The sequence below is a fragment of the Mesorhizobium sp. P2_F8 genome (genome assembly GCF_056403655.1).
The window spans coordinates 115,344-168,808 of the sequence record NZ_JBFUFB010000002.1 but is presented as its reverse complement, the minus strand read 5'-3'; the positions used below and the strand labels follow the sequence as shown (position 1 = coordinate 168,808).

The window sequence follows — 53,465 nt, the reverse complement described above, 5'->3', positions numbered from 1 at the left end:
CTGAAAGTTACAGAAAGCAATTTTCTGAGCGAAGCCCGATTTTTATTTTAAATCGCCTTGATTAAATTGCGGCAAAGGCCTATATCTACAGGATCGCTTTGGGTAGAATTGGCACCTCGCGGCGTCAGAGGTTCTCGACCCGCCAATCTCATTCCAAATCACCGATACTGGCCGCGTTTCGCGACCTCATCTCACCCCTCGAAAGACCCACATGAACACCGGGACCGTAAAGTTCTATAATGGCCAGAAGGGCTTCGGCTTCATTCAGCCGACCGATGGCGGCAAGGACGTTTTCGTCCATGTCAGCGCGCTGGAGCGCGCCGGCTTTCCTGGTCTCGCTGAAGGCCAGAAGCTGCAGTTCGAGTTGGAGCGTGACACCAAGGGCCGCGAATCGGCCGCCAATTTGCAACTGATCTGATCCGGCCGAATTCGATGAACGCTGACCACGGATGTACTGGCAGCTCTCGAAAGCGGCTTATTTCCAGCAATTGCCGGAAATAGGAAAGCGGGGCTCGTCCCCGCTTTTTTGCTTTTCAGGGCCGCTGCGGAAGCATCAAGGCAAGACAATGACCGATCGCACCACCCACTCCATCGCCCATTTCGCGGCACCGTTCGTGCTCGGCGGACTGGAAGGACAGCTGCCGGCCGGCGACTACGACATCGATCACGACGAAGAGGTGATCGAGGGCATGTCGCGGCTTGCCTGGCGACGCGTCGCCACCTTCATCCATCTGCCGGCAAGGGCCGTGAAAAATCCGACCACCAGCCAGCTTGTCGCCATCGATTACCTCGAACTCGAAACAGCGCTGAAGCGCGACAGGGAGAATGCAGCATGATCCGTTTCCAGCAGAATGCGCGCCCGCGCACCGACACGCCCTCGCACCAGTTTGCGATCGGTCAGACTGTCCGCATGAAGAGCCGCACCGGCCTCGTCCAGAAAACCGCGGAACTGTTCCAGATCAAGAGCAGGCTGCCGGTCAAGGACGGCTCGCCGCAATACCGCATCCGCAGCGAGCAGGAGACCCATGAGCGGGTCACTACGGAAGACAATCTCGAACCGGCCGACAACCCGGTTGTCACTGACAACCCGCTTGTCGCTGACAATCCGGTCGTCTGAGCGCCCAGCAAAGCCAAGCCAGCACACAACAGGAGCACGACATGTCCAAAGGTCAACAGCGAAGCAATCGCGAAACGCGCAAGCCGAAGAAGGACAAGGTCGTGGCCAAGCCAGCCTCCCCGTTCGGCTCGTCGGTCAAGCAGGCCGAGAGTAGCCTGAAGCCGAAGTCGAAGGGCTGACCAGCCCAGGGGCGCCTCGTGCGTCCCCCGTTGCCCACTTTGTGAGGCGACGGACTGACACGACACGTTTGCGCAACACCCCACACGGAGCCGCGCTTGAACTTCTTCATCGAGTTCTACCGGTCGCGCGACGCCGACGAAGCCACGCTCGACAAGGTATCGCTGGAAGCGCCGAACCTGCGCGCCGCCCTGCAGGGCGCAACCGCGCTGTTCCACACGCTGGCCATGCCGCAAATCCCCGATCGCCTGCGCATTTCCGACGAGGACGGCAGCGAGCTTTATGCTGGCCCGGCCGACGGGGCGTATCCAGCGGAGGTGTGAGCGAACGCCTCGGTTTTCCCTTCCCTTTGTGGGAAAGCGCTAAACACGCCCAGTTCCCGTCAGCACGGTCCGCCGTCGATGACGCGATAGTCCGCGGCGCGGGCTTCGCAGGCATTGGGGAAGGTGCGCAGTTCGCCATGCCGGCGTGCGCACACGGGAGCATATTCGCGGGTGCAGAACGTCTGCTCCTCGCCACCGCCACCGCCACCGCCGCCGTCGCGGCATGGACCGTCGCGCACGATGCGGTAGCCGGCCCGGTCCGCAAGGCAGGCATTGGCAAAGGTCTGCCGGTCGCCGCCGCGCCGGGCGCAGACCGGCTCGTACTGCCTGCTGCAATACTGCGGTTCGGGCCGGGGCGGACGCGGACGCGGCCCTGGTCCCTCATCGACGACGACAGTGCAGGCGGCAAGAATTGCCGACAGGAACAGGATGGCAAAACCTTGCCGCGAAAAGACTGTCGCCAGAAACTTCATGTTGATCTCTCCCTCGATCCCGTCCCGGGAAGACGATCCTTGCCATTCCATTGCCAAATGCAACCCCCGTTTGCAGCCTCCCGCCGGAAACGATGCGCGGAGCCATGGCACCCATCAGCCCATCCCGCTGGCGGCCACGACATCTGGCCCATTCGTGGCTGCGCTCTGGGCCGATGACCCGGCCGGCAACCAAGCCTATGTCGGGCCGCATCGATGCTCAGGTCAGTCGATCCATGCGTCGGGATGCGCCCATTGTGGCGGCCCGCGGCGCTATCTTGCAACCTTCACGTTTCCGTGCGATAAATTCCGTGTTCGGGCATTTGCGACCCGGAGAGCGGAACGTTTTGGACGACCTTTCCCCGATACTGTGAATCTCTGACGGCCCCGTTTTCGGCGGGGGGTTTGACCATGCGCCAATGCATGACTGCCGAAGCAACCACCGGGACTTGCCCATTGCGCCAGGCGGCGGGCAGGACCACCAGACTGAACGGGTGAAGGAGTTTCCCCAATGGCCCAGACCGGCACCGTTAAATTCTTCAACGCGACCAAAGGCTTCGGTTTCATCACGCCCGATGGCGGCGCCAAGGATGTGTTCGTCCATATTTCCGCGATCGAGGCCTCCGGCCTGCGCACGCTCGTCGACGGCCAGAAGGTCACCTTCGACGTCGAGCCGGATCGCATGGGCAAGGGCCCCAAGGCGGTAAACCTCCGCGCTGCCTGAGCCATCGGGCGCCGTGCGTCCCTGACGCATGACGGAGGCTCCAATGCCTGGACCTGGCTTGGAGAGGGATTTGAATTTGAAAGGCGCGGCGGTTTTCGTCGCGCCTTTTTCATGCCGCGAGTTCTGCCCGATGCATGTCGCTCAAAGTGCGCGGTGGTCTTGAGACAAACGACATTCATAAAAACAAAGACTTAAACGGGCGTCGTCTGAACCCCTTCAAACGCGACGCACTTTAGCAGCCCAAAAAACTTTCTCTTGCCGATGGCGCTAAAATAAAGGACAAATTTCCACTCGGGCATTTGCCGGCCCGAGACTGGACTTTATGGGACCAAAGGAGCTTCCCATGCCGCAGACCGGCACCGTCAAATTCTTCAACCATGCCAAAGGCTTCGGCTTCATCACGCCCGATGATGGCGCGAAGGATGTTTTCGTCCATATTTCAGCCGTGCAGGCGTCGGGCCTTCCTGGTCTTGAGGATGGCCAGAAAGTGTCCTTCGACACGGAACCGGACAAGCGTGGCAAGGGCCCGAAGGCCGTCAACCTATCGGTTGGCTGAACCGGCTCCAGACCGGCGACGGATCCGGCTGAATAGCCCCCGTTCCCTGCAGGGGTCTTTGACGCCTGTTTTGGATATTGTGCGTCGAAATCCGTTCAGCCCCCGTTCAGCCATGGTCGTATATTAGTCTTTGGTAAAGCCGGACCGCATCCCCCGAAACTTGCGCGGGCCGGCACGAAGGAGACCGACATGAATCGAATTTTCAAGACCGCTGTCCTGTCCGCTGCCGTGGTCGCAACCACGCTCGCGACCTTGCCCGCTGCCTACGCGGATGAGTGGCGCCATCACGGCCATCACGGCAACGGCGATGCAATCGCCGCCGGCGTCCTCGGACTCGCGGCCGGCGCGCTGATCGGTGGCGCCTTGGCCAATGACGGGCCCCCGCCCTATGCTGACCGCTACTACGATGACGGTTACTACGAGCGTGACGTCGTGGTCCGCCCGGCACCGGTGCGCCGCTACTATGCAGAGCCGAGGGTCGTCTACAATGAAGGCTACGCTCAGCCCTGGACGCGCGACTGGTACGACTATTGCTCGGATCGCTACCGTACCTTCAACGCCCGCACCGGCACGTTCACCGGCAATGACGGCGAACAGCATTTCTGCACGGCGAACTAAGACCAAGGGCTTCCCTGCCCCAAACAAAAGCGCTGACCGCGAGGCCAGCGCTTTTTGTTGTTGGCCTTGACCGTCCCGGATTTCTCTTGAGATCGGCGCCGCCCCTCATCAGCCTGCCGGCGCCTTTCCAGCGAAGTACGGGGAGAAGGCATTGGCTGCAACACAGGCGCTCTTAAGTCAGAAAAGGGTTGGTCCGCCGCTCCTCGCCGAAGCGTCCGCCGGGACCATGGCCGCAGATGAAGCCGATGTCGTCGCCGAGCGGCAGGAGCTTGTCCTTGATCGAGGCGATCAGCGCCGCGTGGTCGCCGCCCGGCAGGTCGGTGCGGCCGACCGAGCCGCGAAACAACACATCGCCGACATGGGCGAACTTGGCCGCGCGGTTGTAGTAGACGACATGGCCAGGCGCGTGGCCAGGGCAATGCAACACCTCGAACACATGCGAGCCGAATGACACGGTCTCGCCTTCGGTCAGGAACCGGTCGGGCACGCAGTTGCGCGCGCCGGCGATGCCGTACCGCCTGCCCTGGTTTTCCAGATTGTCGAGCAACGGCTTGTCGGCCTCATGCGGGCCGATGATCTCGACGCCGAGCGCCTCCTTCAACTCCATGGCGCCGCCGGCATGGTCGATATGGCCATGCGTTATCCAGATCGCCTCGGCTGATATCGCGTTGTCCTTCAGCGCCGCCAGCACCTTGTCGATGTCACCGCCCGGATCGACGACGACACCCTGCTTGTCGTCCATGTCGAACAGGATGGTGCAATTCTGCTGGAACGGTGTGACCGGCACGATGCCGGCATTGAGCTGACCCATGATCGTCCTTTCGCTACTCCAGCGTGATGTAACGGCGCGGGCGAAGGGCGTCCACCCCTCGACAGACGAACGGTCAGTCGCTCCGAAAACGAAAATGGGCGGCCGAAGCCGCCCACTTAGAACGCCTAGACCGAATAGCTTACTTCTTCATGGCACCCATGACTGCGCCGAGAATGCCGGTCAGGATCGCGCCGCCGCCGGCACCGCCGACGATGTTGTTGAGATTCAGCGCGCTGCCGAGACCGCTCGTTGCTGCTGCCGCGGCCGCCGGATCGACCGCGCCGCCACCAAGCAGGCTGCCGAGGATCGCCGCACCGCCGACGCCGCCAATGGCTCCGCCCAGGATTTTGGGAAGCTGACCCAACGCCGCCGTCTTGAGCGCCGCACCGACCGCCTGACCACCGATGATACCCGTAATCACCTGTACAATGATCGGAAGAAGCGTGTTCATGTCCATATGATTAGTCCCTCCATAGCTGCCAGCCTTCCGGGCCGACACCATCATGAGACGCCGAAATGGACGAAAGTCAAATGCACAAACGCTTAAATAAAAGGGGCGGCCTCAAAACCGCCCCTGCTTGCTCGAAAAGCTGTGACTTTCGTTATTCTGCTGCGATCGCGTGCTTGGGCTGAACCGCTGCAGAATAGTCATTCATAAGGTTCTTGGCGATTTCACCGACCTCGAATCGGTAAGGTCCGATCTCCGAAACCGGCGTTACTTCCGCTGCTGTCCCGGTCAGGAAGCATTGCTCGAAGCCCTCGAGTTCTTCCGGCATGATGACGCGTTCGATCACTTCCAGACCGCGATCCTTGGCCAGTCCGATGACCGTGCGGCGGGTGATGCCGTCGAGGAAGCAGTCGGGCTTGGGCGTGTGGATCTTGCCGTCCTTGACGAAGAAGATGTTGGCGCCGGTCGCTTCCGCGACCTGGCCACGCCAGTCGAGCATCATGGCATCGGCGTAGCCCTTGGCCTCGGCGGCGTGCTTGGACATGGTGCAGATCATGTAGAGGCCGGCGGCCTTCGACTTGGACGGCGCCGTGCGCGGGTCGGGCCGGCGCCATTCCGCCACGTCGAGGCGGATGCCTTTCAGCTTCTGCGCCGGATCGAAATAGCTCGGCCACTGCCAGATGGCGATGGCGCAGTTGATGCGGTTGTTCTGCGCTGAAACGCCCATCTGTTCACTGCCGCGCCAGGCGATCGGCCGGACATAGGCGTCCTGGAAACCTTGCTTCTTCAAAAGCGTGGTGGAAGCGTCGTTGAGCTCGGCCACCGAATAGGGGATCTTGAAGCCGAGCAGGCGCGCCGATTCATGCAGGCGCTCGGTGTGTTCGTTGAGCTTGAAGATCTCGCCGCCATAGGCGCGCTCGCCTTCGAACACGGCGCTGGCGTAGTGCAGGCCATGGGTCAGGACGTGAATCTTGGCGTCACCCCATTGGACGAACGCGCCATTCATCCAGATGAAGCCGTCCAGTTGATCGAAGGGAACGGATGCCATGGTAACCTCCCGCGGGCGGCAGCCCGCATAGTGTTGTATCGTTGTGTGTTTCGTGTCGGTCGCGCAAGGCGGCCTTTATGCTGGAGCGTAGGCGGATAATTGCGCTCTGGCAAACTCAGGAAGTTCCGGAAAAACCGGCCTCTCTTGCCTTTTCGTTCGCAATCCGCCCAAAAGCTTGTCAAAAATTACCATTGCAGGGAAATTACGTCAATAGTACTGACATAATCTCTCTTTCAAGCGGAGAAATGATGACGGATCGAAGCCACGCAGCCGGGAAACCGATCAGGACGGCGATCACCGACGAGGACGGCATCGATTTCGCCATCATCGAACTGCTCTTCTTCGCCTATCGGGACTTCACCTCCGATCCGGATCAGATCCTGGCCGATTACGGCTTCGGCCGCGCCCACCACCGGGTGCTGCATTTCGTCAACCGCAGGCCGGGCCTGACGGTTGCCGAACTGCTCGACGTGCTGAAGATCACCAAGCAGAGCCTGGCGCGAGTGCTCAAGCAGTTGATCGACACCGACCATGTCGTGCAGTTGCAAGGTCCGCGCGACCGCCGGCAGCGCGAGCTTTATCCGACCGCCAAGGGCCGCGCGCTGGCGCTGGCGTTGGCGCGGCCACAGTCGCGCCGCATCCATGCTGCATTGGGAGATTCCGGGATAACCGAACGGACCCTGGTTGAACGGTTCCTCGAAGCGATGGTCAATCCGGAACTGAGAGCGCAGATCGACGTTGGGTCCGCAAAAATGTCAGGGAAAAGCCATGGAGAGCACTGAAAGGGTCGATCAGGCGGCCGCACCGGACGACGACGCGCCGCATTTGCTCGTCGTCGACGACGACACCCGCATCCGCAATCTTCTCAAGCAGTATCTGACCGAAAACGGCTTTCGCATCACCGTCGCCGGCAATGCCGGCGAAGCCCGGCGCAAGCTTGCCGGCCTCGACTTCGATCTTCTGATCCTCGACGTGATGATGCCCGGTGAAACGGGCGTCGACCTGACCAAGTCGCTGCGCGCCGAAAAGAACGTGCCGATCCTGATGCTGACGGCGCTGTCGGAAACCGACAGCCGCATCACCGGCCTCGAAGCCGGCGCCGACGACTATCTGCCGAAACCTTTCGATCCGCGCGAGCTGATCCTGCGCATCAACAACATCCTGCGCCGCGGCGGTCCGGCGACAACGCCGAAGGTCGAGCAACTGGTCTTCGGCCCTTACACGTTCCAGATAGCCAGGCGCGAATTGAAGCGCGGCGGCGAGGCGCTGAAGCTGACCGACCGCGAGCAGGAGATCCTGGCGATCTTCGCCGCGCGAGCAGGCGAGACGATCCCCCGCCACGAGCTTGTCGGCGACGATTCGGAAGTCGGCGAGCGCACCATCGACGTCCAGATCAACCGGCTGCGCCGCAAGATCGAGCGCGATCCGTCCAATCCGGTGTGGCTGCAGACCGTGCGCGGTATTGGGTATCGGCTCAGCGTGGAATAGAATGCCGCCTGCGGCCGGTCGAACGGTTGCGGGCAAACGAAAAGAGCGAATGGCAACCACGGAACTGCAACAGCCGGGCAATAACGGCTTGAGCGCACGCGCCGCGCGCACGCTCAAGGCGGTGCCGCGTGCCTGGAACCGGTTCTGGCGTCTCGTTTCGCTGTATATGCCGAAGCGGCTCTATGCCCGCTCGCTGATCATCGTCATCGCGCCGATGATCCTGCTGCAATCGGTCGTCGCCTTCGTCTTCATGGAACGCCATTGGGCAACCGTGACGCAGCGTCTGTCGCAGGCCACCGTGCGCGACATCGCCGCCATCATCGACATGATCGAAACCTATCCGCACGACGCCGACTACGCCAACATCATCCGGATCGCCCAGGACCGCATGCAGTTGAAGGTCGACCTCTTGCCGCCCGACCCGCTGCCCGCGCCCGGGCCCAAGCCCTTCTTCTCGATCCTCGACGATGTTCTTTCGGCCGAAATCACCCGCCAGATCAACCGCCCGTTCTGGATCGACACGGTCGGCAATTCCAACATCGTCGAGGTGCGCGTCCAGCTTGAGGGCAAGGTGCTGCGCGTCTTCGTGCGCCGCAGCCAGGCCTATGCCTCGAACACCCACATCTTCCTGATCTGGATGGTCGGCACCTCGCTGGTGCTGTTGATGATCGCCATCCCCTTCCTGCGCAACCAGATCCGGCCCATCCTGACGCTCGCCGAGGCGGCCGAAAGCTTCGGCAAGGGCCGGCCGATGCCGCGCGATTTCCGGCCGCGCGGCGCCGAGGAGGTTCGCCGCGCCGGCTTTGCCTTCATCCAGATGCGCGAGCGCATTGAACGCCAGATCGAGCAACGCACCGCCATGCTGACCGGCGTCAGCCATGACCTGCGAACCATTCTCACCCGCTTCAAGCTGCAACTGGCGCTGGCCGGCGGCAAGGCCGAGACCAAGGCGGCGCTCGACCAGGACATCGACGATATGCAGTCGATGCTCGAAGGCTACCTCGCCTTTGCCCGTGGCGAGGCTTCCGAGGATGCCGGGCGGTTCGATCTCGAGGCCTATTTCCAAAAGCTCGACGAGGAAGCCGGATTGCGCAAGCGCAAGCTGTCGACGACGCTTGTTGGCGACCGTGATGTGCATGTGCGGCCGAACGCCTTTGCCCGGCTGCTGTCCAACGTCATCGGCAACGCCTTCCGCTATGCCAGGACGGTGGAGGTCAACGCCAACCATGGCCGCGGCTCGCTGCTGGTCACCATCGACGACGATGGCCCCGGTATTCCGCTCGACAGGCGCGAAGACGTGTTCAAGCCCTTCGTGCGGCTCGACGAAGCTCGCAACCTCGATGCCAGCGGCACGGGGCTCGGCCTGTCGATTGCCCGCGATATCGCACGCAGCCATGGCGGCGACATCACTCTCGACGACAGCCCGCTCGGCGGCCTGCGCGCCGTCATCAAGGTTCCGGCCTGATCGGAGCATGATTCCGAAAAGTGGAAACCGGTTTTCTCGGACAAACGGAAACTGTTTGTCCAGATATCATGCTTAGCTAGACGACTGCTTCATCCGCCCGTCATGAAACCATGGTGAAGAGCGCGCATGAAGCGCGCGACCTCACTTGATTCGGCCTTGCCGCCTCACTTCGATCCCGCGCCCGCCCGGGTGCGCTGGAGCGAAGCGAGAGCCGCAGGCTGGTCGCCGTTCCGGCATCGTCTCAAGGCAACCGTCGACCTTTCGAGCAAAGGGCCGCCATGCGCATATTGATGGTCACCGACGCCTGGCGCCCACAGGTCAATGGCGTCGTCCACACGCTGGAACGACTGACCGAGACGCTGAAATCCTTCGATGTCGCGGTGGATTTCCTGACACCCAACATCTTTCGCACGCTGCCCTTGCCGACCTACCCCGACATCCGGCTGGCGCTGACCACGCCCGGCCATGTCGCGCGCCTGATCGAAGCCGGCAAGGCAGACCATATCCACCTCGTCACCGAGGGACCACTGGGCATCATGGCGCGACGCTATTGCCGCAATGCCGGCCGGCCGTTCACCACCAGCTATCACACCCGCTTTCCGGAATATCTCAGCGCCCGCCTGCCGGTGCCGGAAAGCTGGGCCTATCGCTGGCTGCGCGATTTCCACAATTCCGGCCAGGGCACGCTGGTCGCCACGCAGTCGCTCGCCGACGATCTTGCCTCGCGTGGCTTCAACAAGCTTCGCCCCTGGACACGTGGCGTCGACACCGGCCATTTCCGACCGGACAAGAAGAAGGATCTCGGCTTTCCCGGCCCGATCTTCCTTTGCGTCGGCCGCGTCGCCATCGAAAAGAACCTCTCGGCCTTTCTCGACCTCGATCTGCCCGGCAGCAAGGTGATCGTCGGCGAGGGTCCGGAACTGGCCAAGCTGAAGGCAAAATATCCGCAAGCGCATTTCCTTGGCCATCGTCCCAATGACGAACTGGCCGAGATCTACGCCTCGGCCGACGTCTTCGTCTTCCCCAGCCGCACCGACACGTTCGGCAATGTCATCATCGAGGCGCTGGCCAGCGGCACGCCGGTCGCCGCCTATCCGGTGACCGGTCCGATCGACATCGTCGGCGACGGTTTTGGCGGCGCGGTGTCGACCGATCTGCGCGAGGCAGCACTCGCCGCCCTCAACGTCGACCGCGCCGAGGCGCGCGAACGCGCCATGCGCTACAGCTGGAAAGCCTGCGCCGAACTGTTTCTCGACACGGTCGAGGAAGCGCTGGGCATGCCGCGGAAACTGGCTGCCTGAGAAGTATCGTGGCCTCAGGATGTGTCTAGTTCAGGTCAGGCCAAGCTGAGAATGGCGGGCCCCGAGACCCGTTTGGGTGCGTGAGCACCGGAAGCGCTGGAGACCGCCGTTCGCAAGCCGGCCTCACCTGAATATCAGAACGTCCTAAAAAAGTCGCCCGCCATCCGGCACCCTGCGCTCGATGGCGCCGAGCACCACGGCACCCTCTTCGTCGGGAAAGCCGAGCGTCAGCACTTCCGACATGAACGGACCGATCTGGCGCGGTGGGAAATTGACCACCGCGAACACCTGCCGGCCGATCAGCGTCTCGGGCGTATAGTATTTGGTGATCTGGGCCGAGGATTTCTTGATGCCGATGTCGGCGCCGAAATYGATCTTAAGCTTGAATGCCGGCTTGCGCGCTTCGGGAAACGGCTCTGCCTCGACGATCGTGCCGGCGCGGATGTCGACACGATCGAAGTCGGCAAAACTGATCTCGGGCTTGCGCTCGCTGCTCGAACTCATCTCTGTCTTGTCTGCCTTGCCGTCGCTCTAGAGCATGATCCCGAAAAGTGGACTCCCGTTTTCTCGGACAAACGGAAACTGTTTGTCCAGAGATCATGCTCAAACAATGAGATAGAGCCCTATCCCGATTCCATCGGGACGGAACGGGCTCTAGGCGTTGCCGTAGGTCTCGAACAGCACGCCGGCCAGCGCGTCCTTGGCCGAGGTTCCCGACCAGACGACGAACTGAAACGCCTGGAAATAGCATTCGCAGGCTTCCAGCGCCGACGACAGCAGCACTTCGACCTGCTGGCTCGACGGCTCGACACCGCCGGCCAGGAGCAGCGACTGGCGGAACATGATCGCGCCTTCCTGCTCCCAGAGGTCGAAATGGCCGAACAGCATCTGTTCGTTGATGAGCGACAGCAGCCGCATCACTTCCAGTGCGCGAGCCTCCGGCACCTTGATGTCGAAGGCGCAGGCCAAGTGCAGCGCCTCGAAATCCTCCATCCACGAGAAGGAGACGTGATAGTCGGTCCAGCTGCCGGCAACCGAGATCGAAATCTCGTCATCACCGGCCCGCTCAAAGGACCAGTCGTTGTTGTGGGCCACCTGCTCGATAACATCCACCGGATGGATCTCGCGGGAGAATTCGAGTTCGAGAAGTTCCATGGAATGCTTCCTGTCGTTCTGAGGAGCGCCGCCACACGCTCCGCGGGAGGGCACACACAACGAACAATCTTGTCTAGAACTCGGACGGCCAGGACTTCTCGACGCAAAGACCCCCAGACCGGACCCCACCGCCCGGCCACATGACCCTGCTCCGAATCATGCAACAAATTCAGTCTATTGATCGGGAGTCGCGTGAACAGCCCAATTTTTCGCACTGCGTCATTCGCATGTGGAAAGCCGCTGTCACAAAGATTCATGCAACGCCGTTAAGCGATTCACGGCAAAGCGCTTTTCAGGATCGGGCTATGTGGAAAAGTTTAATGATTATTTTTTTGCGCGGGGCTTTGCCGCCGCCGCCGGTGCGGCCTGTCCGGTCAATTCGGCAAGCTTGGCCTCGAGCGCCTCGATACGCTCTGCAAGGCGGGTGTTTTCTTCCCGGGCCTTGGCGGCCATCTCGCGCGCCGCCTCGAACTCTTCGCGCTGAACCACATCCATTGTGTTGAGGATGCGTTCGGCCTGGCCCTTGAAGGCGGTCTCGACTTCGCGACGCACGCCTTGGGCGGCCCCGGCGGCATCGGTCATCAGCTTGGCGAATTCATCGAGAATGCGGTTCGGTCCGGTCGACATGGCAGATCCTCGCTTACCGTTATTTGAGTTAGTAGCGCTGCACTTGGAATGCAAGCATGTTGCGCCCTGCTGCGGCATCAAGTCGGGAACGTCCGCCTTGCCTTGACCCTGCCAAAACCCTGCCGCATGGTCCGCGCCCAAATGCGATCGCAACCGAGAGTTCCCTGTTGAACGACTATTTCCTGCTGCCGCTGGCCTCCCTGCCCTTCCCCAACATCAACCCGATCCTCATCCAGATCGGGCCGCTGGCGGTACATTGGTACGGCGTCGGCTACATCGTCGGCATCCTGTTCGCCTGGTGGTACGCCAAGCGGCTCGCCGCCAATGCGAGGCTGTGGCCGAACGGCGTCCTGCCGATGAAGCCGGAGGACCTCGACGACTTCATCGTCTGGGCGGCCATCGGCGTCGTACTGGGCGGCCGCACGGGCTACGTGCTGTTCTACGACCTGCCGCGCTACATCGCCCACCCGCTCGACATCTTCGCTCTCTGGCAGGGCGGCATGTCGTTCCATGGCGGCCTGCTCGGCGTCATCCTCGCCATGACGCTGTTTTCCATCAAGCGCGGCATCCGCACATGGTCGCTGTTCGACGTGGTGGCGGCCGGTGTGCCGGTTGGCCTTGGCCTGGTGCGCGTCGCCAATTTCATCAATTCCGAGCTTTGGGGGCGCCCCACCGACGTGCCCTGGGCGATCGAATTCCCCAATGGCGGGCCGTTTGCCCGCCATCCTAGCCAGCTCTATGAGGCCTTGCTGGAGGGCGTGGTGCTGTTCCTCGTCCTGCGCATCCTCACCCATTCGCGCCTCAAGCTGAAGACGCCGCGCTTCGTCGGCGGCGCCTTCATCTGCGGCTACGGCCTGTCGCGCATCTTCGTCGAATTCTTCCGCGAGCCCGACCAGCAGCTCGGCTATCTCCTTGGCACCAATTGGCTGACCATGGGCATGATCCTGTCGTCGCCGATGGTGCTGGTCGGCATCTGGGCGATGGTGACCGCCAAGCCGGTGCCACAGCCGCAGCCGGCATGACACGGCTGAGGACCCGCATCGTCGGCCTTATCGAGGCGTCGGGGCCGCTTCCCGTCAACGAATACATGGCGATGTGCCTGTTCGACCCCGTGGACGGCTACTACACGACGCGCGAACCCTTTGGCGCGGCCGGCGACTTCATCACCGCGCCGGAGATCAGCCAGATGTTCGGCGAACTCGTCGCCATCTGGCTCTACCAGGCCTGGCTGGCCAGCGGCCGGCCGCTGCCGGTCACCGTCGCCGAGATCGGTCCTGGCCGCGGCACGCTGATGAACGACATGCTGCGCACGCTGTCGCGACTTGATCCTGATCTGGCCAAAGGCGCCGGCTTCGCGATGATCGAGACCAGCCCACGCCTGACAGAAGTTCAGAAACAGACGCTCGGCACGACGCCATTCGCGATCGATTGGCACGAAACCATCGACACGCTGCCGCAACAGCCGCTGTTCATCGTCGGCAACGAATTGTTCGATGCCGTGCCCATCCGCCAGTTCGTCCGCGCCGGCGCCGGCTGGCGCGAACGCGTGGTCGGTCTGGACGAGACCAGTGAGCTGCGCTTCTTTGCCGGCGCCGGCTCGGTCGACCCGACACTGCTGCCTGACGACGCCACCGACGCGCCGCAAGGCGCGATCGTCGAGGTCGCGCCGGCACGCGCAGCCCTGATGGCGACCATTGCCGAACGCATAATTACGCATGGCGGAGCCGGCCTGTTCGTGGACTATGGCCACCTCCGGCCAGGTGTCGGCGACACGCTGCAGGCTCTGCGCAGGCACGATCACGAAGATGTGCTGGCCAATCCCGGCGAGGCCGACCTGACGACCCACGTCGATTTCGCCGCTCTTGCCGCAACCGTCCGCGCGCATGGGCTCGACGCCCATCTGTCGACGCAAGGCGGCTTCCTGCTCGGCATGGGCATTCTCGAGCGTGCCGGCCGGCTCGGCGCCGATGCCGACCAGACGGCGCGCGACAAGATCGCCGACGACGTCGAAYGCCTCGCCGGCGCGCAAGCCATGGGCGAGCTGTTCAAGGTGCTTGCCGTGCTCCCCCGCGACATGGCCGTCCGGCCCTTTGCCACGGCGGATTGACTTTTCACTGCCGCCTCTCCCAATCTCCCGTCCGGCAAGCACCGTTCGGACCGCCAGCCGAACTCTGCCCCGCCTTCTTGTCGAAAAGCACTTCTCCTTGACGAAACCGCCCACACGGACAACAACGCCCGCATGCTGAATCAGACCAAACCGGATCCCGTTCGGTCGGCCCTGCTGGACAAGGCGCAGGCGCATGGCATCCGCCACGGCTATTTCACCCGCCTCGGCGGTGTTTCCAGCGGCATCTACCAGGGCCTCAACATCGGCACCGGATCGAATGACGACCAGGCGCTGGTCGCCGAGAACCGCAGCCGTGTCGCCGCCTGGATGGGCGTGCCGGCGAGCCATCTGCTGACCGCCTGGCAGGTCCATTCTCCCGATGTCATTGTCGTGCGCGAGCCCTTTGCCGGCGAGCGGCCCAAGGCCGACGCCATCGTCACCGACCGGCCGGGCATCGCCATCGGTGCCTCGACCGCCGATTGCGGCCCGGTGCTGTTCGCGGATACGCAGGCGCGCATCATCGGCGCCGCGCATGCCGGCTGGAAAGGCGCCTTCACCGGCGTGCTGGAAAACACCATCCTCGCCATGGAAAGCCTTGGCGCCAGCCGCCAAAACATCGTTGCCGTGCTCGGCCCTTCGATCGGCCCTGAAAACTATGAGGTCGGGCCGGAATTCGTCGCCCGTTTCGTCGAGGCCGACGCTGAAAACATCCGCTATTTCGTACCCTCCGCCAACGCCGGCCATGCGATGTTCGACCTCAATCGCTACACGGTCGACCGGCTGGCTAAGGCCGGCGTGACGGCCGAGGGCCTCGGCCGCTGCACTTATGCCGAGGAAGATCTGTTTTACTCCTACCGGCGCACCACGCACCGCAAGGAGCCCGATTACGGCCGGCAGGTTTCGGCAATCGTTTTGGAGAAGCAATAATGGCGCTGCATTTTGAACGTTCGGAATTTGATGCGCGGCGCGACCGGCTGATGATCGAGATGGCCGAGAAGAAGCTCGACGCTATCCTGCTGTTCGCCCAGGAAAGCATGTACTGGCTGACCGGCTACGACACGTTCGGCTTCTGCTTCTTCCAGTGCCTGGTGGTGAAGGCCGATGGTTCGATGGTGCTGTTGACCCGCTCGGCCGACCTGCGCCAGGCGCGCCAGACCTCGATCATCGACAACATCGTCTTGTGGACCGATCGCAACGGCGCCAATCCGGCGGTCGACCTGCGCAATCTGCTCAACGAGCTCGACCTGCTCGGCGCCCGCATCGGCGTCGAATACGACACCCACGGGCTGACCGCCTACAATGGCCGGCGGCTGGACGAACAGCTGCAGACCTTTGGCCAGATCGCCGACGCGTCCGGCATCGTCGGCCGGCTGCGCCTGTTCAAGAGCCCGGCCGAAATCGCCAAGGCCGAGAAGGCCGCCAACCTTTCCGACGACGCGCTCGACGCGGCCTTGCCGCTGATCAAGCAGGGCGGCGACGAAGCGCTGATCCTGGCAGCCATGCAGGGGGCGATCTTTGCCGGTGGCGGCGACTATCCGGCCAACGAGTTCATCATCGGATCCGGCGTCGATGCGCTGCTGTGTCGCTACAAGTCCGGCCGCCGCAAGCTCACCAAGAACGATCAGATGACGCTTGAATGGGCTGGCGTCTTCAACCACTACCATGCGCCGATGATGCGCACCGTGCTCACCGGCAAGGTCTCGAAGCGCCATCAGGAGCTGTTCGACGCCGCCCGCGCAGCACTTCTGGCCGTCGAGAAGGCGATGACGCCGGGCAACAGCTTCGGCGACGTGTTCGATGCCCACGCCCGCACCATGGAGGCGCACGGCCTGACCAAGCACCGGCTGAACGCCTGCGGCTATTCGGTCGGCGCCCGCTTCACCCCGTCCTGGATGGACATGCCGATGTTCTACCAGGGCAACCCCGAGCCGATCGCGCCGAACATGACGCTGTTCGCCCACATGATCATCATGGATTCCGACACCGAGACGGCGATGACGCTTGGCCGCACCTACCTGACCACCGAATCCCAGCCGAAGCCGCTGTCCCGCCATGATCTCGACTTGATCGTACAGTGAATCCACAATGGGAGGCGTGCTTCGCCAAGGAGTTAGAAGGCAAATGAGACGATCGCATGTGACGACCGTGTCATTGCTTGTGGCATTGGCTCTTGCCGCCTGCACCAACGCAAAGGACGTTCTCGAACCGTCAGCCATCACCCCGCCGGCGACCTCGACGCCGTCGACGCCCGGCACCCAGGGTAGCGCCGCCCCCGCCCCGTCGACCACCGACCCCGCCATTGCGGGCAATCCCGCAACCACCACCACGCCGGTCACACCAGCCCAAAGTGCTGCCATCCTGTCGAAGACCCGCCTGCAGATCGCGCCGATCGTCGGTGCTTCGGTGGAAGCCGCCACACCGCTGACGGCGGAATTGCAGACGCGCGCCAGGCAACGTGGCATCACGCTTGCCGGCAGCACCGACCAGACCGCGACCCATGTGCTCAAGGGTTATTTCTCGGCGATATCGGAAGGCAAGGACACCACCGTCATCTATGTCTGGGACGTCTACGACCCGGCCGGCAACCGGCTGCACCGCATCAACGGCCAGCAGAAGGCAGCTTCGACAAAATCCGGCGACAGCGGGGGCGGCGATAGCTGGAAAGGGGTCTCACCGGCGACTATGCAGGCAATCGCCGACCAGACCATCGACCAGTTCGCGGCCTGGCTCGGCGGCAAGGCGGGCTGAGGTGTTGCCCACTGGCGATGGCGCGAGGCTTTCTTGAGATTAGCCGGCGGATTCCCGATCTCGGCGCTTGCAATACCGGCGCGGGCCGCTAAAAGCCCGGTTAAAAGGTGCAGGAGAGTCTGTCTGATCTCTCCATCCTCCACCAGGAACGGTGTATGAAACTCTTCGCGGGCAATTCCAACAGGGTGCTGGCCGAAGCGGTCGCCCGCTATCTCAACATCCCGCTGGGCAAGGCCAGTGTCAGGCGCTTCGCCGACCAGGAAATCTTCGTCGAAATCCAGGAAAATGTGCGCGGCGAGGATGTCTTCATCCTGCAGTCGACCTCGTTCCCGACCAACGATCACCTGATGGAACTGCTCATCATGATCGATGCCTTCATGCGCTCGTCGGCCAAGCGCATCACGGCGGTGATTCCCTATTTCGGCTACGCCAGGCAGGATCGCCGCGCCTCCGGCCGTACGCCGATCTCGGCCAAGCTGGTCGCCAACATGATCACGCGCGCCGGCGTCGACCGTGTTCTGACGCTCGACCTGCATGCCGGCCAGATCCAGGGCTTTTTCGACATCCCGACCGACAATCTGTTTTCGGTGCCGGTCATGGCCCGCGACGTGAAGGCGAAGTACAAGCAGCTCGGCAATGTCGTGGTGGTGTCACCCGACATCGGCGGCGTGGTGCGCGCCCGTGCGCTGGCCAAGCGCTTCGACGCGCAGCTGGCCATCGTCGACAAGCGCCGCGAGCGTCCGGGCGAATCGGAAGTGATGAACATCATCGGCGCCGTTGCCGGCAAGGATTGCCTGCTGATCGACGATATCGTCGATTCCGGCGGCACGCTGTGCAATGCCGCCGATGCGCTGCTGGCCAACGGCGCCACCAGCGTCACCGCCTACATCACCCACGGTGTCCTGTCGGGCGGCGCCGTCGCCCGCATCAGCGGCTCGAAGCTGCAGGAACTGGTGATCACCGATTCCATCCAGCCGACCCAAGGCGTGCTCGACGCTCCGAACATCCGCGTCATCTCGATCGCCGACCTGATGGGCGAAGCCATCTCGCGCACGGCGACCGAGGAATCGGTGTCGAGCCTGTTCGACTAGGCCTGTCTCGAAACAGCTTCAAACCTCGAAATAACTCGGCCCGTCGAGGTCGGCGATCAACCCCGGCTGCGTCGGCTGCCATCCCAGCGCCTGCCTGGTCTGCTCGCTGGAAGCAGGCCAATCCATGCCGAAGAAGTGGCCGAGGAAGCCGAAATGGTCGGCTGCTTCCTCGCGGTTTTTGGAGACCACCGGCAGGTTCAACCGGCGGCCGATGATCTCGGCGATCTCCCGCGTCGGCACACCCTGGTCGGCAACGCCGTGGTATCTGGCTCCTCCGGCGCCCTTCTCGAGCGCCAGCCTGAAGAGGGTTGCGGCGTCCAACCGGTGCACTGCAGGCCAGCGGTTCGCTCCATCGCCAAGATAGGCCGAAACGCCTTTTTTACGCGCGATCGTGATCAGCATCGGAACGAAGCCATGATCGCCGTCGCCGTGGACCGAGGGCGAAAGACGCACGGTCGAGGCGCACACTCCGCGTGCCGCCAGCGCTTCGGCTGTGACTTCCGAGGCGCGGGGATAGGAAGCGGATGGAGGAACAGGCGCGTCGTTCTCACTCGCCACGTGACCGGCCGGCGTCAGCAGTGCCAGCCCGGAGGTGACGAGCAAGGGCCGCTCGGAACCTTCGAGTTCCGTCCCGAGCGTCTCGATGGCGCGCCGGTCCGCTTCGCAATTCGCCGCGAATTTCGAGAAGTCATGGTTGAAGGCGGTGTGGATGACGCCATCCGAAAGGGCCGCTCCACTGCGCAGGCTCTCCAGGTCCTCGATATCGCCGCGATGCACCCCGGCGCCCGCAGCGACGATCGACCTCGCACCTGCATCCGAACGGACGAGGCCAAGCACCTGATGGCCCGCTCCAACGAGCTCCCGCACAACCGCTGAACCGACAAAACCGGTGGCACCGGTGACAAATATACGCATCGCGATTTCTCCTTTGTTTGCTCAAGGGCCGTATGGACAGCCCGTTGCCGAAGGAGATACGGGATTGAGGAAATACGATCTATGCTGTAAGGTCCGTATTATCTTCGCAATCGTCCGGAATGCTCATGGATCCGCTCTCAGATGTGCTGTCGCTGCTGAAGCCGCGCAATTACCTGTCCGCCGGGCTGGAGGCCGGTGGCGACTGGTCGATCCAGTTCCCCGACCAGCAGGCAGCCATCAAATGCGGTGCCGTGGTATCCGGCCAATGCTGGCTGTCCGTGGAGGGCGTCGCGGATGCGGTGCGGCTGGAGACGGGTGACTGTTTCCTGCTGCCGCGCGGGCGTCCTTTCCGCCTTGCCAGCGACATGGAGCTGCCATCGGTCGATGCCCGCACCATCTTTTCCCCCGCCCGCACCGGTGGCATCACCTCGCACAATGGCGGCGGCGATTTCCTTCTCGTCAGCAGCCGCTTTGCCCTATCCGGGGACAATGCCGGCATCCTGTTGCGGATGCTGCCGCCGATCGTCCGCATCCGCAGCGACTCCGATCATTCGGCGCTGCGCTGGCCGGTGGAGCGGATGATGAAGGAATTGCGCGAGAGGCGGCCGGGTGGCTTTCTCATCGTCGAGCATCTCGCCCACATGATCCTGATCGAGGCCTTGCGCCTGCATATGGCCGAGGGCTTGCGGGGCGGCGTCGGCTGGCTGTTTGCGCTGGCCGACAAACAGATCGGCGCGGCGATCGGCGCGATGCACGAAGACCCGGCGCATGGCTGGACACTGCAGGCGCTGGCCGAGCACGCCGGCATGTCGCGATCGACCTTTGCGCTGAAATTCAAGGCGATGGTCGGCGCTTCCCCCATGGACTACCTGACTCGCTGGCGCATGCTCTTGGCCGGCGACAGGCTGGCGAGTTCCAGCGATCCTGTTTCCGTCATTGCACTGTCGCTCGGCTACGAATCGGAAAGCGCCTTCAGCACCGCCTTCAAGCGGGTGATGGGCTGTTCGCCGCGCCAACACAGCCGTGGCCGGCCACCGGCTTCCGCCCCGCCTGGCGAGGAGATCATCCTTACCAGCCAGCCCGAGCCGGTCGCGGGCTGAAGGGCCGCGCATAACGCCGAGATCATGGACTTTCCAATCGAAGCGCAGCGCTTGGCCGACGTATGCCTTCGCCGCTGTCACGCGCACCGCGCATGTAGCCGCGCGGCGAGGCGCCCAGCATGCGCTTGAACATGGTGATGAAGGCCGGCACGCTGTCATAGCCGAGATCGAGTGCCACCCTGGTGATTGGTTCCCCGTCGGCCAGCCTTGGCAGTGCTGCGAACAGGCAGGCCTGCTGCCGCCACGTCGACAGCGACAGGCCGGTCTGACGCTGGAAGGCGCGGGTGAAGGAACGGCGGCTCATACCGGCGGCATCAGCCCATTCGTCGATCGTCGCATGCGGCGAAGGGGCCGCTACGAAACGCCGGCAGAGTGCCGCCAGCCTGGGATCGGACGGGAACGGCAGGCCGAGCGGCCGTTCCGGCAGGGTCGGGATTTCATGCAGCAGGAGATTCATGATCAGCCCGCCACGGCCTTCCAGCACGCCGCCCTGCGGCAGCTTCTCGGACTCCACGATCAGGCTGTGCATCAGGTCGGTGACGCCGACCACGCGCAAGCCTTCCGGCAGCCCCGGAATAGCCTGCGGCATGACATAGACCGAACGCATCGAGACATCGCCCAGCATCTCGACCGAATGCTCGGTGCCGGCCGGAATCCACATCGCATGATCAGGCGGTACCATCCAGCGCCCATGCCGCGTCGTCACCAGCACGACGCCGACCAGCGCGTGCAGCAGCTGGTTGCGGCTGTGGCGGTGTTGCGGCACATGGTAGCCGTCGGGATATTCGGTCGGCAGCGCCACCGCCGGCCCGACTGCTTGCTCCAGCCACAGCCAGCGGCGCTCGTGCAATTGCTCGAGGTTGGCATTGCCCGCGTGAAAGATTTCCCTGCCGTGCGGCATTGGGTATGGCCCACTTGCGAAACTATTGGACCAAACCACGAAAGAAGTCGCGCCGCAAGCAGCTTATAAGGCAACCGTCCTAGTGCGGTCTGCAGGAGCGTCCGCCAGAGCTGCCCGCGGGCGTGCCCGCCAAAAAGACCACGGAGCCTACCTTGACCGATACGACAGCCGCCAGCGTCGCGCCACCAGCGACCGTCAGTCACGCTTCAGCCCAGGCAACGGCCTTCACCGTCATCCTGGCGGTGAGCTTCTGCCACTGCATCAACGACATCATGCAGTCGCTGCTATCGGCCATCTATCCCTTGCTGAAAGAGAATTACGGCCTCGACTTCTGGCAGATCGGTCTCCTGACCTTCACCTTTCAGGTGACCGCATCGCTGCTGCAGCCGGTGATCGGCATGGTCACCGACAAGCGGCCGATGCCCTATTCGCTGCCTTATGGCATGGCGTCGTCGCTGATCGGCCTGGTCGTGCTCGCCTATGCCGGGCACTATTCGCTGCTGTTGATCGGCGCCTCGCTGATCGGCATCGGCTCGGCGATCTTCCATCCGGAATCCTCGCGCATCGCCCGCTTTGCGTCGGGCGGCCGCTTTGGCCTTGCGCAGTCGCTGTTCCAGGTCGGCGGCAATTTCGGCCAGTCGATGGGGCCGCTGCTGGCTGCCTTCATCGTCGTGCCGTTCGGCCAGACCAGCATCTCATGGTTCGCCGTCGGTTCACTGATCGGCATCATCGTGCTGTGGCAGGTCGGCGGCTGGTACAGCCGCCTGCGTGCCGCACAGGGCAACCGCAAGACGGCAACCTTCGTCTCGCCCTTCCCGCGCCGCAAGGTGATGAATGCATTGATCGTGTTGACCTTGCTGGTGTTGAGCAAGAACGCCTACATCGCCAGCCTCGCCAGCTACTACACCTTCTATTCCATCCATAAATTCGGCGTTTCCGTGCAGATGTCGCAGGTCATGCTGTTCCTGTTCCTCGGCTCCTCGGCACTCGGCATCCTGCTTGGCGGCCCGTTCGGCGACCGCTACGGGCAGAAGGCGATGATCTGGTTCTCGATCGTCGGCGTGCTGCCCTTCACGCTGGCCCTGCCCTACGCCAACCTCGAATGGACGATGGTGCTGACTGTGCTGATCGGCCTGATCCTGTCGTCGGCCTTCTCCAACATCGTCGTCTTTGCGCAGGAGCTGGTGCCGGGACGTGTCGGCATGATTGCCGGCATCTTCTTCGGCTTCGCCTTCGGCATGGGCGGCATCGCGGCCGCCGTGCTTGGCGTTGTCGCCGACATGAAGGGCATCGAGTTCGTCTTCCAGATCTGCTCGTATCTGCCACTGCTCGGCCTGCTGACGGTGTTCCTACCGAACATGCGGGAAGCCAGGAAGGCGGAGGCGGCGATCAGCTGATATCAGCCAGTCTTCAGGATTTTGACGTGAGGGCGTGGCAGCAGCCACGCCCTCAATGATTCTTTCGTCATTCGCGGGATATAGGCCTGTTGTTGTTCGAAACACGTGCAACAAATGGCGCCAACGGCAAGGCTGGGTCAGCGGACGCTTTCACGTTGAAAATAAAGTACCGGGCTCGGCGCAACTGATCAGTGCGCAGCGCTCCGCGTCAGGAAAGGCAATCTGTTATGTCCAGGCTTAAAGACAAGGTCGCGCTGATTACGGGTGGCACCAGCGGCATCGGCCTGGTGACGGCGCAACGTTTCATTGAGGAAGGCGCGCGCGTCGCCATTACCGGCACCAATGCGGGCCGTCTCGAGGAGGCGCGCAACATCTTGGGCAGCGATGTGCTTGTCATCGCCTCCGACGCCGGAGATGCCGCCGCCCAAAGCGACATTGCCGGGCGGATCGGCGAAACCTTCGGCAAGCTCGACGCTCTCTTCCTCAACGCCGGCATCGCCGATCTGCGGCCGCTTGGCGACTGGACCGAGGCAGCGTTCGACAGGAGCATCGATGTCGACCTCAAGGGACCGTACTTCCTAGTCAAGGCGCTCGTTCCCCTGTTTTCGAACCCGTCATCAATCATCCTCAGCGGCTCGGTCAACGCGCATATGGGAATGGCAGGAACGCATGTCTATTCGCTGGCCAAGGCTGGCATGATTTCGCTGGCGCGGACGCTGTCGGGCGAACTGATAGGGCGCGGCATTCGCGCCAATGTAATCAGCCCGGGCCCGATCGACACACCGCTCAATGACAAACTTGGGCTGGATCCGGCAGCGGCGAAGGCCCGTGCGAAAGCGGTGGTCGGCCTGGTCCCCGCGGGCCGTTTCGGAACCGCCGAGGAAATTGCCAATGCGGTGGTGTTTCTAGCCTCGGACGAATGCCCGTTCATGGTCGGTGCGGAAATGCTGATCGACGGCGGCTTGAGCATCGCCTGAGATCGACAGGGCCTTAGCACCCGCCAGATGGCGGGTGCTTTTGTCTGTGACGTCGAAATATCCTATGCCTTGAAGAAGGCCAGCAGGTCGGCGTTGATGATGTCGGCATGGGTCGTGGCCATGCCATGCGGGAAGCCCTTGTAGACCTTGAGCTCGCCCTTCTTCAGCAGCTTGATGCTCAGCAGTGCCGAGTCGGCGATTGGGACGATCTGGTCGTCGTCACCGTGCATCACCAGCACCGGCACGTCGATAGTCTTCAGGTCCTCGGTAAAGTCGGTTTCCGAGAAGGCCTTGATGCAATCATAGTGTGCCTTGGTGCCACCCATCATGCCCTGGCGCCACCAATTGTCGATGACACCTTGCGAGACTTCCGCGCCCGGACGGTTGAACCCGTAGAACGGGCCAGCCGGAACGTCGCGGAAGAACTGGGCGCGGTTGGCTGCCTGGGCGGAGCGGAAACCATCGAAAACCTCACTCGGCAGGCCACCGGGATTGGCCGGAGTCTTGAGCATGATCGGCGGCACCGCGCCGATCAGCACCGCCTTGGCGACACGACCACCCGAACCATATTGGGCGACGTACCGCGCCACCTCGCCGCCGCCGGTCGAGTGGCCGACATGGATGGCGTCCTTGAGGTCCAGATGCGCCGCCAGTGCCGCGACATCGGCGGCATAGGTGTCCATCTCGTTGCCGATGTCCGTCTGGGTCGAGCGGCCATGGCCGCGACGATCATGGGCAATGACGCGGTAGCCCTTGGACAGGAAGAACAGCATCTGGGCGTCCCAGTCGTCGCTGCTCAATGGCCAGCCGTGATGGAAGACGATGGGCTGACCGGTTCCCCAGTCCTTGTAGTAGATCTGCGTTCCGTCCTTGGTGGTGATTGTGCCGCTGCCGGTGCTGGGCTTGGATTGCGAGGCCTGGTTCATCTCAATCTTCCTTCGATCGTTGTCGCGATAAACAATATCGCGATGTCCACATGCCTAGCGTAGCCCAAACCGCTTGTCCATGGAAATATGTATCGCGATATCATTTTTCGTGGTACAGACTTGGTGCCTGTCTTGGCAAGAAGGAATCCGCCGTGCCTCTCCCGTTGGACAATCAGCTCTGTTTCACGCTCTACGCCACCAGCATGGCGATCAATCGTACCTACAAGCCGATGCTGGACGAGATGGGCATCACTTATCCGCAATATCTCGTGCTCAATGCGCTGGCAGAGGCCGATGGCATGTCGGTCGGCACTATCGCGCACCGGCTCGCCTTGGAATCAAGCACAGTCACACCGCTGGTGAAGCGGATGGAACAGGCTGGGCTGGTGAGGCGCCAGCGCAGCCAGGTCGACGAGCGCCAGGTGCAGGTCGACCTGACCGCAACCGGGCGCGCGCTGCTTGTCCGGTGCAACTGCCTGAATGAGACCTTGATCGAGCGCTCGGGCATGACGCTGGCACAGCTTGACGCCTTGAACCGGCAGATTCAGGCGCTGCGCGACGCGTTGACCGGCGACAGATAGCCAGCCGCCAAACAGCGGTCTAAGCCAAAAACCGCAGTGCCGCCGCCGGGCACGGCTATCATGCGGACTTAAGCACAGTGAAAGGGCGTTTGCGGAGCGTCCGCTTTGCCTGGAAACTTGCGGCGGGAGCGGGACGGCCGACATGGAAGCCCTGGACCTTGTCTATGCCGAATTCGCGCATAAGGGCCATCTGCTCGTCCGTTTCCACCCCTTCGACCAGGATTTTGTGGCCGCGATTTCGGACCAGGGTAATAATGTCCTGGAGCATTGCCTTGCCGTTCGGGGCGCTGCAGTCGTGCAGAAACGAGCGGTCGATCTTCACCGTGTCGAAATCGATGAGACGAAGCCACGAGAGGCCCGCGAAGCCCGTCCCAAAATCATCGAGCCATATCTTGATGCCGAGCAGCTTCAGGTCGCTGATGCAGCGAAGAATGTCCGAGTGCATCTCCATTTCCAGGCCTTCGGTGATTTCGAAGGCCAGCCTGCTGCCGGCGACGCCGGTCTCGCCCAAAATGGTAGCGACGGACGTTGCGAAGCCAGGTGTCTTGAGCTGAATTGGAGAGACGTTGACACTGACGACGCGGACGTGGTCGTCCGCCAGAAGCTCGGAGCACACCGTCCTTATTGCCCAGCGCCCGAGTTCCAGGATCGCGCCGGTTCGTTCCGCAACGGGAATGAAAAGGCTCGGCGGAACCGACGTACCGTCCAGCATTCTGAGGCGCATCAGAGCCTCTACGGCTTCGACCCGGCCCGATTTGACATCCTGGATAGGTTGATAAACGAGCGAAACGAGATTCTGGCCGATCGCGATCTTCAGCAAGGCCGCGATGTTCTCACTTTCGTCGCTGCTCTGGGGATCGGTCGGATCGAACAGCCGAGCGCAATTTCGACCACCGGCTTTTGCCAGATAGAGCGCGCGGTCGGCTTCGTGGATGATTTTCTCCAGCTTGGCGCCAGTCTGCGTCCTGGTGAATGCAGCGCCAACGCTCACTGTCACAATCGAGACGCCGTCTCGCCGCAGCTCGTGGGTAAGCGCCAGGCCCTCCACCGTACTGCAAATGGCTTCCGCCAGATCCATGATCTGTTCTTTTCTCTCCACGCGAGCCAGGACAATGAATTCTTCCCCGCCATAGCGACCGATCGAGCCACTATACTGCTTGATCATTTCGCTAAGGGCATTGGCGACATGGATCAGGCAGCGGTCGCCTTCCTGATGGCCGTAGCAGTCATTGAACTTTTTGAAGAAGTCCACGTCGATGAGGATCGCCCCAAAACTGGTACCAACCCGTTGCCAATCGCTCCAGTAATCCCGCAGTTTTTCGTCGATCGCCCGCCGATTTTCGAGACCCGTAAGCGGATCGGTCCGCGACAGTCTCAGCAGGGCCTTGCCTCGTTCGGTCGCCTCGTTGTGCTGAATTTTGGCTTCCAGGGCGTTCAGGAAGACGTTGTAGCGCTCCTCATTCAGTTTCCAGTTCACATATGAGGTGAATGTGAAGCAGGAAATGTAGAAGGTCCCAAACACCAACTTGTATGTTAGCGTGGAAGGCACAAAGTAGTTTACGACATACAATATGCATAGGATTATAGTTGAAGTTATAATAGAAACTTTGAATCTGAACGTAAAGAAGAGATTGGCACTCATCATGAAGATGGTGCCGAAGACCATATAATAAGAGACGCTTTCCTTGTCCGCACCCATAACCGCTGGGGACAACCAGCCGACATAGCCAAAGATAATGGCCCCGGCGCAAGTGATGTCGAGCCATTCCGTCCCGACGCCATGGCGAAGCTGCATTTCCAGGATCAAAAGCGCGGTCAGTCCGACCGCGAAGCGCGCCGTGATCGTGTAGGCGGCCACATCCGGGATCAGCAGCAGGTCAGTTGCCGAAAACAGCACATAGATGGCAACGGCCATCCAAAGCCCGGGCCTGGCTTCCCCTCTTCGCGTCACCTGGGCTTCCGTCCGGTAAAGGCTGCGAAGCTCGTCGGACGCCAGTTCGTAACGCGGTTCGTACGGTTCCGCATCAGCCGCATCGGCAAATACGGATGCCACGCGTTCGTCCATCACAACGAACCCCGTTTGAAGGGGATCTTGTATGCCGAACTCATCTCTAGCTTCTGCCCTCACGCAGGCCGGCTCCTTGGACGCGACGCGATTGCGACGCCGGGCCAACAAATGCAATCGAGCAAGACAAGTTTCCGTTAACTCGAACGAGGAATCGGCCCCAGAAGCGGCCTAACGAATGAACATGGTTTGCGGGAAATTAATCATACCGATAAAATGCGCCCGACCCGCCATTGGCAAATGGAGCATTCTACGCAATAAGTTAACTGACTGTTAACTATGGAGTGATGGGTTGCAAACCGTGTTTGATGGCAAAAGCCTGATTACTGCCAAGATGATCGCCAGCAGTCTCCGTCGAGGAACGATCGAGCATCATGGCGAAGAGTTCGAAAACGCTCGCGCGGAGCTGGCGCTCATTCTCAGCGCGACACAGCAGCAAATCGAACAACGAAAAGACCCTGCCGAGATCATTCGTCGCCTGATGTCGCACCTCAACGCGACGCGTTCCAAGGTGCATCCCGACGTTTGGCAAGCATTGATACCGGTGGTGCAGGGCCACCCGGTCCTGGAGTATTTTCTCGAGGATCCCCTGACACGGTGGTCCTTCAGCAAGCCCAGGGGGTATTCTGGCGACGCGGAGTTGCTCGACTACATCTATTGTGATCCGCACGTGGCCGAGAGCGTGGCAAACGCCTCGGAGACCGGCAAGTCGCTCTATACCCATACCCAGGACGTGCCGTCGTGCGTCGCGGCCCGGGAACGACGCGATCTTTTGACCCGATATGTCGACGAGGCTGCGGCCAAGAACGGACCGCAAACCGAGGTCCTGGCGATCGCGGCCGGCCATTTGCGTGAGGCCAATCGCTCAGTCGCCCTGGCGGAGGGCCGTCTCAAGCGCTGGGTTGCGCTCGATCAGGATCCCCAGAGCGTTGGATTGATTTCGCGCGACTTCCAGGGCACCGCGATCGAAGCCATCGACGGCTCGGTGCGCACCGTGCTCACGAGGGGCCACAAGCTGGGCCAGTTCGACTTGATCTACGCCTCAGGCCTTTACGACTACCTTGCGCACAACGTTGCCGTGAAACTCACGAAGACCTGCCTGCAGATGTTGAAGCCGAACGGGACATTCCTGTTCGCGAACTACGCGGAGGGCAATCCTGACGCCGGGTACCGCGAGACGTTCATGGACTGGGTGTTGCTGCTGCGCTCGGAAGTCGACATGTGGAACATCGTCAATGCCAGCGTCGACCGCAACACCGTCGAGGCCAAGGTGTTCTTTGGCGAGAACCGCAACGTGCTGTACGCCGTCATCGAAAAGCGCGGCTAGCCTTTGGCTTGCACCTCCGGCCACCTTCCGCTATAGAGCCGCCACCCGCGTAGACACCCTTGGAGGCAACGCGGCGGAAAGCCGCCTCACCCGGCGGCTTTCGACGTTTACGGCCAAGCACGTTGCCGGCCGCGAACGCTCCAGAACAAATCGAAAGGAAATGCCATGAGCCACGACACTTACGAGCTCAAGGCCGAAGCACGCGAACAGGTCGGTAAGGGGTCCGCCCGTGCAGTTCGCCGCAACGGTAAAGTGCCTGCAGTAATTTATGGTGACAAGCAGCCTCCCCTGGCCATCGCGCTCACCTACAAGGACATCTACTACAAGATCCATGGCGGCGGGTTTCTGACCACGATCGCCACGATCGATGTCGACGGCAAGAAGATCCAGGTCCTGCCGAAGGACTTCCAGCTCGACCCGGTCAAGGATTTCCCTGTCCATGTCGACTTCCTGCGCATCGGCAAGGACACCGAGGTCAATGTCGACGTGCCTGTCCACTTCATCAACGAGGACAAGTCGCCCGGCATCAAGCGCGGCGGCGTGCTCAACATCGTGCGTCACGAAGTCGAGTTCCACTGCCCGGCCAATGCGATCCCGGAATTCATCACCGTCGATCTCACCGGCGCCGACATCGGCGACTCGATCCACATCTCGGCGGTCAAGCTGCCGGCCGGTGTGAAGCCTGTCATCTCCGACCGCGACTTCACCATCGCGACCATTGCCGGTTCGTCGGCGATGAAGCCTGAGACGGAAGTCACGGCTGAAGTGGCGACCCCTGAAGCGGCCCCTGCCGCCGAAGAGAAGTAACTCTTTCACGCCCGGAGCAGGCGATGCTGCTGTTTGCAGGTCTCGGCAATCCGGGCGCGAAATACGCCAACAACCGGCACAATGTCGGCTTCATGGCGGCGGACGCAATCGCCCGCCGCCATTCCTTTTCGCCCTGGTCGAAGAAATTCCAGGGCCTGATTAGCGAAGGCACGCTTGGCGGCGAAAAGATCGTCCTGATCAAGCCGCAGACCTTCATGAACCTGTCCGGCCAGTCGGTCGGCGAAGCGCTGCGCTTCTACAAGCTCGAGCTTTCCGCGCTCACCGTCTTCTACGACGAGATCGACCTTGCCGAGGGCAAGCTGCGCATCAAGACCGGCGGCGGCGCCGGCGGCCATAACGGCATCCGCTCGATCGACGGCCATGTCGGCAACGCCTATCGCCGCGTGCGCATCGGCGTCGGCCATCCCGGCGTCAAGGAAATGGTCCAGCATCACGTGCTCGGCGATTTCGCCAAGACCGACCGCGAATGGCTGGAACCGCTGCTCGACGCGATCGCCGACAACGCCGCCATGATCGTCAAGGGCGACGAATCCGGCTTCATGAACAAGGCCAGCCTCGCCGTCCAGGGTAAGGCCGCGCCGGAGCCGGAAAAGCAGGCGCCAAAGCAGCCGGCGCCCAAGCAGCAAAGTCACGTCCGCCAGGCTCGCCCGCAACAGCCGGCAGTCAAGCTGCCGGAAAGCGGCCCGATGGCCGCGATGCTGAAGAAACTCTTCGGCAAGGAGTGAACGCCGCAGGAGCGTGCGGCGTTACAGGGCTTGACGTTGATCACCCCTATCGCCCATAGCCCTGATCAAATTTCGATTTCCCGATAGGACCGGACAAAATGGGTTTCAAATGCGGCATCGTTGGCTTGCCCAATGTCGGCAAGTCGACGCTTTTCAACGCGCTGACCAGGACGGCGGCGGCGCAGGCCGCCAACTATCCGTTCTGCACCATCGAACCGAACACCGGCGAGGTGGCGGTGCCCGATCCGCGCCTGCAGAAGATCGCGGCGATCGCCAAGTCCAAGGAGATCATCCCGACCCGCATCTCCTTCGTCGACATTGCCGGCCTGGTGCGCGGCGCCTCGAAGGGCGAAGGCCTGGGCAACCAGTTCCTCGCCAACATCCGCGAGGTCGACGCAATCGTGCACGTGCTGCGCTGCTTCGAGGATGACGACATCACCCATGTCGAGGGCCGCATCGACCCCGTCGCCGACGCCGAGACGGTCGAGACCGAGCTGATGCTCGCCGATCTCGACAGCCTCGAGCGGCGCATCGTGCAGATCCGCAAGCGCGCCGGCAGCAAGGACAAGGAAGCGACGACCGTGCTGCCGCTGATGGAGGCGGCGCTCGAGCTGCTGCAGGCCGGCAAGCCGACCCGCATCCTGCTCAAGGGTATTTCGGCGGACGACCTGCGCATCCTGCAGGGGCTGAACCTTCTGACCTCGCATCCCGTGCTCTATGTCTGCAATGTCGCCGAGGCCGACGCCGCCACCGGCAACGAGCACACAAGGGCCGTGGAAAGGATGGCCACCGCGCAAGGCGCCAGCACAGTGGTGATCTCGGCCGCGATCGAAGCGGAAGTCGCCCAGCTGTCGGACGAGGAGGAGATGGAATTCCTGTCCTCGCTCGGCCTCGACGAACCCGGCCTGAACAAGGTCATCCGCGCCGGCTACGAGCTGTTGCAGCTGATCACCTATTTCACCGCCGGTCCCAAGGAAACGCGCGCCTGGACCGTGCACAAGGGCGCCAAGGCACCGCAGGCGGCAGGCGTCATCCACACCGATTTCGAGCGCGGCTTCATCCGCGCCCAGACCATCGCCTACAACGACTTCATCACGCTGGGCGGCGAAGTGGCGGCAAAGGAAGCCGGCAAGGCGCGCGACGAAGGCAAGGAATATGTCGTGCAGGACGGCGACGTCCTGCTGTTCAAGTTCAACACCTGATTTTGTGAAGGTCACGCCTGGCGCCAAGCCCTTCCGGTACCGGCATCTCTAAGAGTTCTTCGCAGCCGCCGGAGTCATTCGCCCGCCAGTTGCTTGTCTTGATTTTGTCACGCCACAGGACTAAGCGGCAGGTGCACGCGCCGGACCGCCGTGCCATCCGACACGAGCTTCAATCCGAACGCACCCTTTGGCCCCAACAAGGGAGACCCGGCGATGATCAAGGCCTTCGTCGTGGACAATGACCGCCTGCGCGTCATCGACGATCTCCTGGCAAACGGCGAGAACGTCGTCTGGGCCGACCTGCTCAACCCGACCAGGGAAGAGGAAGTGGCGATCGAAAGCTGGCTCGGCGTCGCCATTCCGACGCGCGAGGAGATGGAGGAGATCGAGATTTCGAGCCGCCTCTATGTCGAGGACGGCGCCTACTTCATGACCGCCACCCTGCCCGCCCAGACCGAGGTCGACGATCCCCTGATGTCGCCGGTCACCTTTGTGCTCGCCGGCTCCCGACTGATCACCGTGCGCTATCACGAACCGAAGGCATTCAAGACCTTTCCGCAGCGCGCCGAAAAGGTGGCAACCGGCTGCACCAGCGGCGACACCATTCTGATCGGGTTGCTGGAGGCGATCGTCGATCGCCTCGCCGACATCCTGGAGCGTGCCGGCCGCGACATCGAGGCGATTTCGCGCGATATCTTCGAGGCGCGGTCGACCAAGGTTTCCAAGCGCAATCGCGATTTCCAGGAACTCCTGAAAGCCATCGGCCGCAAGGAGGACATCGCCTCCTCGATCCGCGACAGCCTCATCTCGCTGCAGCGCCTGGCCGGTTTCTTCGCCCACGCCTCGACCCGGACCAAGATGAGCAAGGACACCAAGGCGCGCATCAAGACGCTGTCGCGCGACGTGCTGTCGCTCGCCGACCACGCCACGTTCCTGTCGCAGAAGATCAGCTTCCTGCTCGATGCCACGCTCGGCATGATCTCGATCGAGCAGAACGCCATCATCAAGATCTTCTCGGTCGCCGCCGTCATCTTCCTGCCGCCGACGCTGGTGGCTTCGATCTATGGCATGAATTTCGACATCATCCCCGAGCTCAAATGGCAGCTCGGATATCCCTTCGCGATCGGCCTGATGATCCTGTCGGCGATCCTGCCCTTCTGGTATTTCCGCCGCCGTGGCTGGCTTTGACCCGTCCGCCAAAGACCATGTGGCCGTGACGTGGCGCTATAGAAATCTCTTGACCAAACGGTGGCCTGCCTGCATCCGGAAACCCCGATCCGAAATCGTGGGTCTATGAACCGGATTCCAGACCATGACCGCAAAAACCTGGGCCTATGAGGACTTCGTCGAGGGCGCCTTGTTCGACCTCGGCAGCAAGCAAGTGAGCGCCGCCGAAATCATCGAATTCGCCAGCGAATTCGACGCGCAGCCCATGCATCTCGATGAGGAGGCCGGCAAGGCGAGCATCCTCGGCGGCCTCTCCGCTTCGGRCTGGCATACCTCAGCCATGTTCATGCGCATGCTGTGCGATGCTTTCCTGCTCGACTCCACCTGCCAGGGATCGCCCGGCGTCGATCAGGTGAAATGGAAGAAGCCAGTGCTGGCCGGTGACACGCTGACAGGAAGCCTGGTGGTTCTCACCAAGCGCCTGTCGCGGTCGAAGCCGCAGCTCGGCTTCGTCACCATGCGCAGCGAACTGCTCAACCAGCGCGGCGAAAGCGTCTTCGAGCTCGAAAACTCCGTCATGTTCCTCACGCGCGACGCCGCCGGGAGCGCAGCATGACACTGGACGAATTCTTCCGCATCGGCACCACCGTTACGCTCGGCTCGCACACATTCGAGCCAGAGGCGATCAAGGCGTTCGCCAGGAAATACGACCCGCAGATTTTCCATATCGACGAGGAAGCAGCCAAGAAGAGCGTGCTCGGCGGGCTCTGCGCGTCGGGCTGGCACACGGCCGCGACCTGGATGAAACTCAATCTGGCAAGCAGCATGGACGCCGAGATCGCTGCGTGGAGCGGGCCCGGCCCGGTGCCGGAATTCGGCCCCTCGCCTGGCTTTAAGAACCTGAAATGGCTGAAGCCGGTCTATGCCGGGCAAACGATCACCTTCACGCGTACGGCACTTTCCCACCGGCCGATCGCCTCACGCCCCGGCTGGCGGCTGCTGGCGTTGCGTTGCGAGGCCTTCGATTCGACCAGCGACAAGGTGCTGGAGTTCGAAAGCGCAGTGCTGGTGAAGGTGGAGTAAGCCCGGCGCTTCTTCCGTTCTCCCGCCTGTGGGAGAAGACGTCGGTGCTCCCTGGAACACCCCTCATCCGACCGAGCTTCGCTCGGCCACCTTCTCCCACAAGGGGAGAAGGCAAGAGGTCCCCTCAATGCCCCTCGAATCCGATCAGCGTCCTCACCGGCACGCCGAGCGCTTCGAGCTTGGCGCGGCCGCCAAGATCCGGCAGGTCGATGACGAAGCAGGCTGCAAGGATGTCGGCGCCGATCTGCCGCAGCAGCTTGACCGCCGCTTCCGCGGTGCCGCCGGTGGCGATCAGATCGTCGACCAGGATCACCTTCTCGCCCGGAGAAACGCCGTCCTTGTGCATCTCCATCTCGTCGAGCCCGTATTCAAGGCTGTAGGCGACGCGCACGGTCTCGAACGGCAGCTTGCCCTTCTTGCGGATCGGCACGAAACCGGCCGAGAGCTGATGGGCGACGGCGCCGCCAAGGATGAAACCCCGCGCCTCGATGCCGGCGATCTTGTCGATCTTCTGGCCGGCATAGGGATGCACCAGCTCGTCGATGGCGCGGCGGAAGGCGCGCGCATTGCCGAGCAGCGTGGTGATGTCGCGAAACAGAATGCCGGGCTTGGGATAATCCGGAATGGTACGGATCGCGGCAAGCAGTGAGTCTTCGAGGGAGGATTTCATGGGTCGAGATTACCTGAAACGGAGATTCTTGCGCGACAATTGTTCGATCGAACTGCAGCCCATCAGCTTCATGCCGCGTTCGATCTCGACCCGCATCTGTTCGAGCGCCCGTTCGACGCCCGGCTGGCCGGCCGCCGCGAGCGGGAACAGATAGTAGCGGCCGACGCCGACCGCCTTGGCGCCGAGCGACAGCGCCTTCAGCACATGAGTGCCGCGCTGCACGCCGCCATCCATGATGACGTCGATCTTGTCGCCGACCGCGTCGACGATCTCGGCAAGCTGGTCGAACGCCGCTCGCGAGCCATCCAGCTGCCGGCCGCCATGGTTCGACAGCACGATGCCGCTGCAGCCGATCTCGACGGCGCGTTTGGCGTCCTCCACCGACATGACGCCCTTGAGGCAGAACGGACCCGACCACAGCCTGACCATCTCGGCGACATCGTCCCAGGTCATCGACGGGTCGAGCATTTCGGTGAAGTAACGGCTGATCGACATGGTGCCGCCGCCCATGTCGACATGCTCGTCCAGCTGCGGCAGCTTGAACCCCTCATGGGTGAAATAATTGATTGCCCAGGCCGGCTTGATCGCGAACTGCAGCATTCCGGCCAGGTTGAGCTTGAAGGGGATGGCAAAGCCGGTGCGTTTGTCGCGTTCGCGATTCCCCCCGGTGATGCTGTCGACGGTCAGCATCATCACCTCGACGCCGACCTCCTTTGCCCGCTGCATCATCGCCCTATTGAGGCCGCGATCCCGATGGAAATAGAACTGGTAGACCTGCGGGCCGCTGCTGATCCCGCGCGCCTCCTCGAGGCTGACGGTGCCAAGCGAGGAGACGCCGAACATCGTGCCGTATTTGGCCGCGGCCTTGGCGACCGCGCGCTCGCCCTGATGATGGAACAGCCGCTGCAAGGCGGTCGGCGAACAATAGACCGGCATCGCCAGCTTTTGACCCATCACCGTCACCGACATGTCGATCTCGCTGACGCCGCGCAGGACGTTGGGAACCAGGTCGCAGGTCTCGAAGCTTTCGGTGTTGCGGCGATAGGTGACCTCGTCGTCCGCCGCGCCGTCGATATAGTCGAAGATCGGCCCCGGCAGCCGCCGTTGCGCCATGCGGCGGAAATCGGAAAAATTGTGACAGTCGCTGAGCCGCATCGTTGATTTCCAGACGTCGTATCGGGGCAATCGCTTCGCCGCCGTTTGGTGCGTCGAATATCAACCTGTTGTCTCCGTGCCAACGGCCTAATTTCCCGAGCAGTCTCACGAGCTACAACCGCGCGCGCAAAAAGGGGCGCCCGAAGCGCCCCTTTCGTCGAAAACCGGCAACTGGCGAAAGATTACATGCCGAGGTCGGAACGAAGCTCGGCCTTGGCCACGTCGTATTCGGCCTTGAAGTCGTCCCGGTTGAGCAGGACGGCGGCGATTACGCTGCCGGAAATCTTGCCCATTTCAACATCGGACGCGTAGTGGATACCGCCGACCTCGCGATTGTGGGCGTATTCAGCCGCACGCGCCATGATCTCGGCGCGCTTTTCCGGAACCATGTCGGACAGGATGATGCCCATCATGGTGCCGACGGTGGCGTGGCCGGAAGGCCACGAACCGGAGCTGGACAGCTTGACGGCGGGCTTGACGAGGTCGCTGAGCTGGTGCGGACGCGGGCGCTTCCAAATATCCTTGGCCGGATCGACGACGGCGCCTTCGGTGGCCACCACGCGATCGAAGAAAGCACTGAATTTCGGCAGCGTTTCCTTGTTGAACTTCGGCCCCATGACATTGGCGAAGCGCCAGACATTCTCCTCGGCGTCGGCAACAGCGCTGGCCACCATTTCGGGCGTGCGCGTCACCTGCAGCGTCAGCACCTCGCCAAGTTCGGCCTTGGTCTGCGCCGAGTCGTTTGCGGGCGGCGGCGGCAGGATCATCGTCAGGTCGACATCCTTGTTGGTGACGAAGGGCTGGGCGTCTTCCGCTTGCGCGGCCGAGCCGACGATGAGCAGCAGAAGGCCTGCCGCGAGCGATGCGTATCTTGTCATGGGTGCGATCCTTTGATGAGAGCGGCACAGGATCGCGAGATGCGGTGACGGCCATGTGACACCACAGGCCTCCCCAAATACAAAAGGGCGCCTTCCGGCGCCCTTTTTTGATCGTTGGGCTGTGCGCGGTTTAGTGCGCCACGCCTTCCCAAACCTTGCGCTTGGTGAGATAGACCAGCGCGCCGAACAAAAGCAGGAACACCAGCACGCGGAAGCCGGTCTTCTTGCGGTCTTCCATATGCGGCTCGGCCGCCCACATCAGGAAGGCAGAGACGTCGCGGGAATACTGGTCGATGGTCTGCGGCGCGCCGTCGTCATAGGTCACCTGGCCGTCGGACAGCGGCTTGGGCATCTTCAGCGACACGCCCGACATGAAGTACGGATTGTAGTGGGTGCCCTCCGGGATGACCATTCCGGCCGGCGGCGTCTGGTCGTAGCCCGTCAGCAGCGAATGGATGTAGTCGGGGCCGCCCGCGGCATACTGCGTGAAGATATCGAAGACGAATCGCGGGAAGCCGCGCTCGACACCGCGCGCCTTGGCCAGCAGCGACATGTCGGGCGGAGCGGCACCGCCATTCGAGGCAGCGGCGGCTTCCTCGTTGGCGAATGGCGGCGGGAAGTGGTCGGACGGCTTGCCGGGGCGGTCGAACATGTCGCCGGCGTCGTTCGGGCCGTCGTGGATGGTGTACTCGGCCGCCAGCGTCTTGATCTGCGCGTCCGAATAGCCGAGGTCCGACAGCGTGCGGAACGCCACCAAATTCATCGAATGGCAGGCCGAACAGACTTCCTTGTAGACCTTCAGGCCGCGCTGCAACTGAGCCTTGTCGTAGGTGCCGAACGGCCCGGCGAAGCTCCAGTCCATCTCCTTCGGCTCGTTGATCGGGAAATGCGTCGGTGCGGCTGCGTTGTGTGCCTCCTCGGCGGCGATCGCCCCGGTGCCAACAACCACGAGGCCAAGCAACGCCAGCGAGGTGAGAATCTTCTTCATGCCAAATCCCCTTAGATTCTCTACCCGCTCAGCCCTTGGTTTCCGGCGCGGCCGTAGCCCCCGCAGGATGATGACCGCCACCCTTGTTCTTCTCGAGCACCGCTTCAGTGATCGAATTCGGCAGCCGCCGCGGCGTCTCGATCAGGCCGAGCACCGGCAGCGCGACCAGGAAGAAGGCGAAGTAGAACAGTGTCGCCATCTGCGCCATAAACACGTAGCTGCCTTCCGCCGGCTGCGAGCCCAGCCAGCCGAGCAGGATGGCATCGGCCACGAACAGCCAGAAGAACAGCTTGTACCAGGGCCGGTACACCGCCGACCGCACCTTCGAGGTGTCAAGCCACGGCACCAGGAACAGCATGACGATGGCGCCGAACATGCAGATCACGCCGCCGAGCTTGGAATTGATCGGCCCGATGTTGAAAGTGATGGCGCGCAGGATCGCGTAGAACGGCAGGAAGTACCATTCAGGCACGATATGCGCCGGTGTCTTCAGCGGATTGGCCACGATGTAATTGTCGGGCGCCATAAGGAAATTCGGAATGTAGAAGACGAAATAGGCGAAGAAGAACAGGAACACGATCATGCCGAACGCGTCCTTGATGGTCGCGTAGGGGGTGAAGGCGACGGTGTCGGTCTTCGACTTGACCTCGATGCCGGTCGGATTCGACTGGCCGACGACATGCAGCGCCCAGACATGCAGCACGACGACGCCGGCGATCATGAACGGCAAGAGGTAGTGCAGCGCAAAGAAGCGGTTCAGTGTCGGGTTGTCGACGGCGAAGCCGCCGAGCAGCAGTTGCTGGATCCATTCGCCGACCAGCGGGATTGCGCTGAAGAAGCCGGTGATGACGGTGGCGCCCCAGAAGCTCATCTGGCCCCACGGCAGCACATACCCCATGAAGGCCGTCGCCATCATCAGGAGGTAGATGATACAGCCGAGGATCCACAGCAGCTCGCGCGGCGCCTTGTAGGAGCCGTAATAAAGGCCACGGAAGATGTGGATATAAACGGCCATAAAGAAGAACGAGGCGCCTGTGGCATGGAGATAGCGCAACAGCCAGCCCGAATTCACGTCGCGCATGATCTTCTCGACCGAATCGAAGGCGAGACTGGTGTCGGCCGCAAAGTGCATGGCCAGCACGATGCCAGTCAGCATCTGCGACACCAGCATGATCGCCAGGATACCGCCGAAGGTCCACGCATAGTTCAGGTTGCGCGGCACCGGATAGGCGATGAAACTGTCATAGACCATCCGCGGCAGCGGCATGCGGGCGTCGAACCAGCGTTCGATACCGGTCTTGGGCGTATAGGTCGAGTGTCCCTCGCTCATCGAAATATCCCCTGCCTCAACCGATAAGGATCTTGGTATCGGAAATGAACTTGAATACCGGCACTGCCATGTTCTCGGGCGCCGGGCCTTTGCGAATGCGGCCGGCCGTGTCGTATTGCGAACCGTGGCACGGGCAGAACCAGCCGCCGAATTCGCCTTCCTGGCCGAGCGGAATGCAGCCCAGATGCGTGCAGACCTGGACCATCACCATCCAGGCTTCCTTGCCGGGCGTGGTGCGGTTGGCGTCAGTCGCCGGCGCGTCGGCCGGAAGGTTCGCGTTGCGGGCGATCGGATCCTTGAGGTCTGTCAGCTTGACCGCCTCGCCGTCCTTCATCTCCTGCTCGGTGCGGTTGCGCACCACGACAGGCTTGCCACGCCATTTGACAATCAACGACATGCCCGGGGTCAGTGAAGCGACGTCGACCTCGACGGAAGCCAACGCCAGTGTCGAGGCGTCAGGGCGCATCTGGTCGATGAACGGCCATGCGAGGGCACCCGCGCCGACCACCGCGGCCATGCCGGTGGCGACATAGAGAAAATCACGACGGTTGGGATCCTGGGTGTCGGTTGCGCTCACGGGTGCCTGATCCTTTCGCCTATTCCGCGCCGGTGGCTGAGCCATGTTCCCCGCTCAATTGCGCCAACCCGACAGCGCATGGCGAACAGGCTTGCGAATTCCTCCGGCATTTGGACTTCGGTTTATGCGTGAAGCCCGTTTTTGTCCAGACGGGTGAAGGCACAAGGGCAGATTGTCGCGGGGACAAAATCCGTCCTCGGTCAGCGCGACGCCGGATGGCCGCCAAAGATCGCTAAACAACAGGGAAACAACCGCAATTCCGGGGTCGCCTCCACCTCGACACCGGACACCGGCCCGGTCTATCCTTGCCACCATGGCACACGTCATAGACCGCGACACATGGGCTGTTCGCTCTGACGGCTGGAAGGGCGAGCTGCAATGCGGCGCCTACGGCTCCAAGTCCTGCCTGATCTTCAACTATCTGCCAGATGTCGGCGGCGGCCCCCGGCTCCACACGCATCCCTACGCAGAGATCTTCATCATCCGCCAGGGCACCGGCCTGTTCACGGTCGGCGACCAGGAGGTCGAGGCCTTTGCCGGCCAGATCGTGATCGTTCCACCCAACACGCCGCACAAATTCACCAATCTCGGCCCGGGCCCGCTGGAGACCACCGACATCCACGAGAACGGCACCTTCATCACCGAATGGCTGGAATGACCATCATCCCGAAAGCGGGAACCAGTTTTCGCCGGAGGTCATGGTCGAACAAAAGAGCTATTTCGCGCCGAGCCTGACCAGAACCGCCTTCGGGATGTTGTATTCGCGAATGACGGCGTCATGCTTTCGCAATCCGCACAGTTCGCGCTGGATGAAATAGCCGTGCACCGCCTCTGCGGCCTCCTTGAGGAGACGGGGACGCAGGTTCTCATCGCCATTGTCGCGCAGCCTCGCCAGCGTTTCCTCGACCCGCTGACCGGCGCGGCCGAGTGCTGCCGCCTTCTCGGCGAGGATTTCATGGCCGAGCGCATCGAAGGCGGCTTCGGCAGCCGTGGTGCCGGCGAGATGAGATGGCGGATGCAGCGACATTTCAACCTCCTTTCCCAAAAATCATGCGGTGTGTGACGAATTCTTCGCCTATCACCGGCTGGAAGCCAAGCCGCTCATAGAACGCGAAGGCTTCTTGCGGCGCACGGGTGTTCAGCGCGGCAAAATGCTGACGCGCCCTTTCGATGACGGTCTCGACCATCATGYGGCCGAGGCCGGTGCGGCGGTGACGCGCGCTGACGAAAAGGTGCCGGACCCGGCCCTGGTCCCTGGTCTCGAAATAAGGATCGATGTTCAGCCCACACACGCCGGCGAGGTCGCGGCCATGCCATGTGCCGTACAGCGCCTCGCCCCGCTTCAGGAACTTGTTGCGGCCGCTTGCCCAGCCATCCGCCAGGCGCACCAGCATCCAGTAGCCCTCCAGCCGGCTCTCCTCCTTCAGCGCGTCGAAGGCCGGCGTGGTTGGCCGGAGCCGTTTGAGCACATAGCCGACCTCCGTCGATCCACCCATGCCTCACTCCGCCGCCCCCTTATTCCGCCGGTCGTGTCTCTTCGAGCACGCTTTCCTCGTGATAGAGGAAGCCGCCGGACTGCCGTGTCCACAGCCGCGCATAGAGCCCGTCGAGCGCTACCAGTTCGTCATGTGTGCCTTGTTCGACGATGCGGCCGCCGTCGAGCACCACCAGCCGGTCGAGCGCGGCGATGGTCGACAGCCGGTGGGCGATGGCGATGACCGTCTTGTCCTCCATCAGCAGCGTCAGATTCTCCTGGATCGCCGCCTCGATGTCCGAGTCCAGCGCCGACGTCGCCTCGTCGAGGATCAGGATCGGCGCGTCCTTGAGGAAGACGCGGGCTATTGCCACGCGCTGGCGCTGGCCGCCCGACAGTTTGACGCCGCGCTCGCCGACAAAGGCCTCGTAGCCGGCACGGTCCCGGTTGTCGCGAAGGCCCACGATGAACTCGTGCGCCTCGGCCTTCCTGGCTGCCGCGATCACCTCGGCATCGGTCGCGTCAGGCATGCCGAGTTTGATGTTGTCGCGCAGCGAACGGTGGAACAGTGCCGTGTCCTGGCTGACGACACCGATATTGGCACGCAGCGAATTCTGCGTCACACCAGCGACGTCCTGACCATCGATGGTGATGGATCCGCTTTCCAGATCGTAGAGCCGCAGGATCAGATTGGCGAGCGTCGTCTTGCCGGCGCCGGAGGGTCCAACCAGCCCGACCTTCTCACCCGGCCGCACGACAAGGTCGATGCCGTTGAGCACGCCGAATCCCTTGCCGTAGTGGAACTCGACATTCTTGACCTCGATGCGCCCACCGGCCACCACGAGTTCTTTTGCGCCGGGCGCATCGGTGAGGCCGAGCGGCTGCGAGACCAGCGCCTTGGAGTTTTCCAGCACACCGAGATTCCGCAAAATGCCGTTGAGCTGCATCATCACCCGGCCGAGCAGCATGTTGAGCCGCAGCACCAGCGACAGCGTGAAGGCAACCGCACCAACGGTAATCGAGCCTTCGAGCCACAGATAGACGGCGAAGCAGCCGATCGTCGTGATCATGATGCCCGACAGTGTCGTCAGCGCCATGCGCACGCCCGTCAGCCGGCGGGTGAACGGGCGCAGCGCGTCGAGATAGATGTCGAAGCCGTTCTTGATGTAGCGGTCGTCGCCATTGGCCGAGAACAGTTTCAGCGTCTGCACGTTGGAATAGGAATCGACGATGCGGCCGGTGATCATCGAGCCGGCTTCGGCGGTTTCCTCAGCGTGCTTGCGGATTGCCGGCAGATAGAGCTTGGCCAGCCAGCCGAAGGCGGAAATCCAGATCACCACCAGCACCGCCAGCCTGAGGTCCAGCCCGGCGACCAGCGCCAGCGTCGTCACCGTATAGACGATCATGAACCAGATGACCTCGATGAAGCTTTCCATCAGGTCGCCGGTGGCTTGGCCCGCCTGCCAGACCTTGGTGGCGATGCGGCCGGCGAAATCGTTCTGGAAGAAGGCGTAGGACTGGCGCGACACGTACCGGTGCGCCTGCCAGCGCACCAGATTGTAGAAGCCGGGCGTGATCGTCTGTTCGTCGACCAGCGCCGACAGGCCGACGACGATGGTGCGGATGACCAGCACCACCGCGATCATGAACACCAGTTCGGGGCCGGCGGCATTCCACAGCGCGTGCCAGCTGCGCTCGCCGGGAAGCTGGTCGAGAATGTCGACCAGCCGTCCGACGAAGTAGAACAGGCCGGCTTCGACCAGCGGTGCGATGCCGCCGATGAGTAGCATGGCGAAAAAGGCGAATTTCGCCTGGCCGACATAGTGCCAGAGAAAACCGCCGACGCTCGTCGGTGGCCGAAGATTCGCCGGCTCCCTGAACGGATAGACCCAGTTCTCGAACCAGCGATAGACGGCTGTCATCATGCGGCGGCCATCATTCTGCGGCTTGCCCCTTTGCGCGTGCGTCATTGGCGGCATCGGCCGGGCCGTCATCGAGCAGGAACCCGCCCGACTGACGCTGCCAGAGCTGCGCGTAGAGCCCGCCCCGGGCGACGAGTTCCTCGTGCGAACCTTCCTCGATGACGTGGCCCCTGTCCATCACCACCAGCCTGTCCATCGCCGCGATGGTCGACAGCCGGTGCGCGATGGCGATGACGGTCTTGCCTTGCATGAGCTTGTAGAGATTCTCCTGGATGGCCGCTTCAGCTTCGGAATCGAGCGCGGACGTCGCCTCGTCAAGGATAAGTATAGGTGCGTCCTTCAACATAACGCGAGCTATGGCGATGCGTTGCCGCTGGCCGCCGGACAATTTGACGCCGCGATCACCGACATGGGCGTCGAATCCTTTGCGGTCCTTGGCATCTGAAAGCCCGGAGATGAAGTCCAGCGCCTCGGCGCGCCGCGCCGCCTCGACGAGCAATTCGTCGCTGGCGTCAGGCCGGCCATAGAGGATGTTTTCACGCACCGAACGATGCAGCAGGGAGGTGTCCTGCGTGACCATGCCGATTTGGGCGCGCAGCGAATCCTGCGTCACGCCGGCGATCTCCTGGCCGTCGATCAGAATCCGGCCAGCTTCCAGGTCGTAGAAGCGCAGCAGGAGGTTGACCAGCGTCGACTTGCCGGCGCCCGAGCGGCCGACAATGCCGACCTTCTCCCCCGGCTTCACCGTCAGCGACAGGCCCTCGATGACACCTTTCTGCTTGCCATAGTGGAAACGGATGTCGTCGAAGCGGATCTCGCCCCTGGTGACGGCGATGTCCTTGGCCCCCGGCTGGTCCTCGACCAGACGCGGCAACGAGATCGAGGCGATGCCGTCCTGCACCGTGCCGATGTTCTCGAACAGGCCCGACATTTCCCACATGATCCACTGCGACATGCCCCACATCCGGAGCACCAGCCCGATGACCACGGCGACCGCGCCGATCGTCACCGCCTGCCCCAGCCACAGCCATAGCGACAGCGCGGTGACGGAGAACAGCAGCAGCGCGTTCAGGATATAGAGGACGCCAAACAGCACCGTCACCAGCCGCATCGACCGGTAGACCGTCTGGAGGAAGCCGGCCATACCCTCCTTGGCGAAGGATGCTTCGCGGCGTGCATGGCTGAACAGTTTGACGGTCTGGATGTTGCTGTAGCTGTCGACGACGCGGCCAGTCATGGTCGATCGGGCATTGGCCTGTTCTTCGCCAACCTTGCCCAGTCGCGGAATGAAATAGCGCAGCAGCAGGACATAGCCGACGAGCCAGACGACAAGCGGCGTTGCCAACCGCCAGTCGGCCGAGCCGACGATGAACAGCATGCCAAGGAAATAGACGATGACGTAGTTCAGCACATCGATCAGCTTGATGACGCATTCGCGCACGGCGAGCGCTGTCTGCATCAGCTTGGTGGCGATGCGGCCGGCGAACTCGTCCTGGTAGAAGCTCATCGATTGCTTGAGCAGGTAGCGGTGCACCTGCCAACGTATGCGCATGGGATAGTTACCCATCAGCGTCTGCTGGTTGAGCAGCGAATGGAGCCACACCGTTCCCGGCAGCGCGAACAGCACGATGAACGCCATGCCGGCGAGCTTCCAGGCTTCCGTCTGCAGGAAGGTTTCGCGATTCTGCCCCGACAGCCAGTCGACGATCCGGCCGAGGAAGCCGAACATCCACACTTCGGCGATGGCGATGGCCGTCACCAGCACCGCGTCAAGAAGGATGAAGGGCCAGGCCCCGCGTGTGTAATGCACGCAGAAGGCGACCAGCGTCTTGGGCGGCTCGACCGGTTCCGCTGCGGGGAACGGGTCGAGCCTTTTTTCAAACCAGCCGAACAACATAAGTCATGCTCACAAATCTGTTTTCCGCTCACGCGGCGTGGGAACGTACGAAGTCGCCAGACCGCTCGGCGTCAAGGACCGATGGCTCGGCATCGTCCGAGCCATCGGTCCTGCTTCGCCCTATATAGGGGCTCGCGCTCTTTTCGCCGACAGCCGTGCTTGTCGATCCTGACGGCGCGGTGTCGACAACCCGCAGCTTCGGCCCCGGCCGGATCAGCCGGATGATCCGGCGCACCAGCGACGGCCGGCTCGGGTCGGGAACCGCGTGCGAGAAATCGACATCCGGCAGCATGCCGCGATGCGGCCGGCGGCGGACTTCGGCATGCACCGCCGACGAATAGGTTTCGCCGATCAGCAGCGCCCAGGTTGCCATTTTCTGGTCGTGCAGGCTCCTCGAGCCAGGTATTCTGTAGGGATCGAACATCGGTCCGTCCTCCGTGTGAAAATAGAGATGAAAAGGTGAATCCATATCGTCCGCCGGCATTCGGCCGGAGGCACGGATTGCGTCGGTCTGGACACGACGGTAGTCGTTGGTCTGGACATGACGGCGGGCGTCAGTCTGGACACGACAAGCGTCGGTCTGGACACGTTCAGGCGGGGCGTTCAGCCCCTTTGACAGTTTGAAAAACATCGCAGGATTCCTTCGAGAGCCGAAAAAGCGTTTCGGCGGGAATCGGTGCGATCAAGTCTTAGAGAGTCAGGAGAATTGTCGTACCGAAACCGCCATGGGGCGAACAAGCCCACGAGAGGGGCGCTGGATGTGCATGGTCATCATGAATTTCCCCTCCATCGGTTCGGGTTGACAATGGGTCTGACATACCCGACTTCGCAGAAAATGGCCACCCGCAGGTCCAGCAATTTCCAAAACCGCGAGCCGGCTGTGGCCGATCTGCCACTTATTAGAAGGACGCGGAAATGAACGACCGTCTCCGCATCGCGCTCTACCAGCCTGATATCGCCGGCAACACCGGCACAATCCTGCGCTTTGCCGCTTGCCTCGGCCTTGGCGTCGATATCATCGAACCGGCCGGCTTTCCGCTCTCCGACCGGGCGCTTAAGCGAGCCGGCATGGATTACCTCGAAATGGCTGATCTGACCCGGCATGTCGATTGGCACGCCTTCGAGGACTGGCGCAGGGCGGGCGCCCGCCGGCTGGTGCTTCTGTCGACCAAGGCCGCGATTCCCTACACGAGCTTTGCCTTCGCCAGTGGCGACATCCTTTTGTTCGGCCGCGAATCCGCAGGCGTGCCGGATGCTGTCCATCAAACGGYGGATGCGCGGCTGACCATCCCCATGCAGGGTGCCGCGCGCAGCATCAACGTCGCGCTGTCCGTCGCCATGGTGGCGGGTGAAGCCATCCGGCAACTCGGCTAGGAGTTTGCTGGCAACCCCCGTCAATTTGACCCAGGCGCACATCGCCCTCTCCTTCATTTGCACATCCTGGGTTTCTTGCTACAAGCTCAACTTAACTTGAGGTCAAGCGATAAAATCGAGGCGGGAAAGCAAGGATGGCACCAGTAACGGAATTAACGGTCGGCCAGGTGGCGATGCGCAGCGGGGTAGCGGTGTCGGCGCTGCATTTCTATGAGGCGCGCGGCCTGATCCGTAGCCACCGCACGTCCGGCAACCAGCGCCGCTACGGCCGCGACGTGCTGCGGCGCGTGGCGATCATCAAGGTCGCGCAGGAGGTCGGCATCTCGCTGGCCGAGATCGGTGCCGCATTGGCATCCCTGCCAGAGGGCCGCACGCCGACTCGCGACGACTGGAACCTTATGTCCACCGCCTGGCGCGACGGGCTCGATCACAAGATCGCCCAGTTGAAGAAACTGCGCGACGGGCTGACCGACTGCATCGGCTGCGGCTGCATGTCGATCGACAAATGCCCGCTCAGGAACAAGGGCGACCGCCTGTCTAGGGAAGGCACGGGGGCAAGAAGGTTGGTGGCTACACCTTCTCTCCGTTCGGGGAAAAGGTACCTGAAATCCTAATCCGCGGCCGGCAGCCGCCTGATGGTGAATTCGATCAGGTCGCCCGGTCGCTCGAACCAGCTTTCGATCTCGGTCCAGTAGGCCTGCTTGGGAAAGCGCTCGAACCATTCCTTGGCCTTGAGGCGCGCATCGGAGCGCGGCAGCACGAAGGTCTCGCGCAAAAACCCGTCGCGTGGCATGCGCGTGCGCTCAGCCCGGCTTTGGTCGAGCCTTTTCTTCAGGCCATCCAGCGGTGGTCTTGCCGGGGTGCGCACGAAACAACTCCTTGCACCTTAATGACGCTTGGACACTTGACCCTTGCCCTTAAGAGATTAGGGATCGCGCCGGCAAAAGACGAGTCATTTGTAGGGACTCGGCCCCCCGCAACCGGAGACGGCACTTGGAACGACCTGAAATACCGGCAGGCCTGCCCGCCGACATCGAACAGAAGAAGATGAAGGCGCGCCTGTGGTTCGAGGCGCTGCGCGAACGCATCTGTGGCGCCTTCGAGCAGATCGAGCAGGATCTTGGCGGCCCGCTGGCCTCGTGGTCGCCAGGCCGTTTCGAAAAGACGCCATGGGAGCGCGACGAGGGCCGCGGCGGCGGCGGCACCATGTCGATGATGCACGGCCGCGTCTTCGAGAAGGTCGGCGTCCACACCTCGACGGTCTATGGCGAGTTCTCACCCGAATTCAGGAAGCAGATGCCCGGCGCCGAGGAAGACCCGCGCTTCTGGGCCAGCGGCATTTCACTGATCGCTCACCCCTGGAACCCCAACGTTCCGGCCGTGCACATGAACACCCGCATGGTCGTCACGTCTAGCCAATGGTTCGGCGGCGGCGCCGACTTGACGCCGGTGCTCGACCGCCGGCGCACCCAGGACGATCCCGACACCATCGCCTTCCACCGGGCCATGCAGTTCGCTTGCGAGAAGAGCCCCGAGGTCGCCGACTATCCGAAATTCAAGGCCTGGTGCGACGAGTATTTCTATCTACCGCATCGCAACGAACCGCGCGGCACCGGCGGCATCTTCTTCGACTGGCTGCATTCGGGCGAGGACAAAGGCGGCTGGAACGCCGATTTCAACTTCGTCCAGGATGTCGGACGATCTTTTCTCGTCGTCTACGGCCACCTCGTGCGCGCCAACTTCAATGAGAACTGGACCGATGGCGACCGCGACGAACAGCTCATCCGGCGTGGCCGCTATGTCGAGTTCAACCTGCTTCACGATCGCGGCACCATCTTCGGACTGAAGACCGGCGGCAATGTCGCCTCGATCCTCTCCAGCCTGCCGCCCGAGGTCCGCTGGCCGTAACAATATGGTGAGCGCGATGTGAGCCGCATTGATGTCCCATTTGCTCGAAATGGGCATGGAATGTGGCATACAGCACCGCGAAAGATTTCTTTTTCGTCTAATAGGCGATTGAAAAGGCTGGCCTATTTCCTGCGCCGGGTCGGGAAGCGCCGGCGGTTCGCCTGAGAGCAAAACAAAGCGAGCCGCGACCCGACGCGACCGGACGGCCCAGACGATGCGGGACATCTTCGTCAAAAAGGATACCCGCCTTTTCCAGGAGTACTTCGCAATGCGCAGGATCATTGTTTCGGCGGCCGCCGCTGCCCTTCTCGCTTCCGGTTCGGTGGCATTCGCCGCCGTCAAGCACACCACCGGAACGATCAAGACATTTGACGCAACGGCCATGAGCCTTGTCCTCGATGACGGATCGTCTTTTACGCTTCCCAAGACCTTCAAGGATCCTGGCCTTCAGGTCGGTGAAAAGGTTCGCGTCTCATGGGAGATGAGCGGCAAGAACAAGGTTGCCGAGGCCGTCAAGATCGCAAAGTGACGGCCTGCCTGCCACAGCGGGACGAGACGATCTCTGGTCCTGTTTCGGGGTAGCGTAAGAGGGCGGAGCAGCGCTGCTCCGCCTTTTCGCCGTTGACTGCGACCAATGCCGCCCCATCTGTGTTATGCTGTTCCCCCGCTCGCGGCCCAAGTTCCCATCCTGGATTTGGACCATGAGCCGAAAACTATCGGAGCCTCAGGCTCCGCGGAGGAAAAGGAGAAATCCCATGAAACAATTTCACTGCGGGTCGCTCGTGCCCGGCTGTGACTGGCACACGCGTGCCGACGAGGAGGCCGAGGTCATGCGCCGTGCCGTAGAGCACATGCGCGAGACCCATGGCGAGGCGGTCATCCGCGAGACGATGATCGAGGCGATCCGCTCGCGCATCGAGAAGACCCGCGACGCTGCGTGACTTCAGCCTGCTTTCAAGGCTTCCGCGGCGCGTTCAAGCAGCGCGCCGCGATCGGGCCAAAAGCCCGCTTCGACCCATTCCGTCTCAAGGTTCTTGAGGATTTCCCCAAGCTTCGGCCCTGGAATTGCGCCGAGCCGCGTCAGATCGGCGCCCTTTAGCGGAAACAACGGCTTCTCCCATTTCAGGGCGAAGGCAAGCAGGCGCGAAAAGCCGCCGGCTTCGAGCAACGCGTCATTGTCCTGGACGGCGCGCATCCGCGCGCCCGCAAGCGACAGCCGCAGGCGATCGACAAACCCTTGCCGGTCGCCGCGATAGAGCCGCTTTGCCAACTCGCCCTCCGTCGTCTTCGGCTCGGCGGCGGTGGCCAACGTCCAGTGGCGCAGGCGATCCGCTTCGGCGGTCGAAAATTTGAGCCGCTCGGCGAGCGTCTTCATGCGCGCGGCATCCGGTGGCACGATCGCTTCCAGCCTGAGCAGCGGGTCAGGTGCCCAGTCCAGATCCTTCTCGGCCCTGGTCAGCGCATGGATCGCGTCGATGCCCCATTTCTCGCTTTCCGGCAGCGCGGCGGTCAACACGCCGGCCTGCCGCATCCAGAGCAACGCCCGCGAAGGATCGGGCGCAGACAGAAGCTTCTTCAGTTCCGACCAGATGCGCTCGGCCGAAAGCTGGGCCAGCCCTTCCTTCAGCCGGGCACAGGCTTTCAGCCCCTCGGCATCCGGCCGGCCATCGCCATACCAGGCGAAGAAGCGGAAGAAGCGCAGGATGCGCAGATAATCCTCGCGGATGCGCGCTTCAGGATCGCCGATGAAGCGCAACCGGCGCGCCTCGATGTCGGCTGTGCCGCCGACCAGGTCGATCACCGTGCCATCGGCCTCGGCATAGAGCGCGTTGATGGTGAAGTCGCGCCGCTCGGCGTCAAGCTTCCAATCGCTCCCGAACGACACCTTGGCGCGACGGCCATCGGTCTCGACATCGGCGCGCAAGGTGGTGATCTCATAGGGCTTGCCGCCGGCGACCACGGTGATCGTCCCATGCTCGATGCCGGTCGGCACCGCCTTGAAGCCTTCCGCCTCGGCGCGGCGGATGGTTTCCTGCGGCAGACACGTGGTGGCGATGTCGATGTCGGCGACCGGCTGGCCCATCAGCGTGTTGCGTACCGCGCCACCGGCAACACGCGCCTCTTCACCGCCTTGCGCCAATGCGGCAAGCAGGCGCTGCAGATGCTTGTCGCCGAGCCACTCGGCCCGGCCCGCGATAGAGACATTCACGCATAGAGCCTTTCGTAAAGCGTACGGATGATGCCGGCGGTGACGCCCCAGATGCGCCGGTCGCCATAGGGCATGTCGTAGAAGAACCATTCGAGATCGTTCCACATGCGGCTGTCGCGCTTGTGGTTGGCCGGGTCCATCAGGAAACGCAGCGGCACTTCGAAGGCGGCATCGACCTCGTCGGCGTTCAAGCTGAGCCGGAAACCGGATCGCACGATGCCCAGCACCGGCGCGATGCGGTAGCCGCTGCCGGCGACATAATCGGGCATGCGGCCGATGATCTTGATGCGATCCTGGGCAAGGCCGATTTCCTCGAAGGTCTCGCGCACAGCCGCAGCTTCCGGACTGGCATCGGTCGGATCGATGGTGCCGCCGGGAAAGGCCACCTGCCCCGAATGGTTACGCAGCCTTTCGGCCCGTTTGGTCAACAGAACCGTGGCTTCGCCCTCATGATCGACCACCGGGATCAGCACCGCGGCATTGCGCAGCGGCTTGCCATGGTTAAGGCGTGGATGGCCTGGATTGAAGCGATGGTCACCATAGTCGTCGCCGGCATGCGCATCCGGCTGTGCCGCAAAGCGCGCGCGAAAGTCCGCTGCGGAAAACGGCGCCGTTGACATCTGGTCCATCACGCGCTCAGCCGCTTCAACTGGTCCGCCGGCATGATCGCAAACACCGCGCCCTTGGAGCGCACGGCGAACATGGTCTTGCCGCCGATCTCGATCTCCTCGCCATGTCCGACCAGCTCATACATCACCGGCCGCGCCACCAGCGCTTCCAGCCGGCCGCGCACCAGCACATAGGGTTTCAGGCCACCGGTCTCGCTCTCGTCGACAAAGCGCAGCGGCCGTTCCGGTCCGGCTTCGACGACATCGCCGACATTGGTGCGGAAGGTGATGATCTGCGCGTCGCCGCTGCCCGAAACATCCATCTCGACGGCGATGAACGGCGCGTCGGCGACGCGGATGCCAACCCGTTCCACCGGTGTCACCAGATAGGTCCTGCCGTCCGCGTCCTTGCGCAGCACCGAGGAGAACAGCTGCACCAGCGGCGTGCGTCCGATCGGCGTGCCGAGATAGAACCAGGTGCCGTCAGCCTTGATTTCCATGTCGAGATCGCCGCAGAAGTCGGGATTCCAGCGCTCGACCGGCGCCGCGCCCTTGCCGGCGCGGGCGGCGCGCGAGATCAGCGCCTCGAGACCGCGCGCCTCGGTGGCGGTCGTAAGGCTTTGTTGGCGAAGTTCGGAGTGTTCCGTCATGGTCACGAAATAGTCACTGTTGTTCCGCTTGTCAGCCTAAGTCTGTGATTTAAGTTTTGACATAGGCGCCACGCGAGGCCGAATCGCGGCAACCTATGCTATGGTGCGTGCCGGTATTTCCAACCATGGTATCTCCAACCAAAGGGATCGAAGCTGCATGAGCGTGATGGTCAAGGAAAGCCCGATGAGCGAAACGGACATGATCGCCGAGGCCGAGAAGGCGCTTGCCGACATCTCCAGGATCCGCGACGGGGTCGGCCGGGTCATCTTCGGCCAGGAGAGCGTCGTCGAGCGCACGCTGGTGGCGCTGCTGGCCGGCGGTCATGCGCTGCTGGTCGGCGTGCCGGGCCTCGCCAAGACCAAGCTGGTCGAGACGCTGGGCGTCGTGCTCGGCCTCGATTCACGCCGCATCCAGTTCACGCCCGACCTGATGCCGTCCGATATCCTCGGCTCCGAGGTGATGGAGCAGGACGAGTTCGGCAAGCGTTCCTTCCGTTTCATCTCCGGGCCGATCTTCGCCCAGCTTTTGATGGCCGACGAGATCAACCGTGCCTCGCCGCGCACCCAGTCGGCGCTGCTGCAGGCGATGCAGGAGTACCACGTCACCATTGCCGGCGCCCGCCACGACCTGCCGGCGCCCTTCCATGTGCTGGCGACGCAGAACCCGCTGGAGCAGGAAGGCACCTATCCCTTGCCCGAGGCCCAGCTCGACCGCTTCCTGATGCAGGTCGACATCCTTTACCCCGAAATCGAGGCCGAGCGCCGCATCCTCTTGGAAACCACCGGCATCGAGGACGCCAAGGCGCAGAACGTGCTGAACCCGGTGCGGCTGAAGGAGATCCAGACGCTGATCCGCCGCATGCCGGTGCCGGAAAGCGTCGTCGAGGCGATCCTGACGCTGGTGCGCTCGGCGCGCCCCGGCCAGGGCAATGCCGAAACCGACAAGCATGTCGCCTGGGGCCCCGGCCCGCGCGCCAGCCAGGCGCTGATGCTGTGCACAAGGGCGCGCGCGCTTTACGATGGGCGGCTGGCGCCCTCCATCGACGATGTCCGTGCGCTGGCCGAGCCGGTGTTGCAGCATCGCATGGCGCTGACGTTCGCCGCCCGCGCCGAAGGCACCAGCGTGCGCGACGTGGTGGCGAAGCTGGTGAAGGGGATTTGATGGCGCGCATCGGCGAGGTCCAGGCTCCGGCAGCGACGCGCGACGCGCTCGCTCGTGGCCGGTTGCGAGCCTCGCTTGTGCCTGACCTGCTGGTCGAGGCGCGCCGCATCGTCAACACCGTGATCGCCGGCTGGCATGGCCGCCGCAAGCGCGGCATCGGCGAGAATTTCTGGCAGTTCAGGCCCTATGTCGAAGGTGATGCCTCGCGCATCGACTGGCGCCGCTCGGCCCGCGACGACCACACCTATGTGCGCGACCGCGAATGGGAAGCCGCCCATACGGTGTGGCTGTGGGCCGACCCGTCGCCGTCGATGCTCTACAAGTCGACCGGCGCCAGCGTGTCCAAGCAATCGCGCGCGCTGGTGCTGACGCTAGCCATGGCCGAGCTTTTGTCGCGCAGCGGCGAACGCATCGCCTGGCCCGGCCTCACCGATCCGTTTACCGCCCGCAACGGCGCCGAGCGCATCGCCGCCCAACTCATGCACGCCGGCGAGTTGCCGGCAAAGCCCGACCTGTCCGACATCCGCCGCTTCTGCGACATCGTCATCGCCAGCGACTTCCTCGATCCGGTCGAGGAGACGATGGCGTGGCTCGACGTGCTCGCCCGCCATGGCGTGCGCGCGCATCTGATCGAGGTCGCGGATCCGGCCGAGGAAACCTTCCCCTATGCCGGCCGCACCGAATTCACCGATCCCGAGACCGGCGACAAGCTGACCGCCGGCCGCGCTGAAATGCTGGGAGATGAATACCGCCTGCTCTACACCGCCCGCCGCCACGAACTGGCTGCCTGGTGCAAGCGGCTCGGCTGGAGCTTTACCGTCAACCACACCGATCGGCTGGCTTCCGACGCGCTGGTGCGCCTGCACATGGCGATGACCGCCGACGGCGGTTATGCCGGCCTGGCCGCCGGTGGCGGTCGTGCCGGGAAGGCCGTCGCATGAGCTGGCTGCCGCTCTCCTTTGGCGCCCCCATGGTGCTGTGGGGCCTGCTGGCGCTACCGGTGATCTGGTGGCTGTTGCGGCTGACGCCGCCCAAGCCGCAGACCGAGATCTTCCCGCCGCTGAAGATCCTGGCGCGTGTGTTGAAGCGCGAAGAAACGCCGCAGCAGAGCCCGTGGTGGCTGACGCTGCTCAGGCTGTTGATGGCGGCGCTCATCGTCGCCGCCCTTGCCGAGCCGGTGTTCAACCCGCGCGAA

At 62.8% G+C, this 53,465-nt stretch carries 64 protein-coding genes (1 of these 64 only partly in view); 38 read left to right on the top strand and 26 right to left on the bottom strand.

The window, feature by feature from the left end:
- The first annotated feature begins 211 nt into the window (after positions 1-211).
- From AC1DZP_RS04510 to AC1DZP_RS04490, 5 genes are all read left to right on the top strand, one after another.
- Positions 212-418, top strand: a complete 207-nt coding sequence (locus tag AC1DZP_RS04510) for a cold-shock protein (RefSeq protein ID WP_023809797.1) — start codon at positions 212-214, stop codon at positions 416-418.
- Between the two features lie 148 nt (positions 419-566).
- Positions 567-836 carry a hypothetical protein gene (locus AC1DZP_RS04505; RefSeq protein ID WP_095090880.1) on the top strand — a complete coding sequence of 90 codons (270 nt, stop codon included), beginning with the start codon at positions 567-569 and terminating at the stop codon, positions 834-836.
- Positions 833-1,117, top strand: a complete 285-nt coding sequence (locus tag AC1DZP_RS04500; RefSeq protein ID WP_477300369.1) for a hypothetical protein — start codon at positions 833-835, stop codon at positions 1,115-1,117. The genes AC1DZP_RS04505 and AC1DZP_RS04500 overlap by 4 nt, the downstream gene beginning before the upstream one ends.
- Before the next feature lie 41 nt (positions 1,118-1,158).
- Positions 1,159-1,296: a hypothetical protein gene (locus AC1DZP_RS04495; RefSeq protein ID WP_164482279.1), complete on the top strand. Its 138-nt coding sequence runs from the start codon at positions 1,159-1,161 to the stop codon at positions 1,294-1,296.
- A gap of 96 nt (positions 1,297-1,392) precedes the next feature.
- A complete protein-coding gene (locus tag AC1DZP_RS04490) occupies positions 1,393-1,617 on the top strand; it encodes a hypothetical protein (protein ID WP_477300367.1) in 225 nt (74 codons plus the stop codon).
- A gap of 59 nt (positions 1,618-1,676) precedes the next feature.
- Here the strand turns inward: AC1DZP_RS04490 and AC1DZP_RS04485 are convergent, their stop codons facing one another.
- Positions 1,677-2,090 carry a Kazal-type serine protease inhibitor family protein gene (locus AC1DZP_RS04485; protein WP_477300365.1) on the bottom strand — a complete coding sequence of 138 codons (414 nt, stop codon included), beginning with the start codon at positions 2,088-2,090 and terminating at the stop codon, positions 1,677-1,679.
- A gap of 508 nt (positions 2,091-2,598) precedes the next feature.
- Between AC1DZP_RS04485 and AC1DZP_RS04480 the strand changes: the two genes are divergently transcribed.
- From AC1DZP_RS04480 to AC1DZP_RS04470, 3 genes are all read left to right on the top strand, one after another.
- Positions 2,599-2,811, top strand: a complete 213-nt coding sequence (locus tag AC1DZP_RS04480; protein WP_006202520.1) for a cold-shock protein — start codon at positions 2,599-2,601, stop codon at positions 2,809-2,811.
- A gap of 343 nt (positions 2,812-3,154) precedes the next feature.
- Positions 3,155-3,367 (top strand): cold-shock protein, encoded by a 213-nt coding sequence (locus tag AC1DZP_RS04475; protein ID WP_013530020.1) that lies wholly within the window; start codon positions 3,155-3,157, stop codon positions 3,365-3,367.
- 189 nt (positions 3,368-3,556) lie between these two features.
- Positions 3,557-3,985, top strand: a complete 429-nt coding sequence (locus AC1DZP_RS04470; protein ID WP_457154592.1) for a BA14K family protein — start codon at positions 3,557-3,559, stop codon at positions 3,983-3,985.
- 172 nt (positions 3,986-4,157) lie between these two features.
- Here AC1DZP_RS04470 and AC1DZP_RS04465 read toward each other — a convergent pair whose 3' ends face one another.
- The 3 genes from AC1DZP_RS04465 to AC1DZP_RS04455 form a co-directional block, all read right to left on the bottom strand.
- Entirely contained in the window at positions 4,158-4,796 is a 639-nt protein-coding gene (locus AC1DZP_RS04465; protein WP_477300362.1) for an MBL fold metallo-hydrolase, read from the bottom strand.
- Positions 4,797-4,935: 139 nt separating this feature from the next.
- Positions 4,936-5,253: a hypothetical protein gene (locus AC1DZP_RS04460; protein ID WP_095091700.1), complete on the bottom strand. Its 318-nt coding sequence runs from the start codon at positions 5,251-5,253 to the stop codon at positions 4,936-4,938.
- Between the two features lie 145 nt (positions 5,254-5,398).
- Positions 5,399-6,292, bottom strand: coding sequence for a branched-chain amino acid aminotransferase (locus AC1DZP_RS04455; RefSeq protein WP_477300360.1), 894 nt, complete (start codon positions 6,290-6,292; stop codon positions 5,399-5,401).
- A 248-nt stretch (positions 6,293-6,540) separates the two neighbouring features.
- Between AC1DZP_RS04455 and AC1DZP_RS04450 the strand changes: the two genes are divergently transcribed.
- From AC1DZP_RS04450 to AC1DZP_RS04435, 4 genes are all read left to right on the top strand, one after another.
- On the top strand, positions 6,541-7,074 hold the full coding sequence (locus tag AC1DZP_RS04450) for a MarR family winged helix-turn-helix transcriptional regulator (RefSeq protein ID WP_167392346.1): 534 nt from the start codon (positions 6,541-6,543) through the stop codon (positions 7,072-7,074).
- Entirely contained in the window at positions 7,061-7,780 is a 720-nt protein-coding gene (locus AC1DZP_RS04445) for a response regulator (RefSeq protein ID WP_477300358.1), read from the top strand. Before AC1DZP_RS04450 ends, AC1DZP_RS04445 begins: the two co-directional genes overlap by 14 nt.
- 49 nt (positions 7,781-7,829) lie before the next feature.
- Positions 7,830-9,245, top strand: a complete 1,416-nt coding sequence (locus AC1DZP_RS04440; protein WP_095090872.1) for an ATP-binding protein — start codon at positions 7,830-7,832, stop codon at positions 9,243-9,245.
- Between the two features lie 278 nt (positions 9,246-9,523).
- A complete protein-coding gene (locus tag AC1DZP_RS04435) occupies positions 9,524-10,546 on the top strand; it encodes a glycosyltransferase family 4 protein (protein WP_457151537.1) in 1,023 nt (340 codons plus the stop codon).
- Between the two features lie 144 nt (positions 10,547-10,690).
- On the opposite strand, the gene AC1DZP_RS04430 is transcribed toward AC1DZP_RS04435, so the two are convergent.
- The 3 genes from AC1DZP_RS04430 to AC1DZP_RS04420 form a co-directional block, all read right to left on the bottom strand.
- Entirely contained in the window at positions 10,691-11,050 is a 360-nt protein-coding gene (locus AC1DZP_RS04430; protein ID WP_477300356.1) for a tRNA-binding protein, read from the bottom strand.
- 150 nt (positions 11,051-11,200) lie between these two features.
- Positions 11,201-11,701 carry a type III secretion system chaperone family protein gene (locus AC1DZP_RS04425; protein ID WP_006202532.1) on the bottom strand — a complete coding sequence of 167 codons (501 nt, stop codon included), beginning with the start codon at positions 11,699-11,701 and terminating at the stop codon, positions 11,201-11,203.
- A gap of 324 nt (positions 11,702-12,025) precedes the next feature.
- Positions 12,026-12,328: an accessory factor UbiK family protein gene (locus AC1DZP_RS04420; RefSeq protein WP_095090869.1), complete on the bottom strand. Its 303-nt coding sequence runs from the start codon at positions 12,326-12,328 to the stop codon at positions 12,026-12,028.
- 167 nt (positions 12,329-12,495) lie between these two features.
- Between AC1DZP_RS04420 and lgt the strand changes: the two genes are divergently transcribed.
- From lgt to AC1DZP_RS04390, 6 genes are all read left to right on the top strand, one after another.
- Complete coding sequence (lgt, locus tag AC1DZP_RS04415; protein ID WP_477300354.1) at positions 12,496-13,350, top strand: prolipoprotein diacylglyceryl transferase; 855 nt, start codon at positions 12,496-12,498, stop codon at positions 13,348-13,350.
- Positions 13,347-14,435, top strand: a complete 1,089-nt coding sequence (locus AC1DZP_RS04410; protein WP_477300352.1) for a class I SAM-dependent methyltransferase — start codon at positions 13,347-13,349, stop codon at positions 14,433-14,435. Before lgt ends, AC1DZP_RS04410 begins: the two co-directional genes overlap by 4 nt.
- A gap of 132 nt (positions 14,436-14,567) precedes the next feature.
- The gene (gene pgeF / locus AC1DZP_RS04405) at positions 14,568-15,362 is read left to right on the top strand and encodes a peptidoglycan editing factor PgeF (protein WP_477228202.1); all 795 of its coding nucleotides are present in this window, start codon (positions 14,568-14,570) and stop codon (positions 15,360-15,362) included.
- Positions 15,362-16,513 carry a M24 family metallopeptidase gene (locus AC1DZP_RS04400; protein ID WP_477228203.1) on the top strand — a complete coding sequence of 384 codons (1,152 nt, stop codon included), beginning with the start codon at positions 15,362-15,364 and terminating at the stop codon, positions 16,511-16,513. Before pgeF ends, AC1DZP_RS04400 begins: the two co-directional genes overlap by 1 nt.
- Positions 16,514-16,556: 43 nt before the next feature.
- Positions 16,557-17,183 carry a hypothetical protein gene (locus AC1DZP_RS04395; RefSeq protein ID WP_477300350.1) on the top strand — a complete coding sequence of 209 codons (627 nt, stop codon included), beginning with the start codon at positions 16,557-16,559 and terminating at the stop codon, positions 17,181-17,183.
- Positions 17,184-17,338: 155 nt separating this feature from the next.
- Complete coding sequence (locus AC1DZP_RS04390) at positions 17,339-18,274, top strand: ribose-phosphate pyrophosphokinase (RefSeq protein ID WP_019860650.1); 936 nt, start codon at positions 17,339-17,341, stop codon at positions 18,272-18,274.
- 18 nt (positions 18,275-18,292) lie between these two features.
- On the opposite strand, the gene AC1DZP_RS04385 is transcribed toward AC1DZP_RS04390, so the two are convergent.
- Entirely contained in the window at positions 18,293-19,189 is an 897-nt protein-coding gene (locus AC1DZP_RS04385; protein WP_477300348.1) for an SDR family oxidoreductase, read from the bottom strand.
- A 125-nt stretch (positions 19,190-19,314) separates the two neighbouring features.
- On the opposite strand from AC1DZP_RS04385, the gene AC1DZP_RS04380 reads away from it, so the two are divergent.
- The gene (locus AC1DZP_RS04380) at positions 19,315-20,289 is read left to right on the top strand and encodes an AraC family transcriptional regulator (protein ID WP_477300346.1); all 975 of its coding nucleotides are present in this window, start codon (positions 19,315-19,317) and stop codon (positions 20,287-20,289) included.
- Between the two features lie 22 nt (positions 20,290-20,311).
- Here AC1DZP_RS04380 and AC1DZP_RS04375 read toward each other — a convergent pair whose 3' ends face one another.
- Positions 20,312-21,190, bottom strand: a complete 879-nt coding sequence (locus AC1DZP_RS04375) for an AraC family transcriptional regulator (protein ID WP_457151548.1) — start codon at positions 21,188-21,190, stop codon at positions 20,312-20,314.
- 152 nt (positions 21,191-21,342) lie between these two features.
- Between AC1DZP_RS04375 and AC1DZP_RS04370 the strand changes: the two genes are divergently transcribed.
- Both AC1DZP_RS04370 and AC1DZP_RS04365 read left to right on the top strand, forming a co-directional pair.
- Complete coding sequence (locus tag AC1DZP_RS04370) at positions 21,343-22,587, top strand: MFS transporter (protein ID WP_457151549.1); 1,245 nt, start codon at positions 21,343-21,345, stop codon at positions 22,585-22,587.
- Between the two features lie 227 nt (positions 22,588-22,814).
- The gene (locus tag AC1DZP_RS04365) at positions 22,815-23,564 is read left to right on the top strand and encodes an SDR family oxidoreductase (protein ID WP_477228209.1); all 750 of its coding nucleotides are present in this window, start codon (positions 22,815-22,817) and stop codon (positions 23,562-23,564) included.
- Positions 23,565-23,626: 62 nt separating this feature from the next.
- On the opposite strand, the gene AC1DZP_RS04360 is transcribed toward AC1DZP_RS04365, so the two are convergent.
- Entirely contained in the window at positions 23,627-24,490 is an 864-nt protein-coding gene (locus AC1DZP_RS04360) for an alpha/beta fold hydrolase (RefSeq protein ID WP_477300344.1), read from the bottom strand.
- 152 nt (positions 24,491-24,642) lie between these two features.
- On the opposite strand from AC1DZP_RS04360, the gene AC1DZP_RS04355 reads away from it, so the two are divergent.
- Positions 24,643-25,071, top strand: a complete 429-nt coding sequence (locus tag AC1DZP_RS04355) for a MarR family winged helix-turn-helix transcriptional regulator (RefSeq protein ID WP_095091699.1) — start codon at positions 24,643-24,645, stop codon at positions 25,069-25,071.
- A 58-nt stretch (positions 25,072-25,129) separates the two neighbouring features.
- Here AC1DZP_RS04355 and AC1DZP_RS04350 read toward each other — a convergent pair whose 3' ends face one another.
- A complete protein-coding gene (locus tag AC1DZP_RS04350; RefSeq protein ID WP_095090858.1) occupies positions 25,130-27,136 on the bottom strand; it encodes a putative bifunctional diguanylate cyclase/phosphodiesterase in 2,007 nt (668 codons plus the stop codon).
- Between the two features lie 292 nt (positions 27,137-27,428).
- On the opposite strand from AC1DZP_RS04350, the gene AC1DZP_RS04345 reads away from it, so the two are divergent.
- From AC1DZP_RS04345 to AC1DZP_RS04315, 7 genes are all read left to right on the top strand, one after another.
- Positions 27,429-28,463: a class I SAM-dependent methyltransferase gene (locus tag AC1DZP_RS04345; RefSeq protein ID WP_477300342.1), complete on the top strand. Its 1,035-nt coding sequence runs from the start codon at positions 27,429-27,431 to the stop codon at positions 28,461-28,463.
- 165 nt (positions 28,464-28,628) lie between these two features.
- Complete coding sequence (locus tag AC1DZP_RS04340; protein WP_184874668.1) at positions 28,629-29,270, top strand: 50S ribosomal protein L25/general stress protein Ctc; 642 nt, start codon at positions 28,629-28,631, stop codon at positions 29,268-29,270.
- Positions 29,271-29,293: 23 nt separating this feature from the next.
- On the top strand, positions 29,294-30,016 hold the full coding sequence (gene pth, locus AC1DZP_RS04335; protein ID WP_477300340.1) for an aminoacyl-tRNA hydrolase: 723 nt from the start codon (positions 29,294-29,296) through the stop codon (positions 30,014-30,016).
- A gap of 98 nt (positions 30,017-30,114) precedes the next feature.
- Positions 30,115-31,218: a redox-regulated ATPase YchF gene (gene ychF, locus AC1DZP_RS04330; protein ID WP_477300337.1), complete on the top strand. Its 1,104-nt coding sequence runs from the start codon at positions 30,115-30,117 to the stop codon at positions 31,216-31,218.
- 213 nt (positions 31,219-31,431) lie between these two features.
- Complete coding sequence (corA, locus tag AC1DZP_RS04325; protein ID WP_095090853.1) at positions 31,432-32,406, top strand: magnesium/cobalt transporter CorA; 975 nt, start codon at positions 31,432-31,434, stop codon at positions 32,404-32,406.
- Positions 32,407-32,530: 124 nt separating this feature from the next.
- Complete coding sequence (locus AC1DZP_RS04320) at positions 32,531-33,001, top strand: MaoC family dehydratase (protein WP_477300335.1); 471 nt, start codon at positions 32,531-32,533, stop codon at positions 32,999-33,001.
- Positions 32,998-33,468, top strand: coding sequence for a MaoC family dehydratase (locus tag AC1DZP_RS04315; protein WP_477300333.1), 471 nt, complete (start codon positions 32,998-33,000; stop codon positions 33,466-33,468). The genes AC1DZP_RS04320 and AC1DZP_RS04315 overlap by 4 nt, the downstream gene beginning before the upstream one ends.
- Positions 33,469-33,592: 124 nt before the next feature.
- Here the strand turns inward: AC1DZP_RS04315 and AC1DZP_RS04310 are convergent, their stop codons facing one another.
- The 6 genes from AC1DZP_RS04310 to petA form a co-directional block, all read right to left on the bottom strand.
- A complete protein-coding gene (locus tag AC1DZP_RS04310) occupies positions 33,593-34,138 on the bottom strand; it encodes an adenine phosphoribosyltransferase (RefSeq protein ID WP_095090850.1) in 546 nt (181 codons plus the stop codon).
- 9 nt (positions 34,139-34,147) lie between these two features.
- Positions 34,148-35,293, bottom strand: coding sequence for an alpha-hydroxy acid oxidase (locus AC1DZP_RS04305; protein ID WP_477300331.1), 1,146 nt, complete (start codon positions 35,291-35,293; stop codon positions 34,148-34,150).
- A gap of 182 nt (positions 35,294-35,475) precedes the next feature.
- A complete protein-coding gene (locus AC1DZP_RS04300; RefSeq protein WP_477300329.1) occupies positions 35,476-36,171 on the bottom strand; it encodes an acid phosphatase in 696 nt (231 codons plus the stop codon).
- Positions 36,172-36,301: 130 nt separating this feature from the next.
- Positions 36,302-37,159 (bottom strand): cytochrome c1, encoded by an 858-nt coding sequence (locus AC1DZP_RS04295; RefSeq protein ID WP_477228217.1) that lies wholly within the window; start codon positions 37,157-37,159, stop codon positions 36,302-36,304.
- A gap of 28 nt (positions 37,160-37,187) precedes the next feature.
- Complete coding sequence (locus AC1DZP_RS04290) at positions 37,188-38,489, bottom strand: cytochrome b (RefSeq protein WP_477228218.1); 1,302 nt, start codon at positions 38,487-38,489, stop codon at positions 37,188-37,190.
- Positions 38,490-38,505: 16 nt separating this feature from the next.
- Positions 38,506-39,066, bottom strand: coding sequence for a ubiquinol-cytochrome c reductase iron-sulfur subunit (petA, locus tag AC1DZP_RS04285; RefSeq protein WP_457154199.1), 561 nt, complete (start codon positions 39,064-39,066; stop codon positions 38,506-38,508).
- A gap of 313 nt (positions 39,067-39,379) precedes the next feature.
- Between petA and AC1DZP_RS04280 the strand changes: the two genes are divergently transcribed.
- Positions 39,380-39,724, top strand: coding sequence for a cupin domain-containing protein (locus AC1DZP_RS04280; RefSeq protein ID WP_477300327.1), 345 nt, complete (start codon positions 39,380-39,382; stop codon positions 39,722-39,724).
- Between the two features lie 57 nt (positions 39,725-39,781).
- Here AC1DZP_RS04280 and AC1DZP_RS04275 read toward each other — a convergent pair whose 3' ends face one another.
- The 5 genes from AC1DZP_RS04275 to AC1DZP_RS04255 are packed head-to-tail and all read right to left on the bottom strand — an operon-like array spanning position 39,782 to position 44,990.
- On the bottom strand, positions 39,782-40,093 hold the full coding sequence (locus tag AC1DZP_RS04275; protein WP_477300325.1) for a DUF6665 family protein: 312 nt from the start codon (positions 40,091-40,093) through the stop codon (positions 39,782-39,784).
- Between the two features lies 1 nt (position 40,094).
- Positions 40,095-40,562, bottom strand: coding sequence for a GNAT family N-acetyltransferase (locus tag AC1DZP_RS04270; RefSeq protein ID WP_477300323.1), 468 nt, complete (start codon positions 40,560-40,562; stop codon positions 40,095-40,097).
- Positions 40,563-40,581: 19 nt separating this feature from the next.
- A complete protein-coding gene (locus AC1DZP_RS04265; RefSeq protein WP_477301150.1) occupies positions 40,582-42,465 on the bottom strand; it encodes an ABC transporter ATP-binding protein in 1,884 nt (627 codons plus the stop codon).
- 10 nt (positions 42,466-42,475) lie between these two features.
- Positions 42,476-44,359: an ABC transporter ATP-binding protein gene (locus AC1DZP_RS04260; RefSeq protein ID WP_477300321.1), complete on the bottom strand. Its 1,884-nt coding sequence runs from the start codon at positions 44,357-44,359 to the stop codon at positions 42,476-42,478.
- A 28-nt stretch (positions 44,360-44,387) separates the two neighbouring features.
- Positions 44,388-44,990 carry a hypothetical protein gene (locus AC1DZP_RS04255; protein WP_477300319.1) on the bottom strand — a complete coding sequence of 201 codons (603 nt, stop codon included), beginning with the start codon at positions 44,988-44,990 and terminating at the stop codon, positions 44,388-44,390.
- A 284-nt stretch (positions 44,991-45,274) separates the two neighbouring features.
- On the opposite strand from AC1DZP_RS04255, the gene AC1DZP_RS04250 reads away from it, so the two are divergent.
- Both AC1DZP_RS04250 and soxR read left to right on the top strand, forming a co-directional pair.
- Positions 45,275-45,733 (top strand): tRNA (cytidine(34)-2'-O)-methyltransferase, encoded by a 459-nt coding sequence (locus AC1DZP_RS04250; RefSeq protein WP_477300317.1) that lies wholly within the window; start codon positions 45,275-45,277, stop codon positions 45,731-45,733.
- 134 nt (positions 45,734-45,867) lie between these two features.
- Positions 45,868-46,347, top strand: coding sequence for a redox-sensitive transcriptional activator SoxR (gene soxR / locus AC1DZP_RS04245; RefSeq protein WP_477300315.1), 480 nt, complete (start codon positions 45,868-45,870; stop codon positions 46,345-46,347).
- Here soxR and AC1DZP_RS04240 read toward each other — a convergent pair.
- On the bottom strand, positions 46,344-46,601 hold the full coding sequence (locus AC1DZP_RS04240; RefSeq protein WP_477228224.1) for a hypothetical protein: 258 nt from the start codon (positions 46,599-46,601) through the stop codon (positions 46,344-46,346). The genes soxR and AC1DZP_RS04240 overlap by 4 nt on opposite strands.
- A gap of 125 nt (positions 46,602-46,726) precedes the next feature.
- Between AC1DZP_RS04240 and hemF the strand changes: the two genes are divergently transcribed.
- From hemF to AC1DZP_RS04225, 3 genes are all read left to right on the top strand, one after another.
- A complete protein-coding gene (hemF, locus tag AC1DZP_RS04235; RefSeq protein WP_095090838.1) occupies positions 46,727-47,641 on the top strand; it encodes an oxygen-dependent coproporphyrinogen oxidase in 915 nt (304 codons plus the stop codon).
- A 268-nt stretch (positions 47,642-47,909) separates the two neighbouring features.
- Complete coding sequence (locus AC1DZP_RS04230; protein ID WP_457151226.1) at positions 47,910-48,170, top strand: DUF1344 domain-containing protein; 261 nt, start codon at positions 47,910-47,912, stop codon at positions 48,168-48,170.
- 226 nt (positions 48,171-48,396) lie between these two features.
- Positions 48,397-48,582 carry a DUF1059 domain-containing protein gene (locus AC1DZP_RS04225; protein WP_095090837.1) on the top strand — a complete coding sequence of 62 codons (186 nt, stop codon included), beginning with the start codon at positions 48,397-48,399 and terminating at the stop codon, positions 48,580-48,582.
- A 2-nt stretch (positions 48,583-48,584) separates the two neighbouring features.
- Here AC1DZP_RS04225 and AC1DZP_RS04220 read toward each other — a convergent pair whose 3' ends face one another.
- The 3 genes from AC1DZP_RS04220 to AC1DZP_RS04210 are packed head-to-tail and all read right to left on the bottom strand — an operon-like array spanning position 48,585 to position 51,108.
- Positions 48,585-49,850 carry a CCA tRNA nucleotidyltransferase gene (locus tag AC1DZP_RS04220; protein WP_477228226.1) on the bottom strand — a complete coding sequence of 422 codons (1,266 nt, stop codon included), beginning with the start codon at positions 49,848-49,850 and terminating at the stop codon, positions 48,585-48,587.
- Positions 49,847-50,479, bottom strand: coding sequence for a CoA pyrophosphatase (locus tag AC1DZP_RS04215; protein ID WP_477300313.1), 633 nt, complete (start codon positions 50,477-50,479; stop codon positions 49,847-49,849). Before AC1DZP_RS04215 ends, AC1DZP_RS04220 begins: the two co-directional genes overlap by 4 nt.
- Entirely contained in the window at positions 50,479-51,108 is a 630-nt protein-coding gene (locus AC1DZP_RS04210) for a DUF1285 domain-containing protein (RefSeq protein ID WP_477301148.1), read from the bottom strand. The genes AC1DZP_RS04215 and AC1DZP_RS04210 overlap by 1 nt, the downstream gene beginning before the upstream one ends.
- 157 nt (positions 51,109-51,265) lie before the next feature.
- On the opposite strand from AC1DZP_RS04210, the gene AC1DZP_RS04205 reads away from it, so the two are divergent.
- The 3 genes in view from AC1DZP_RS04205 to AC1DZP_RS04195 are tightly spaced (each overlapping or abutting the next) and all read left to right on the top strand, a layout consistent with a single transcriptional unit that may run on beyond the window.
- The gene (locus tag AC1DZP_RS04205; RefSeq protein WP_457151223.1) at positions 51,266-52,270 is read left to right on the top strand and encodes an AAA family ATPase; all 1,005 of its coding nucleotides are present in this window, start codon (positions 51,266-51,268) and stop codon (positions 52,268-52,270) included.
- Positions 52,270-53,211, top strand: coding sequence for a DUF58 domain-containing protein (locus tag AC1DZP_RS04200; RefSeq protein ID WP_477300311.1), 942 nt, complete (start codon positions 52,270-52,272; stop codon positions 53,209-53,211). The genes AC1DZP_RS04205 and AC1DZP_RS04200 overlap by 1 nt, the downstream gene beginning before the upstream one ends.
- Positions 53,208-53,465, top strand: the start of a protein-coding gene (locus tag AC1DZP_RS04195) for a DUF4159 domain-containing protein (RefSeq protein ID WP_477300309.1). 2,562 nt of this gene lie beyond the right edge of the window; 258 of the gene's 2,820 nt are visible here — the first part of the coding sequence; the start codon lies at positions 53,208-53,210; its stop codon lies beyond the right edge, outside the window. The genes AC1DZP_RS04200 and AC1DZP_RS04195 overlap by 4 nt, the downstream gene beginning before the upstream one ends.

Bases quoted from the DNA above. Each gene is read 5' to 3' on its own strand.
- AC1DZP_RS04380 (WP_477300346.1), top strand. From the start codon at position 19,315: ATGGATCCGCTCTCAGATGTGCTGTCGCTGCTGAAGCCGCGCAATTAC.
- AC1DZP_RS04205 (WP_457151223.1), top strand. From the start codon at position 51,266: ATGAGCGTGATGGTCAAGGAAAGCCCGATGAGCGAAACGGACATGATC.
- AC1DZP_RS04460 (WP_095091700.1), bottom strand. From the start codon at position 5,253: ATGGACATGAACACGCTTCTTCCGATCATTGTACAGGTGATTACGGGT.
- AC1DZP_RS04340 (WP_184874668.1), top strand. From the start codon at position 28,629: ATGAGCCACGACACTTACGAGCTCAAGGCCGAAGCACGCGAACAGGTC.
- AC1DZP_RS04225 (WP_095090837.1), top strand. From the start codon at position 48,397: ATGAAACAATTTCACTGCGGGTCGCTCGTGCCCGGCTGTGACTGGCAC.
- AC1DZP_RS04255 (WP_477300319.1), bottom strand. From the start codon at position 44,990: ATGTTTTTCAAACTGTCAAAGGGGCTGAACGCCCCGCCTGAACGTGTC.
- AC1DZP_RS04505 (WP_095090880.1), top strand. From the start codon at position 567: ATGACCGATCGCACCACCCACTCCATCGCCCATTTCGCGGCACCGTTC.
- AC1DZP_RS04390 (WP_019860650.1), top strand. From the start codon at position 17,339: ATGAAACTCTTCGCGGGCAATTCCAACAGGGTGCTGGCCGAAGCGGTC.
- AC1DZP_RS04420 (WP_095090869.1), bottom strand. From the start codon at position 12,328: ATGTCGACCGGACCGAACCGCATTCTCGATGAATTCGCCAAGCTGATG.
- AC1DZP_RS04305 (WP_477300331.1), bottom strand. From the start codon at position 35,293: ATGCGGCTCAGCGACTGTCACAATTTTTCCGATTTCCGCCGCATGGCG.
- AC1DZP_RS04265 (WP_477301150.1), bottom strand. From the start codon at position 42,465: ATGATGACAGCCGTCTATCGCTGGTTCGAGAACTGGGTCTATCCGTTC.
- AC1DZP_RS04280 (WP_477300327.1), top strand. From the start codon at position 39,380: ATGGCACACGTCATAGACCGCGACACATGGGCTGTTCGCTCTGACGGC.
- AC1DZP_RS04445 (WP_477300358.1), top strand. From the start codon at position 7,061: ATGGAGAGCACTGAAAGGGTCGATCAGGCGGCCGCACCGGACGACGAC.
- AC1DZP_RS04510 (WP_023809797.1), top strand. From the start codon at position 212: ATGAACACCGGGACCGTAAAGTTCTATAATGGCCAGAAGGGCTTCGGC.
- AC1DZP_RS04215 (WP_477300313.1), bottom strand. From the start codon at position 50,479: ATGGACCAGATGTCAACGGCGCCGTTTTCCGCAGCGGACTTTCGCGCG.
- AC1DZP_RS04210 (WP_477301148.1), bottom strand. From the start codon at position 51,108: ATGACGGAACACTCCGAACTTCGCCAACAAAGCCTTACGACCGCCACC.
- AC1DZP_RS04375 (WP_457151548.1), bottom strand. From the start codon at position 21,190: ATGCCGCACGGCAGGGAAATCTTTCACGCGGGCAATGCCAACCTCGAG.
- AC1DZP_RS04300 (WP_477300329.1), bottom strand. From the start codon at position 36,171: ATGACAAGATACGCATCGCTCGCGGCAGGCCTTCTGCTGCTCATCGTC.
- pgeF (WP_477228202.1), top strand. From the start codon at position 14,568: ATGCTGAATCAGACCAAACCGGATCCCGTTCGGTCGGCCCTGCTGGAC.
- AC1DZP_RS04470 (WP_457154592.1), top strand. From the start codon at position 3,557: ATGAATCGAATTTTCAAGACCGCTGTCCTGTCCGCTGCCGTGGTCGCA.
- AC1DZP_RS04475 (WP_013530020.1), top strand. From the start codon at position 3,155: ATGCCGCAGACCGGCACCGTCAAATTCTTCAACCATGCCAAAGGCTTC.
- AC1DZP_RS04480 (WP_006202520.1), top strand. From the start codon at position 2,599: ATGGCCCAGACCGGCACCGTTAAATTCTTCAACGCGACCAAAGGCTTC.
- pth (WP_477300340.1), top strand. From the start codon at position 29,294: ATGCTGCTGTTTGCAGGTCTCGGCAATCCGGGCGCGAAATACGCCAAC.
- corA (WP_095090853.1), top strand. From the start codon at position 31,432: ATGATCAAGGCCTTCGTCGTGGACAATGACCGCCTGCGCGTCATCGAC.
- AC1DZP_RS04485 (WP_477300365.1), bottom strand. From the start codon at position 2,090: ATGAAGTTTCTGGCGACAGTCTTTTCGCGGCAAGGTTTTGCCATCCTG.
- AC1DZP_RS04360 (WP_477300344.1), bottom strand. From the start codon at position 24,490: ATGAACCAGGCCTCGCAATCCAAGCCCAGCACCGGCAGCGGCACAATC.
- soxR (WP_477300315.1), top strand. From the start codon at position 45,868: ATGGCACCAGTAACGGAATTAACGGTCGGCCAGGTGGCGATGCGCAGC.
- AC1DZP_RS04395 (WP_477300350.1), top strand. From the start codon at position 16,557: ATGAGACGATCGCATGTGACGACCGTGTCATTGCTTGTGGCATTGGCT.
- AC1DZP_RS04435 (WP_457151537.1), top strand. From the start codon at position 9,524: ATGCGCATATTGATGGTCACCGACGCCTGGCGCCCACAGGTCAATGGC.
- AC1DZP_RS04455 (WP_477300360.1), bottom strand. From the start codon at position 6,292: ATGGCATCCGTTCCCTTCGATCAACTGGACGGCTTCATCTGGATGAAT.
- AC1DZP_RS04500 (WP_477300369.1), top strand. From the start codon at position 833: ATGATCCGTTTCCAGCAGAATGCGCGCCCGCGCACCGACACGCCCTCG.
- AC1DZP_RS04290 (WP_477228218.1), bottom strand. From the start codon at position 38,489: ATGAGCGAGGGACACTCGACCTATACGCCCAAGACCGGTATCGAACGC.
- AC1DZP_RS04450 (WP_167392346.1), top strand. From the start codon at position 6,541: ATGACGGATCGAAGCCACGCAGCCGGGAAACCGATCAGGACGGCGATC.
- AC1DZP_RS04315 (WP_477300333.1), top strand. From the start codon at position 32,998: ATGACACTGGACGAATTCTTCCGCATCGGCACCACCGTTACGCTCGGC.
- AC1DZP_RS04425 (WP_006202532.1), bottom strand. From the start codon at position 11,701: ATGGAACTTCTCGAACTCGAATTCTCCCGCGAGATCCATCCGGTGGAT.
- AC1DZP_RS04310 (WP_095090850.1), bottom strand. From the start codon at position 34,138: ATGAAATCCTCCCTCGAAGACTCACTGCTTGCCGCGATCCGTACCATT.
- AC1DZP_RS04440 (WP_095090872.1), top strand. From the start codon at position 7,830: ATGGCAACCACGGAACTGCAACAGCCGGGCAATAACGGCTTGAGCGCA.
- AC1DZP_RS04230 (WP_457151226.1), top strand. From the start codon at position 47,910: ATGCGCAGGATCATTGTTTCGGCGGCCGCCGCTGCCCTTCTCGCTTCC.
- AC1DZP_RS04385 (WP_477300348.1), bottom strand. From the start codon at position 19,189: ATGCGTATATTTGTCACCGGTGCCACCGGTTTTGTCGGTTCAGCGGTT.
- AC1DZP_RS04260 (WP_477300321.1), bottom strand. From the start codon at position 44,359: ATGTTGTTCGGCTGGTTTGAAAAAAGGCTCGACCCGTTCCCCGCAGCG.
- AC1DZP_RS04365 (WP_477228209.1), top strand. From the start codon at position 22,815: ATGTCCAGGCTTAAAGACAAGGTCGCGCTGATTACGGGTGGCACCAGC.
- AC1DZP_RS04400 (WP_477228203.1), top strand. From the start codon at position 15,362: ATGGCGCTGCATTTTGAACGTTCGGAATTTGATGCGCGGCGCGACCGG.
- AC1DZP_RS04495 (WP_164482279.1), top strand. From the start codon at position 1,159: ATGTCCAAAGGTCAACAGCGAAGCAATCGCGAAACGCGCAAGCCGAAG.
- AC1DZP_RS04465 (WP_477300362.1), bottom strand. From the start codon at position 4,796: ATGGGTCAGCTCAATGCCGGCATCGTGCCGGTCACACCGTTCCAGCAG.
- ychF (WP_477300337.1), top strand. From the start codon at position 30,115: ATGGGTTTCAAATGCGGCATCGTTGGCTTGCCCAATGTCGGCAAGTCG.
- AC1DZP_RS04200 (WP_477300311.1), top strand. From the start codon at position 52,270: ATGGCGCGCATCGGCGAGGTCCAGGCTCCGGCAGCGACGCGCGACGCG.
- AC1DZP_RS04350 (WP_095090858.1), bottom strand. From the start codon at position 27,136: ATGGACGAACGCGTGGCATCCGTATTTGCCGATGCGGCTGATGCGGAA.
- AC1DZP_RS04275 (WP_477300325.1), bottom strand. From the start codon at position 40,093: ATGTCGCTGCATCCGCCATCTCATCTCGCCGGCACCACGGCTGCCGAA.
- AC1DZP_RS04295 (WP_477228217.1), bottom strand. From the start codon at position 37,159: ATGAAGAAGATTCTCACCTCGCTGGCGTTGCTTGGCCTCGTGGTTGTT.